Genomic DNA, 57671 nt, shown 5'->3' on the forward strand with positions numbered 1-57671 from the left:
TGGCGGCGGGGGCGGTGGTGGCGGCGGGGGCGGACCGCCTCCCTCGTTGTCCCAGTCGCCGAAGGGGTTGTCGATCTTCCAATCATCGAAGGGGTTGTCGATCTCCCAGTCGCCGAAGGGGTTGTCCCAGTCGCCGAAGGGGTTCTCGCCGCCGGGTCCGTTGCCGCCGCCACCGGTCTCAGGGGTCGGCGGCGGGAGCGGAGCGGGGTCCACGATGACCGGTATGGTGGCGTGCGCCTGCGTGTAGGTGTGCGCCATGAGGTCGCGCACCTGGTTGGCGGCCTCGTAGACGCCCTCGTAGTGGTTGCGGAACCTCTGGTAGAGCACGTTGTTGATGTTGTCCTGGGTCGGCGGATCGCCGGGGATACCGGTTAGTTTGTCCCCGCCGGTCTCCTCCGGATAGGCGATCGTGACCTGGAACTGGTCCCGCTCCGGGTTGAACTCCTCCGTCCCCGCGGAGGTGTAGAAGTACCAGTCGTCGAGTACCTCCTGGACGCGCCCTCCCCTCGTGTTGAGGGCCTGCTCCACCGTGTAGGCGAGGACGGCGGTGGCGAACGTCAGAACCGTCTTGACCCGCTCCAGCTCCGCCTTGAACTCGGGGAGCTCCATGTGCACGGAGGTCATCCGGTACGCCATGTCCTGGAGGCGGTACTTGTACGCCGCGGCGGCCGAGCCCTGCATGGCTCCGTCGGGGACGTCGATCTCCTGCCACAGCTTGTTCAGACTGCCTCCCTCACCGTCGATGTAGGGAGTCAGCGTGTCGTAGAGCGTGCCCAGGCTGTCGATGGTCTTCTGCAACCGGGTGAGGTCCCAGTTCTCGGACGTCAGCTGGTTGTTCCCGTAGTCGGCCAGGTGCGCCAGGTTGCTCAGCTGCTGACGGAACCCGTCCTGTGGGGGAGGAGTGTCGTCTGTGTGCAGATCCTCCTTGCCGTCGCTGAGGGTCTTCTCCCCCCACAGGTGCTTCTGCATGGTGTAGCCGGCGTAGTCGATGCCGTAGGTCTCATAAGGGACGCTGCTGCCGCCGTACGTGGGCATGTACGCCGTGTAGTACTCCCTGTAACTCCACCAGCGGTCCATCTCGTGGCCGCCGTAGTTCCACGAGAAACCGGTGAAAGGATTGGTGGTCTCGTGGAAGTGGTAGCGCCCGTCCGCGACCCAGGGGTCCTTGGTGACCGTGTCGATGCTCTCCATCGGTTTGTAGTCGCCGTCGGTGCCGGCGAAGATGTTCATGAGCTCGTGCAGCGGCTTGTCCGGAAGGTCTTCGTACTCGATCTCTGGTTCTGGCATGGTCCCCTCCCTCTGTGGATCGCGTTTCTGGACTAGGCTTCGCTGCTGTCCTCGTCGCCGCCCTCGTCCTGGCCGTTACCGGAACCTCTTCCGGAGCCGCCGAAGCCGCCCGAACCACCCGAACCGCTCTGGCTCGAATAGATCAGGTTGTGGACTTCCTGGGCGGTGAGGTTCTGCTCGTCCTCGAGGTTGGCGAAGACGATGAGGTTCTCCGAGAGCCTGCGGTCGATCTCGATCAGTTCCTGGTTCAGGCCGTAGATGAAGTCGTAGATCCCGCTCATCGAACTGTCGATCTTGCTGGTGAGCCGCCCGGCCTCTTCGAGGATGCCGGGGTCTCCGAGCCTCTGGTAACCGCTTTCGGCCACCCCTTCGTACACGGAGAGTTCGGTGACCAGGATGTTGAGGTCCTTCTGGAGGGGCTCAACGATCTTCGAGCGGAAATCCCTGATCCGGTCGAGGTCGATCTTGGTGCCCTTGTCACCCGTGCCGGAGCCCGCACCCTCGTCACCGCCTCCGCTGTCCCCGGTGCCGGTGTCCTCGTCGTCGCTCTCTTCGTCGTCGCCGTCGTCGTCGTCCTCGTCGTCCTCGTCGTCGTCCTCGTCCTCGTCGTCCTCGTCCTCGTCGTCCTCGTCCTCGTCGTCCTCGTCGTCGTCGTCGTCGTCGCCGTCGTCGCCGTCGCCGTCGTCGTCCTCTTCGTCCCCGGCGGTGTCTTCCTCGTTTCCGGGTTCCTCTTCGTCGTCGCCCTCAGTGCCCTCTTCGTCCCCGGGTGCCTCTTCACCACCGCTCCCGGCACCGTCCTCGCCGCCCCCGGTCTCCTCGCCGCCCCCGGTCTCCTCGCCGCCCCCGGTCTCCTCACCGGAAGTTTCGGAGGTGTCCTCGACCACGGGCTTGAACGAGACGGCCGGTTCCACCGGTACCGGTTCCTCGTCGGGGACATCAGCCGTCGACGTCTCGCTCTGACCCGTCTCCAGGTGCTCGGGACCGCTGTCGTCCCCGGCGGTGTCTGAGTCGTCGTCTTCGGTGATGTGTTCGTCCCGGTGGGTCCCCGCCGCGACCGGGGGCGGGGTGGTGCCCGCGGGCACGCCCGGAGTCCCGCCGCTGCCCGGGTCGTTCGCTCCGGGGCGGTGACTCTCCACGTGCTCGGGGGAGTCCTGCTCCTCGTTCTGCCCAGGCCCGTCTTCGCCGGGGTGGTCGTGGTCGGAGGAGTTGTCCTGGCCGGGGTGGTCTCCGCCGGGTCGGTCGTGGTCGGAGGTGTCGTCCTGGCCGGGTCTGCCGGGCCCGTCACCGCCGGGGCGATCGTCTTCGGAGGAGTTGTCCTGGCCGGGGTGGTCTCCGCCGGGTCGGTCGTGGTTGGAGGTGTCGTCTTGGCCGGGGTGGTCTCCGCCGGGTCGGTCGTGGTCGGAGGAGTTGTCCTGGCCGGGTCTGCCGGGCCCGTCACCGCCGGGGCGATCGTCTTCGGAGGAGTTGTCCTGGCCGGGGTGGTCTCCGCCGGGTCGGTCGTGGTTGGAGGTGTCGTCTTGGCCGGGGTGGTCTCCGCCGGGTCGGTCGTGGTCGGAGGTGTCGTCTTGGCCGGGGTGGTCTCCGCCGGGGCGATCGTGGTCGGAGGAGTTGTCCTGGCCGGGCCCGTCACCGCCGGGTCGGTCGTGGTTGGAGGTGTCGTCTTGGCCGGGGTGGTCTCCGTCGGGTCGGTCGTGGTTGGAGGTGTCGTCTTGGCCGGGGTGGTCTCCGCCGGGTCGGTCGTGGTCGGAGGAGTTGTCCTGGCCGGGCCCGTCACCGCCGGGTCGGTCGTCCCCCTCGTCGCCGTTGCCCTCCTCGTCGCCGGAACCCTCCTCGCCGTCGAGGTCCTCGGACACGGTGATCAGACCGGTCTCGGGATCGATCTCCACGTCCCCACTGCCGGGGTCGAGGGAGACCTCACCCGTCTCGGGGTCCAGGGTGAGCTTGAGGTCGCCGATCTCGATCGTGGTCGGCAGGTTCTCCTCGCCGTCACCGGAACCGCCCGTCTCGATCCCGACGGTCCCCTCGACCGGGTCGATGGTCAGGCCCAGGCGTCCGGCCTCGACGGTGACCGGCGCCGCCTCGGGGTCGAGGGGCACGTTCCTGTCCCCGGGCTCGATGCTGATCGTGCCCTTGTCCGAGTCCAGGACGAACTTCAGCTCGCCCGCCTCGACGGTGGTGATCCCCGTCTCGGGGTCCAGGGTCACGACCGGGGCCCCGGGGATCTCCGAGCCGGTCTCGCCGAAGGCGGGGTCGTCGGCGTCGGCGGAGATGGGCTCCACACCGGAGACCACCTTCGTGTCCTCGGTGTCCACGGGGGTCAGCGGCTCCAGCAGCTCACCCCGCTCGATCTCCTCGCCCACCAGAGGCTCCGCCGCCTCCACGCGCTGGGCGGGTTCCGCGAGGATCGCCGGCTCCGCGGGGATCACCGGTTCCAGCGGCTGCATCGGTTCCATGCGCTGGAGCGGCTCCGCGACGAGCATGGGCTCCAGCGATACGGGCTCCGTGGTCTCGCCCTCGGGGACCGGCTCCGCGTTGGCGGGCACCCCGACGGACCTGACCGCCGGTTCGACCGGGAGCGCCGGTGTTCCCGGGGTCGCCGGTTCGAACCGGCTCTCCGTGTGGAGCTCCTGGCCGGAGACGTCCCCGGACTCGGGCGCGGACACCGTGACGACGCGGGCGACCTCCTGCTCGGCGAGCACGTGCGGGGAGGCGGTGTCACCGGACTGCTGCGTGCTGAACAGCATCACGCCGTCGTCGCCGACGCTCACCTCGGAGTCGCCCGGGTCGAGGACCGCCTCCCGGGTGGCGGTGTCCACCTCGACCGAGGAGCCGGCGTGCCGGAGCATGAGCAGGCCGCTGGTCAGGTCCACGCTGATCGGAGCGGACTCCGACCGGTTGTTGGAGCTCTGCTCCTGGAGGGTGGTGGCCTCCTCGGTCTCGGTCGGATCCGGCTCCTCCCCGGAGAGGGCAGCACGGAAGTCGAAGAGGGGGGACTCCACGTCAGGACCTCCTCACCGCCCGTAGGGCGGCAGTTCGTCTGGATTGTGTCGGGGGTGGCGGGGGATGGGATGAGGCGAGGCGGGGCGGGCGGCCGCGAGGGGAGTGGTGGGCCGCCCGCCCCGGGGGGAGGGGGAGAGGACTACAGCAGCGCCTGCCAGTTCATGGCCTCGCGACTGTCGGTGGAGGAGTACTCGTGGCTGATCTGCTTCAGGGCCATCTCGGCCTTGAGGAGCAGGGTGTTCATGTCGGCCACGTTGCTCTGCCAGGACCGGTACTTGTTCTGGTACTCCGTGAACATGGCACCCTCGAGCTGGCTCTGGAGGGACTGCATCGTCGTGTTGAGCTGCTCGAGCTGGTTCTCGACGTTCTTGGTCTGGGCGCGCAGTTCGTCGGTGGCCTCGTTGACGTAGGCGTAGGTGACGCTGAAACCGTTGATGCTCATGGTCTCGCCTTCCGGAAAGGGACGGGTGCGGGTGGAGGTGGCGGCCCGGACTCAGCCGGCCTGGTTCGGGTTGAGCTCGTTGATCCACCGCGAACCGGCGATGATGTTGGCGTCCTCCGTGCTGTGCATGGCCTGGACGGTGCCGCCGAAGGTGCCGATCATCCGGTTCATGTCGTTGGTGATGAGCCGCAGCTCCTCCAGCCAGGCGACGACCGCCTCGCTGTAGCTGTTGGAGGCCGCTCCCTGCCAGGAGGCGCGCAGCTTGTCACGCGTGGCGTCCACGCTGGTGTAGACCTCGTTGCACTTGGCGTGGGCCTCGCTCATCGCCTCCTGCGCAAGCCGTTCGCCATCGTCCGTAGTCTGTGTCATCTGCGACATGGGATCTCCTCTGTTGGTTCCATCAGGGGCATCCGGCGTCCTCGAGCATCGACGAGGGCGCCAGCGGGAGGGCGGCCGCCTCCGGGTCGAGCACCGGCCCGGAGGGCAGCAGCCGCAGCAGGGAGGTCGGGACCGGGACGGCCTGGGCCGTCTGGTAGCCGAGGGAGGTCAGAGCGGTCTCGTCGAGCACCGGGTACTTCGCCACGCTGTCGGTGACGAGGTAGTGGGTGGTGGCGGCGCCTCCGCCGCCCACGGGCTGGGCGGCGGCGAGCGAGCCCCGGCCGGAGGCGATGCCGACCAGGTCGGGGGTCGGGCACCCGGGGGCGATGCCGGGTCGCTCCTGCACGGGCCACGCCTCCACCCCGGCGGGGTCGTCCATGCTCACCGACAGAGAGCCGTCGGGGGCCAGCCGCAGGCACGGCACGCCCGCACCGGCGCCCACCAGCTCCGGCGGGGCGGCGGGGTGGCGCTCCTCGCGCGGCCCCTGGCCGTCGGAGAGCCGGGCGTGCGCCTCGCCCGCGGGCAGGGGCAGCGCCTCGGCGGGGGCGTCGGGGTAGGCGGCGCCCGAGACGTCCGGGTCGGCCAGCAGCAGCAGCGCGTGCGTCACGGAGAGCGGGACCAGTCCGTCCCGGGTGAGCAGGTAGTGCTGGTCCTCCTGCCCGGGGGTGGACACCGCGAACACCTGTCCCACGCGCCGGGGCTCGCCCGCCATCTCGCCCGCGTCCTCACCGGCGCCCGGGACCTCGGGCGCGGTCAGGTCCGGACCCGTGGGCACGGTGTTGAGGAAGGCCGAGGTGACGGGCGGGGCGTCACTCGTGCCGTAGCCGAGGGCCTGGACGGCGCCGCCCTCCTCGTCCAGGCGCAGGCGTGTGCCGTTCCACAGCAGGTGCGGGGCGCCGTCCGGTCCGGAGACCAGGACCGCCTGTTCGGCGGAGGGCGGGTTCGGGGCTGGGGCCGTGCCCACCACCAGGGCGGTGCGGCCCCGCTCGTCCTCCTCGCCCTCGGGCGGCAGCGCGCACACCCGCCAGACCGACTGCTCCAGTCCCTCGGTGGTCGGCAGGGCGTCGGGCGCGCCGGCGATACCGACGGGGCCGCCCACGGGCACGCCCTCCAGAGAGTCGGCCGAGACCAGGCTCACTGCGGCGTCGGCGCCCTGGACCAGGCGGGCGGAGGCGCCGTTGGCCACGGGGCGCAGCGTTCCGGCCGAGTACAGGTAGGAGGCGCCGGTGTCGCGGTCCACGATCAGCCGCCCCTCCTGGCGCCAGCTGGTGGCGCCCCCGGGGAAGATCAGGCCGAACACGAGGAAGCCGACGCACAGCACCGCGCCGATGGCGATGCCGATGTAGGTGCCGGTGCGGGTGCGGCGCATGGGGGCGTCGACCGCGTCGGGGTCGCCCTCCAGCATGGCCGTGCCCAGGCGGCCCACCGTGAAGTTGTGGGCCATCACCCTGTCGCGACGTGACTGCATGTCAGCCGCCGATTCCGCGCAGGAGCGAGAACACGCCGAAGATCGCCAGGACCAGGGGCACGATGGCCACCGTCAGCAGCGACTGGATGATCTCGGCGGCCCGGCCCCAGTGGGGCAGCGGCCGCGTGCCCGGCAGGTTCCACGACACCACCGCCAGGATCGCGGAGGCGGCGAACAGGCCCACCATGGCGAGGGTGCGGGGCAGGGGGTCGGCCGTCCACACCAGGACCAGGACCAGCGCGGTCAGCCCGATCCAGGGCGGCGCGACCACGAAGGACCGCTGCCATGCGCTGGCCAGGCCGCGCGACTGGAGCAGCATCACCAGCGACACGATGACGCACAGCGTGATCGGCACCCAGCCGGGGGAGGCGGCGAGCACGACCAGGCAGACCGTCAGGACGGCGCCGGTGGAGGCGTACAGGGCGGTCTGGAACCGGTCGGCCAGCGCGGCGCGGTCCAGGACCCCGCGCGCGGGGTAGGGGTCGATGCCCTCCTGGAGCTGGTCGGGGTTGGAGGGCAGCGGCGGCAGCTTCAGCCCGGAGAGGCGGAAGGCCAGCTGGGGGGCGAACGTGCCCAGCAGCAGTGCGATGAGCGCCGTCAGCGCCGCCACGGCCGGGACCGTGGCGCCGGGGATGAACATCAGGGCCAGCGCGCCCAGCGCGCCCAGCACCTCGGCGGTGAACAGGCCGGCGAAGAAGGGCACGGAGCCCGCCACGGCCGCCAGACCGAGCACGCTGGCTCCGGCGGCGGTCACCGCGCCGGTCAGGACCCGCGCTCCGGTCAGCGCGGTGCCGGGGTCGCCCGAGGGCACGGAGGCTCCGGCCACCGCCATGTACAGGGTGGCCGCCGCGGCCAGGCCGGTGGCGGCGGCCAGGTCGCCCATGGCGCGCGAGGCCGCCCAGGCCGACAGCAGCATGAGGATCGAGGAGCACGCGGCGGACACCGCGGTCAGCAGTCCGGGGCCGCCGCTGACCAGGACCGCCAGACCGGTGAAGAGCACGACCAGGCCCAGCGCCTGGAGCAGGACGCGGGTGGCCTCGGGGCGCCACCGGTCGGGGCGCTCGCCCATACCGGTCGCGACGCCGTCGGTCAGGTCGTCGAAGTGCACCGGCGGCAGCTGGTCGCGGCGGGGGCGCAGGTAGAGGGTCTCTCCGTGGCAGAGCCCGAGGGAGCGGAGGGTCTCGTCCTCCTCCAGGGGCTCGTCGCCCAGTTGTTGGAGGACCCAGCCGTCGTGCTCCAGTCCGCTCTCGTCCAGGTCCTCGCCGTTGTCACCCTCGGCGTAGAGCACCAGGGTGGGCAGGATCTCGGAGAGGGGGACCTCGGTGGGCGCTGCGATCTCGAAGGAGCGCGCGGGGGCGCGGATCAGCAGTCGGCACAGGTCCGGGGAGGCGACATCGTTCATCCGGTGGGGGCCCATCATGAGGCGGGTCGTGACAGGGGTGGAAGTGACGGTAACACTCCGGCGACCCATTTTGGAGGTGTGTTGTTTTAAATTTTGGTGTCTGTCACTTTAGTTGGCAACAGTAGTGTTCTGCTGTCAGTCTCCGGTTCCGGATGCCCGGTACGGCCCCGTTCCGGTCCCGACTTTCGGACCGCTCCCCGTTGTTCCCTGCAAGGGAGGACCCCGCCCCGTGAGTACGATCCTCGTCCGGCGCCCCCCGCGGCGCCCCGGGCCGGACCTGCCCTCGGGCGAGGTCAGCCTCCAGGAGCCCCCGGAACTGCCCGAACCGCAGGCCAACGTTTCGTCGGTGTTCACCTACCTGCCGATGGCCCTGACCTCGATGGCGATGCTGCTGATGTTCATCCGCCCCGGGAGGATGGGTGACGGCAGCAGCATCATGCCCTATCTGGCGGGCGGCATGATGCTCGTGGGCGCGGTGGTCATGATCGGCGGCCAGTACCTGCGCAGCATGCTGGAGCGCCGACGCCAGCTCAACGACGACCGCCGGGACTACCTGCGCTACCTCAAGCAGATGCGCACCCGCCTGCGGAGCGTGGTCACCGAGCAGCGCGACGCGATGCTCTGGCGGGCGCCCCACCCCGACGCCCTGTGGTCGATCGTGCGCACCTCCCGGCTGTGGGAGCGCAGGGGGACCGACGACGACTTCGCCGAGGCGCGCATGGCCGTGGGCGAACAGGCGCTGTCCATGACCATCTCCCCGGTCTCCTCCAAACCGGTGGAGGACCTCGAACCCCTCAGCGCCCACGCCCTGCGCCGCTTCATCCGCGCCTACGGCACCGTCGAGGACCAGCCGGTCCAGATCTACCTGCGCGGCTACTCCCGCATCACCATGCGCGGCGACCTGGACACCAGCCGGGGCCTGGTCCGCGCGCTTCTCGGCCAGCTCACCGTCTTCCACGCCCACGACGAGCTGCGCGTGGCCGTGTGCTGCTCCGAGGAGTCCCTGCCCCTGTGGTCCTGGACCAAGTGGCTGCCCCACAGCCAGCACCCCACCGCCCGCGACGGCGCGGGCCAGGCCCGGCTGCTGTGCACGGACGCGATAGAGCTCGAACAGCTCGTCCCGGACCTGGCCGACCGCCCCCGCTTCGACCCCACCGCCGCCCCCAGCCGCGAGGAGCCCTTCACCGTCATCGTCGTGGACGGCGGGCGCATCCCCCCGGGGTCGCGCATGCTGGGCGGCGGCTACCGCAACGCCGTCGTCATCGACGTCGCCGACCCCATGCCGCCCGAGGACGACCCCTACACCCTGGCCCTGCGGGTGGAGACCGAGCGCCTGGTGATGCTCTCCCGCGACAACAGCGGCCGCGACACCGAGGAGGTGCTGGGCCGGCCCGACACCCTGAGCCTGTCCCGCGCCACCTCCCTGGGCCGCCTGCTCTCGCCCTACCGGATCGGCATGGTCGTCGAGGTCACCGAGCCGCTCACCACCGACTTCGAGCTGACCACGCTCCTGGGCATCCCCGACCTGCACCGGCACGACAGCGAGCGCATGTGGAGCGAGCTGCACGAGAAGGACCGGCTGCGCGTGCCCATCGGCATGAACTCCGACGGCGCGCCGCTGGAACTGGACCTCAAGGAGTCCGCGCTGGGCGGCATGGGCCCGCACGGCATGCTCATCGGCGCCACCGGTTCGGGCAAGAGCGAGCTGCTGCGCACACTGGTGCTCGGCCTGGCCCTGACCCACTCGCCCGAGACCCTCAACTTCGTGCTCGTCGACTTCAAGGGCGGCGCGACCTTCATCGGCCTCGACAAGCTCCAGCACACCTCCGCGCTCATCACCAACCTCGCCGACGAGGCCATCCTGGTCGAGCGCATGCAGGACGCCCTGCACGGCGAGCTGGTCCGCCGCCAGGAACAGCTCCGGGCGGCGGGCAACTTCAGCTCCGCGCTGGAGTACGAGAGGGCCCGCGAGACCAACCCCGACATGGAGCCGATGCCCACGCTGTTCGTGGTCGTCGACGAGTTCAGCGAGCTGCTGGCCGCCCACCGCGACTTCATGGACCTGTTCGTCATGATCGGGCGCCTGGGCCGCAGCCTCGGCGTCCACCTGCTGCTGGCCTCCCAGCGCCTGGACGAGGGCCGCATGCACCAGCTGGAGGGCCACCTGTCCTACCGGATCGCGCTGCGCACCTTCTCCGCCATCGAGAGCCGCGGGGTGCTCGGCGTGCCCGACGCCCACCAGCTCCCCTCCGCCCCCGGCAACGGCTACCTCAAGACCGACACCGAGACCCTCACCCGGTTCAAGGCCGCCTACGTCTCCGGTCCCTACCGCGTCAAGCGCCGCGCCGCCCGCAGGAGCACGGTCGGCGGCGAGGTGGTGCTCTTCGCCGACACCGCCGTGGCCGCGGCCGCCTCCGAACCCGAGGAGCCCGAGGTCCAGGAGGAGGAGACCAGCGAGTCGCTCCTGGCGACCGCGCTGGCGCGGATGGACGACCTCGGCCCCGCGGCCCGCGAGGTGTGGCTGCCCCCGCTGGAGGTGCCGCTGCTGGTGGACGAGCTGCTCGCCATGGTCGGCACCCGTGTGCCCGAGGGCGGCCTGGCCTGGCGGAAGGAGACGACCCTGCGCGTGCCGCTGGGGATCATCGACCGCCCCTTCGAGCACAAGCGCCTGCCCCTGGTCGCCGACCTGACCGGAGCCGGGGGGCACGTCGGCATCGCGGGCGGCCCCCAGAGCGGCAAGAGCACCATGCTGGCCTCGCTCATCCTCACCCTGGCGGTGTGCAACACCCCCGCCCAGGTCCAGTTCTACGGGATCGACTGCGGCGGCGGCGTGCTCACCTCGCTCAAGGACCTGCCGCACGTGGGCAGCGTCGTCACGCGCACCGACGAGCGGCGCATCGTCCGCACCGTCCTGGAGATCAACGAGATCCTCACCAAGCGCGAGGCCTTCTTCGCCGAGAACGGCATCGACTCCATGGGCACCTACCGCAGGCGCCGCGCCGCCGGGGAGTTCGCCGACCAGCCCCACGGCGACGTCTTCCTCGTCATCGACGGCTGGGGCACCATCCGCCAGGACTACGCGGACCTGGTGGGCTCCATCGTCCAGATCGTGCAGCGCGGCCTCAACTACGGCGTGCACGTCGTGGTCGCCTCCCCGCGCTGGGCCGACTTCCACACCGGTGTCCGCGACCTCATGGGCACCCGCTTCGAACTGCGGATGGGCGACCCCGTGGACTCCATGGTCCACATGCGCGCCGCGCAGACCGTGCCCCGCGTGCCCGGGCGCGGCATCACCGACACCAAGCACCACTTCCTCACCGGTCTGCCCCGCGCCGACGGCGACGCCGACTCGGTCACGCTGTCCGAGGGCATGACCGATCTGGTCGACCGCGTGCGCACGGCCTGGGACGGGCCCTCCGCCCCGGCGGTGCGCACCCTGCCCGCGATCCTGCACGCCCGTGAGCTGCCCGGGTCCGAACTCACCAAGGCGAACGGCCTCAAGGTGCCCATGGGCCTGGAGAGCCGCCGGATGCAGCCGTTCTGGCACGACTTCGGCGTCACCCCGCACCTGCTCGTGGTCGGCGACACCGAGACGGGCAAGACCACGCTGCTGCGCCACATCACCAACGCGATCCGCAGCCACTACGGCCCCACCACCGCCCGGGTCGTGCTGGCCGACCAGCGCCGCCAGCTCTACGACGCGGTGCCCAAGGAGATGCAGCTGGGATACGCGGTGTCGGGGGAGAACGTCAAGGAGATGATGGCCGCCGCCGCGCAGGCGATGAAGGCGCGCCTGCCCGGGCCCGACATCACCCCCGACCGCATCCGCAAGCGCGACTGGTGGACGGGCCCCGAACTGTTCATCCTCATCGACGACTTCGAGATGGTCTCCGGAAGCGGGCCCAGCCCGCTGGCCCCGCTCCTGCCGATGCTCGGCCAGGGCGCGGAGATCGGCCTGCACGTGGTCCTCGTGCACGCCGCGGGCGGTTTCAGCCGGGCCTCCAGCGATCCCGTCATCCGGACGCTCATCGACTCCAACACGCCCAGCATCCTGCTGTCGGCCCCGCCCTCGGAGGGAATGATGTTCGGCAGCGTCCGGGCCAGGACGATGCCCGCGGGACGCGCCCTGTGGATCGCGCGCCGCGACCCGGTCGAGGTGCAGCTGGCCATCGCCGAGGGCGCCGAGGAGTGACACGGGGATCCGCCCGCGCCGCGCGGGCGGATCCCCGAGCGGGGTGTCCGGGCTCCCCTCCCCGCCGGGAGGGGAGCCCGGCCCCAGGACGTGTTCGGGGCGTCCGGTACGCCGGACGCCCCCTTCCGCGTCGGTTCGGTGTCAGCGCACCGGTTCGTCGGAGCGCATCGGCACCGGCTCGCCCGCGGCGGCGGGACGCCACTCGCGCGCGCGCCCGAGCTTGATCACCGCTCCGCCCATGACGCACAGCACGATGAGCAGGAGCGTGACGGACACCACGACCGCGGTGGAGGGCGCGTCCACCGAGCCCCGGGGGGAGGGGTCGGGGACGAACCCCTCGCCCACCACCCCGGCGGGGGCGCCGCCCGGGGCGGTGGCCATCGCCGCCAGCGGGTCCACCCTGCCGTGTCCCGACAGCGGGTCCGCGTCCCCCCGGGGCGAGGCGTAGGCCGTGGTGGTCAGCCGCTCGCGCACCTGCGCGGCGCTCAGGTCCGGCTCCCGTGCCATGAGCAGGGCCGCGGCCCCCGCCACGAAGGCCGCTGCCACGCCGTCGCCCGCCGTGGCCACGTGGCCGCCGCCCGGGCCGGTCCCCACCACCCGGTCGCCCGGCCCGGTCAGGTCCACGCGGGCCAGGTCCCCGCTGGGCAGGATCAGCGGTCGCTGGGCCACGGGGAGGCCCTCCACGTCGTGCGCGGCCACGCTCAGCACGGACGCGTGCTGGGCGGGCTGGCCCGGCAGCGGCCCCCGGGAGGTGGGGACGGTCGCGGGGGCCACGACCACGGCTCCGGCCTCCTCGGCGGCGGCCACCGCCGACTCCAGGGCCGGGGACGCCTCCCACGTGCCGGTGCCGACCAGGACCACGCGGGCCCCCGAGTCCACCGCGCTCCCGATCCCGGCGGCGATCTCCTGCGCCGAGGCCAGGCCGGTCTGCGGGCTGCCGGTGGCCACGGCCGTCACCGCCGAGTCCGGAGCCACCCCGACCAGGCCGCTGTCCTCCACGGGCCGGGCGGCGACCACTCCGGCCAGCGACGTGCCGAACCCCAGGCAGTCGGCGGACTGCCCGCCCTCCACGGCGTCGGCCAGCGCGGGGACGCCGCCGTCCACCTCCGGGGTCAGCAGCGCCACGCCCACCCCCTCGCCGGTGCTCAGGTCGTGGGCCCGCGACAGGCCCAGGAAGTGGTGTGTCCAGGGCCGCTGCTCCACGACGTCCCCGCCGCTGGCCGCGCACGGCTGGTTGTCGGCCTTGAAGGGGTGGACCTGCGCGAGCGAGACGGGGTCCTGGGGAGCCTCGGCCGCCGCCGGAGCAGCGGGGAGGGGGACGAGGAGCCCGAGGGCCAGCGCCGCGGCGGCGGTGCGGCGGCGCCGGGACCGGGTGGTCCCCGGATCGGTGTGTGCGGTCACCTGACGTGTGCTCCAGACTCTCAGGGGTGTCCTGGGGGCGCTTCGCGCCCGGTGGGGCGGCCCGGACGGGGCGCGGGGGCGCCGTCCCGTGGGAGGCCGCGCGGGGGAGCGGGACGGGGCCCGACCCTACGCCAACCCTCCGCGGAACGCCGGACCGGGAGGCGTGCGCCGTCGCGGGGCCTCTCCACCGCCGTCCCGAGGGGGCCCTTCCGCGCGCGGGACGGGGGCTGTGGCCGCCGCCGCGGGGGCCGCCGTCCGTGCGGGCGGGGCCTCGGACGGGAGGGCCGACTGCGGTAGCGTACTCGGTTTCCCGTGTACGTTCCATGAGCGTCCGGTGACCGGTCCGCGTCGTTTCCCTCCGGAGCGGGCTCCACGGAGGCGGGGACGGCGGCTCCGCGGTCCCGGCGCGGGAGCGAGGCCGCTCCTCAGAGCCAGGGGGCGGGGTGTTCTCGGCCGGTCTCGGGGTCGCGGGCCAGGCGTGCGGGGGGTCTGTGCTCCTCGCGGGCGATGTTTCCGGCCTCGTCGAGTTGGCGGACGATGACGCGGTTGCCCAGGGCGTCGTGCACGACCTCGCGCAGGAGGCGTCCGCGCTCGTCCCACTGGTGCCAGGGACCCACGGGGCCGTGGGGGTGCCGGGTGATGCCCTGGATGACGAGTTTGCCGCTGGGTGCCCAGGTCAGGGTGGGGCCGTCCTCGACGCCCTCGATGAAGGTGTGCATCTCGGTCCTGCCGTGGCGGTCGCGGGTGACTGCCTCCCCGGTGAAGGGCGCGCCGTCGTACAGGACCCGGCGGCCGAGCCCCTCGACGTCTCCGACGGTGAGGTCGCCGACGCTGACAGCGGGCAGGGAGTCTGCGCGGTCCGGAGCCCGCATGCCGGGGGTCAGCCGGATCGGCTGCCAGGGGATGAACACCTTCTCCCCTGTCGCGGCGTCGATCCCGCCGAACTGCGCCTCGTGGCGTTCCTCGCTGACGAGGCGGCCCGATGCGTCCCATCTCCGGGACAGGCGGTGGTTCGAGTAGGCGTCGTCGATGTACTCGAAGACGAGGCGGCCCTCGGTGTTCCAGTAGTGGGCGGGGCCTACGGGCATTCCTCCGGTGGAGACGTTTTCCAGACCGGCGAGTTGTCCGTTGCCGTGCCAGGACATTCTGGGGCCGTTCTCCAGGCCGTGCACGAAGGTCCGCACGTAGGTCTTACCGCTGTCTCTTGTCGTCTCCCTCCCGGTGAAGTCCGTCGTCCTCGTCCGGTTTTCTCTTTCTGTCGCCGGAGTCGTGCGGCCCGAAGGGGATGTCGTATGTCGGGAATCCATGTTCGATGCCTCTGTCCGGGTCGATTTCCGCGTCGGCCCTTCTCGGGGTGTAGTACGTGATGTTCCTGATGTCGTCCGTGGTGTGCGTGTTCTTCCCGCTGCGCGGGGCGGCTGCTCCCTCGGTGACGCGGGCACAGTTGGCGCAGGAGGGGCAGTAGGGGACCCACGGCGGCTTCAGCGTGAACTTGTTGTCGAGCTGGAAGTGGCTGATCTGTGCGTCTTCCGCGGCGTTCAGGAGACGGTTGACAGCCTTGACCTCGGCATGCCTGGCGGGTTTGTCGTAGTGGGGGTAGTTGCTGATCCTGCGAGTGGTGCCGTCCTTCTGGAGGATCTCGTACTTGTCCCGGAGGAACATGCCGTCGATGCGGTTCTTGATCTCGGGATGCAGGAGTTCGGGCGCGATGACGGAGTGGCGGGGCCTGCCGTTGAGGCCTTCGGCGACGAGTCCGGTTCTGCGGTCGACGACGACGGAGTTGACGGCTCCGTTCTCGTGGCCCAGGTCCTCGGGGGTGAGGGGAATCTTGACGAAGTACTCCTGCCCGTCCTCCTCATGGGGGTAGCCGTCCGTGTTCCTCCCGGTTTCCGGGTCGAGCGTCGGCCTTGATTTCTTGGGCAGGTTCTTGTCCATCCTGCCGAGGTCGTGCCATTCGACGCGGACGGGCACCTTGTTTTTGACGAGGTAGGATATCTCCCTCGCCCGCATGTTGACGAGTTCGTGGATGAATTTGTCGAGGGGTTTGTCCTTGACGTGGGTGATGAGTCCGTCCTGGTCGGTGGTCCTGTCGGCTTCGGGAATCCTTCCGAGGATTCTCCCGTCGGTGAGGTACTTGGGGAAGGCGGAGTCCCCTTCGGTCTCCTCGCCCTGGATGCCGAAGACTTCGGTGGCGGGTTTCCACTGGTCCGACTGCTCCTGGCCGCCGCCCTCCGCCCCGGTCCGCGAGTCGTCCCGACCGCTGCCGTCCCGTCCGGGCTGACGGTTCGACGGTCCGCCGTTGCCGCCCATCACGGGGTAGGCCACGATGTCGGTCAGCGAGCTGGGCAGCGGCTGGTCGAAGCCGGACCTGGGGTTGAGCAGCCCCAGGAAGTCGTCGGGGAAGGGCTTGGAACCGAGGGCGTCGGGGGAGCCGTTCTCCTTGTCCGAGGGCTTCGGGTCCACGGAGTCGTAGGGGGAGCCGTCCTCGTCGTGCGGCGGCCGGATCCGCGGTTCGTCGAACGTCGAGCCGCGGGGCCGCTGTACCGGTGTGTCGGGGGAGTCGTACAGGGACAGGTCGTCGTCGCTGTCGTAGCCGTCCGAGTCCGTGTCCGAGACCAGGTCCGGAACCGGGTCCGCGTCGGGGTCGGTCTCGGGACGGGCCTGGTTCCCCCCGCGGTCGTGACTCGTGCCGTCCTGTCGGCCTCCATCCGGGGAGCGGTCCTCCTCCTGCTTTCCGCGGTCCTTCCCCCCGGAACCGTCCCGGTCCCCGGAACGGTCGCCCGAACGGTCATCGGAACGGTCACCCTCACCGGTCCTGTCGCTGCCACCGCTGCCGCCCTGGTCGCCTTCGCCTCCGGAGCGGTCCTGGCCGGAGCCTCCGTTGCCGCCGGTCCGGTCTCCGCTATTCCCCCCGGAGCCGTCCTTGTCGGGACCGCCGCCGTCGCCCTCGTCCTTGCGCTGGTCCTTGGTGTCGGTGGGGGCGTCCTCGGTCTCCTCCTCGGTGTCCTTCTCCTCCCTCTTCTCGTCCTGCGTGTGCTCGGGGTCCTTCGCCGTCTCCCCGTCCTCGGGATCGGGCTGCTTCCGGGACGGGTCGGGTTCGGTCACCGCGGGCGCTGTCTCTGGGGCCGGGGTCTTGTGGCTCCCGTCGTCGGCGGCGGCCGGGGCGGGACCGGTGGCCGTCTCCTGCCCGGAGGGGGTGTGCGCGGTGTCCTGCGCGGAGCCGCCGTCTCCGTTGTTCGCGGAACCGTTCAGCTCCCGCTCGAAGAACGCGAACAGGTCGGACGCCGGGTCGGAGGCCGGGGGAGCTTGTTCCGCCGGGGGTGTGGTTCCCTCCTGTCGGGAGTCGTCCGTGCGGTCCCGGGGCAGGGTGGAGGAACCCTCGTCGTCCCGGTTCTGGCTGAGGGGCAAAGGGGCGGGAGTCTGTTCGGGTGCCGGTTGGGTCCGGGGGCTGGAGGTTTCCTCGGTGGCCGGTTGGGTGCGGGTGGTGGGGGTCTGTTCAGGGGACGGTCGTGTCGGTTGCGTGGTCGTCTGGCTCTGCGGCGGGCTGTGGGGATCCGGGTTCGTCTCGGACGGGGCGGGGGAGCGCGGTTCCTCCCCGGCAGGGGCGGTCTCCGTTCTCGGGGCTGGCTGGCTCTGCGGGGCGCGATCCGCCTCGGTCTGGCCAGGGGAGCGCTGGGGACCGTGGCCGTCCGTCGGGCCGGTGTCGTCCTGGGAGGTTCCGTTCCCGCTCGGCCGGGTCGTCGCCGGTAGCGACCACTTGGCCCTCCAGTCCTCTCGTAGACGCTCCCTCTCCTCCGGTGTCCGCGCCTCGTGCTCCCAGTTGGTCCGCCAGTCCTGGATGGCCTGGAGCCGGTTGTTCCACTCGTTCCGGTCCGGGTTCGCGGAGGGGACGCGCAGGACACGGGGCTGCGGACGGCGGAGGGCGGGCCGGTCCTCGGGAGCGCGGTCGGTCTCGATCCGGTCGGGGGAGCGCTGTCCCTCCGGTGCGGGGTCGGTCTCCGGCGGCTGGGGAGCGCGTTCGTCTCCGGGGTCGGTGGAGGCCGCCTCGTGGTGATGGGCCAGTTGGCTGACGTGTACGACGCTCTGCGGCGCCTCGGTGGGCAGCGGCTGCTGTCCGTCCTGGTCCGTCTGTGCGGGGAGCCGCTCCTCCGGCCCCTGCGGTTCCGTCTGCGCGGGGGAGCGCTGTCGGCCGTGGTCGCCCGTCAGGGCGGTGTCCGCCGGGGACGGCTGGCCGCTCTCGGAGGGGGCAGGGTCCGACGACATCAGCCGCTCCAGCCGCAGCCGCATGTCCCTGAGCGTGTCCGAGTCCACTGAGGACACCTCGGAGATGGTGTCCTGGTCCGGCTGGGGGAGGGTGTCGTGGTCGGTTCCGGTCCGCGTGTGGAGGGGGAGGCGCTGCCCGTCGAAGGTGGACACCGCGTCCTCGGCGCCCTGGGCCAGCGCGTCCTCCTCGGACGGCGTCGGCTGCGGCCGCTGGTCCTGGCCTTGGACGGGCCGGTCCTGTCGCTGCGGTGCGCCCGGGGCCGTCGAGGGCCCGGGCGGGACGGTGGTGTCGGCCTCCCCGGGGAAGCCCTGTGCTCTCCGGGTTTCGAGCCAGGCGGCGTCGTCGGGACCGCCCAGGTCCATGTCGTACCGGAACCCTTCGGGGGCGGGCGGGCCCACCGCCAGGGACCGTTGCATGAGCGACCGCGTCAGCGCCGTGCGTTCTTCCCCGCTGAGCGAGGCCGCTTCGGGGTGGTGCCTGTCGAGCCAGCGGACGCGCGGCGCCCGCTCCTCGTCGTCACTGACGTCGTACAGGTTCTCCTCGTCGTTCGCCGGGTACCTGTCGGCGGGGTCGTCGACGCGCTCCGGGGCGGGGCCGTGACGGGTCTCGGCCCGGCCGTCGGGCAGGGCCGCCCCGTGCTGGGACGGCCCGTTCCCGTCCTCCCCGGTCGGTGCCGTCCACGTCCTCGGTCCGCGGGCCGAAGCGGGCTCGGGCCGGTCGTGTGTCTCGGAGGACGGGCCGGAACGCTGGTCCGTGTGGCTGGAGGGCCCCTTCGTCTGGTTGCGTGAGCGGCGTTCCGGGCGGTTGTCGGCGGGAGCGGTCTCGTCGCGGGAGGAACCGTCCCGGCCGTGGAGGGCCCTGCCCATCACCGTGTCCCGCGCCAGTTTCTGCCGCGCCCGTTCGAGCGCCTCGGCCGCGCTCGGCTCAGGCGCCCTCCTCGGCACGTCCTCCTGCGGCCGGTTGTCGCGCTCGGGAAGCTCGGTGGTCGCGGGGTCCGGGGTGTTGCGCTGCGGGGGCTGGGGAGGCGCTTCCTGCCCCCCGGCCTCCCGCAGCCGGATGTTGAGATCCGAGCCGAGGGTGTCCAGGAGGCCGGGCGCGGTGTCGCCCCGCGCGGGCTGTCGGCCCTCCTGCCCGGGCCGCCGGTCGTTCCGTTCGGGCAGCTCGATGGCCTCCGGATCGGCGGCGGGGTCATCGGCGTTCTGCCGCGGGGCCGGGGGAGGAGGCGGCTCCTCCTGGACGGTGTCGAGGTCCGGTGCGGTGGCGGTGCGCGGCCTGGGCAGGGAGGAGGGGTCGCCCAGGCCGTCGCGCAGCTCCTGGAGGGCCGTCACCCAGTCGCGTACCGCCCCCTCGAATTTCTGCCGCCGGTCCTCGTAGGCGCCCTCCAGGTCCCTGTAACGATCCCGGACCTGCGGGTCGTCGGGTGCGGCGATGCGGTCGGAGGCCGCCTGGTCCAGAGGCCAGCGCGCGTCGAGGTAGGCCTTCTCCGCGTCTCCGAGCGCCTTCTGGATCCGGGCGAAACGCTCGGTCAGGGGGGCGATCCGGGTGGCGTGGTCGGGCGTGATGACACCCATCCTCACCGCGTCGCCGTGCGAGATCCACCGGGTCGTCTTGACGGTGGTCTGTCCCTGCTGCCACCGGGCGGGGCGGGTCGGGACGGACGAGGGGGTGCTCCGGCCGCCGAAGGCGCCGCGCACCGCCCTGCCCGCGGACGCGGCCTTGTCCCCGAGGTAACGCGCCGAGCGCTTGTACCAGGGGCCGCTCAGCTCGGTCCTGGCGCCGATGAACACGTCGGTGTCCATCTCCACCAGGTAGCCGGGGCCGGTACGGACGCGGTCGGAGTGGGGAGGCTCCTTCGGTTTGCTCCCCCGCGCGGTGTCGCCGCCGGACGTGGACGAACCCGTGTTGTTGGCCGAGCCGTAGTGGGTGGCCGTCGTCGGAGGCCCCGTCCCGGTGCGTCCCGAGGGGCGCGCATCGAAACCCATGGTCGTCGTGGACGAGCCGCTGTGGAAGGGGGAGAAGGTCCTGCTCGTCTCCGAGGAGTCGGTCAGGCGCATGCTCGGGTTGTAGTCCGTGATGCGTGCTGTCTCCGGGTGGGGTATGGCACGCATCATCCACGTGGTGGGGCCCAACTCGGGCAGTTCGGCGCCCGTCTCCGAGCTGGCCTCAGCGAAGGAGGCCTTGATGCCGAGTTCGGTGAGCGCGTGGTCGATGGCGTTGTTGCGGGAGTTCAGCTTGAGCTTGTCCGCCGCGTAGGCGGCCGCCTTCTCGACGGCCTCCGGGGTGTAGCGCCCGTCGCTGACCGCGTTCGCGGGCGGGTTCCAGCCCAACGACTTCGCCAGGACGATCCGGCCGAGGTCGAGGATGTCCTTGCCCTTGTTCTCGACGGAAGCGAGCAGGGTCAGGGCGTTGTCGAGGGCGTCCCGGGTCTGCGGATCCATGTCGCGTGTCAGGGAGCGCGCCATGTCGGTCAGCGAGGCGTGGTTGTCGTTGGAGGGGTTCTCCGGCGCGGTCCGGTTCCCCGTCCGCTGGCCGCCGGTCTGTCCGTTGCCGTTGTCCTGGGTGGTCGTCCGGGTGGTGTCGGCCGCGTCGGGTGCGGTGCGGGGGGCTCTGTTTCCGTCGGTGGTCGTCTGGGGGGCGTTGTTCCCCTCGGGAGTGGTGCGGGTGGTGTTGCTGCCTTCGGGTGTTGTTCGGGTGGTGTCGCTGCCCTTGGGCGTGGCACGGGGGTTGTTGTCGCCCTCGGTGGCCGTTCGGGTTGTGTTGTTTCCCTCGGGTGTGGTGCGGGTGGTGTTGTCGCCCTCGGTGGAGGTCCGGGGGGTGTCGTTCCCCCCGGTCGTGCCCGCCTCGTTGCGCAGGTCGAGGGAGAAGGCCGGGTACATCTCCTGCGCCCGGCCCGAGTCCCCCGTACCGGTGAAGTCACGCCTGCGCGAGCCCGGGATCTCCCCCAGAAGGGAGTTGGCCGTGCCCTGCTTCTCGGAGATGTGCAGGTCGAGTGTCAGCCGCGTGTCCGACGACACCCGCGCGTAGGGCGTCTCCATGGTCAACTGGGTGGAGCGCTTGTCCGTGTCCCGGACGATCCCGCCGTCGCCGCGCGCGTTCGTCGTGGTGCCGTCGCCCTGCAGGCCCATCAGGTAGGGGCGGCTCGCCGGGGTGGTGCCCCCCGGCTGGTCGCCCCCCGACTGGGGCAGCGGGGTCAGGAGTGAGCCGTGGGCTCCCTGGAACGCGGAGCTCTCGTTGCCCTGCTGGAGCCTGTCGCCTTCCTCCGAACCCTGGCGCTGCCGGTACTCCGTCTTGCCGCCCAGGTACTCGACCTTCGCGTTGTCCCTGTCGAGCCGCAGCTTCACGGTGGCGTCCAGGGACAGCGGCGTGCTGGTCGGGGCGTTGAGGTTCCCGATCGAGTGGTCGATGGGGCTGATCTTCAACGTCACCGGCACCCCGGTGTTGGGGTTGAGGCCGGTGTGGGAGTCGAGGGCCTTCAGGATGATCTCCCGGCTGCCCTTGGTCAGCTGCCAGCCCTGTGAGGCCAGGTCGTCGACGAGGTTCTGGATGGCCTCGTCGGGGTTGACCGGGTCGAGCATCATGCCGGAGTCCTCGAAACCCGCGCGCGGTCTCACGGACTCCGGCGACTTCGGCTCAGGCTGGGGGAGGCGGACCAGCTCGCCGTCGACCTCCTCGACCTTGTCCTCGACCATGCCCGACGCGTGGGCGTCGCGGACGTGGATCAGCCCGGTCTCCAGGGTGTCGGCGTCGGCCTGCCAGCCCCGGTAGCGCGAGGAGAGGGAGAACGTCGGCCCGATGCTCCAGTTCTTGACGAACTCCATCGCCTGCGTGATGCGGCCCGAGGCGGAGTAGGAGTACGACATCGGGAGCTTGGGGTGGAACTCGACCGACTCGTTGAACTTCGACGTGGGCTTGGTGATGGTGTAGCGGTCGAACAGGCTCTTGCCCGCGGAGGGGCCGAGCTGGATCAGGGGGGCGCTCGCGGAGTCGGGCGCGGGCGCGGTCCCGCCCGCGGGCTGCTCGGCCGGTTGGACGGGGTTGGGGTTGACCCGGCCCCCGCCCGTGGCCAGGAGGGTCAGGTCGGTCCTCCTCCCGTCCCTGGAGAACGTCTCCAGGGTGTTCTTGCCCTTGAAGACGACCGCGCCGTCGGACTGCTCGAAGCGGTCGACCGAGTCGACGTCGAACCGGGTGGACGACGTCGAGCGCAGCTGCATCGGGGAGAGCAGGCCCCCGCTCGTCTGCGTGCGCGTGCGCGCGCCGCCGGAGGAGCGCGCCGCCGGGTTGTTCGCGAGGTTCTCCGGGGAGAGCGCGTTCTCGTAGAACTGTCGGCTTCCCTCGCCCCGTCTCAGGAAGTGCCGCAGCTTGCGCTCGTTGCCGAGCCCCCTGGAGGGGCGCTGGCCGCCCGGGTCCCTCTCCCAGGGCGCGGTGGAGGAGAAGCTCTCGTAGGTGGCTTCGAGCAGGCTGCTCACCGGTTGGCCGTCGCCCGTGGTGAAGCGGGTGTTGACGTGCTCGACGGTGGCGGGGGTGCTGCGGAGCTTCTCGGCCCGGCGCTGTTCGATCGGGCGGGTGTCGGGGGCGTTCTCCGCGGGGTCGCGCCGCCCCGTGGTGTCCTGCGCGGTCTCGGTGTCCGGTGCCGGAGCGGTGTCGGTGTTCTGTTGCCCGGTGGTGTCGCCTGTGGTCTCCGTCGCCGGTGGCGTCCGGACGCCGTCGTTCCGGGAGCCGGTGTTCTGCTGTCCGGTGTTCTGCTGGCCGGTGGGGTTCTCCGGCGCAGGGGCGGTGCCCTGTTCGGCCGGGGGACGCTGGCTCCGCCCCCCGCCGAACAGCCTTTTGACACCGCCGGTCAGGTCGCGCGTCTTGCGGACCCTGTCCGGTGTCGGCCTCGTGGGGCCGTCGATCATCTCCTTGGCCTGGTCGACCGGTATCGGCCGGATCCGGGTGACCCGCGGGGCGGTCTCGGTGTTCCCCCGACCGCCGCGTTCCCCGCCCGGCTCCGCCTTGGCCGTGTCCATCGTGACCAGCGCCTCGATCGGGCGGTTGAGCAGGTCCTGTCCGCGTTCGGCCAGCGGCGTGTCGCCGCCCAGGACCATGCCGAGGTCGTCGTCCTGGTAGAGCCTCGCCTTGAACCGGACCCCGGAGTTCCAGACACTGGAGTCCTCCGCGTACTGGACGGTCCTCTCGCTCTGGGACTTCATCCCCAGGCCCCGGCTCTTCCCCTTGGTGTCGCTCATCTGGAGGGAGACCGAGAACACGCCGCCGTCGCTCGGGTTGCCGGCCGCGTCGACGGTGTCGATCCGGCGGACGTAGCCGCCGGAGGAGAACCGGACCGTCTTGCGTTTCTGCGAGCCGTCCGCGGTGGTGATGTCGGACGCGCCCGCGTACTCGCCTCCGGTGCCCCTCGTCGTCTCCCCCGCGTGTCTGAGCGGGGAGAAGTCCGCGCTGACGCGTACCGCGACGAACGGGGAGCGCACCACTCTCTGGCCCGGCTTGAAGAGCGCGCTGGGGTCGAACCTCCCCGTGTCGATCAGGTGGATGGGCTGGCCGTGCAGCGTCAGGTCGTCCGTGCCGCCCTTGAACATGGACGCGGAGATCGCGTCCATGACCCTGTGGGTGTTGAAGACGGCGACCTCGGGGTCGCGTCGGAAGGGGCGGTGCTCGCGCGTGGAACCGGTGAGCGGGCCCGTGTTCTCGTGGCCGGGCCGCCTGGCGAAGTTCTTCGGGTCGCGCGCCATCTCGGGCAGGACCAGACCGGGCAGCTTGTCGGCCAGACCGGTCAGCACCTCGTGCGCGATCTGCTGGTAGATGCTGCGCTGACGCCCGTCCACGTCGCGGTACTGGCTGCCGTCGGGCCAGGTGAAGTCGCGGGGCACGGCCCCGTGGAAGGTGACCGGGTGGTCCTCGGCCAGGTTCTGGCGCGGAGGCCTCAGGGTCTCGGCCTGGCCGTCCCGTTCGTCTCCGGGAGGACGCTCCCCGGAGGGCTGCTCTCCGGGCGGTCGCTCCTGCTCGGGTCCGCGCTCCCGTTGCCGGTCCCGGCCCCCGGTTCCGGTGTCCCCGTTGCGTTCGTCGCCGCCCGGCGCGCTCCGGTCGCCGTCGGTCCCCGGCTGCTGGTTCCCGGCGGTGTCGCGAGCGGTCCCGGGAGTGTCCACCGCCTCGGGCGTGGTGTTCCCCCCCTCGGTCCGGAGGGGGGCCGGGGGCGCGGGCACCTTGTCCGAGGGCTCGTCCCCGTTCAGGATGCGGGCCTCCTGGACGGTGAGGACCTCGACGGTGTCGCCCTGGAAGCGGTACACGTCGGGTTCGCCGTCGAAGTGCACGTAGTAGTTGCGCTGCACGTCGTAGGCGGACGACTCGGTCTTGCCGTAGTTCATGCGGTTGACCGACCCCGACGACGCCTGCGCGCTCTCCGTGGTCGACCGGCCCCGCAGGCCCCCCTCCACGGCTATCGCGTCCACACGGGCCTTGTGGATACCGCCCACGGTCCCCGCGTCGACGCTGACGCCCGCGCCCAGGGTTCCGCCGAGGAAGTCGCTGTGCCGGAGCGAGCTCCCGCTCTCACGTTCGGCCTTGTTGCCCTTGATGTACTTCGCGGGCTGGATGCTGTGGCCCTTGGCGTCGTAGGAGGTGGGCACGGACTGGACGCTCACCAGGCGTGGCCTGCCCGAGGGGTCGTTGACCCTGAAGACCGCGGGCGCCGAGGTCATCTTCGGCAGGTTGTTGCGGATGGACCTCTTGGAGAAGGACTCCTTGACCTGGTCGCGGAAGGCGTCCAGTTCCTGCTGCCTGCGCCTGTCGACGAACCCGGGCGTGATCTTGTCGACCGCGGACTTCCACCACCCGCGGTCCTGTTCCGGGGACCAGAGGTGGTCGGTGATCCAGTCGGAGAAGGACTTGTCGGAGGACCCGTCGCTCAGCCGGATGTCGCCGACCGACACCGGGTGCCCCTTGTCCGCGTGCGGTCCCACGGGTCTGTCGTCGTCGTTGCGGCCGCGCTGGTGGTCCTCGGTGGCGAAGGGGTCGCGCAGGCGGATCGACTCCGGACCGGTGTTGGCCGCGACCTTGCCCGGGAGGACCAGGAGCACCCCGTTGGGGGACTCGGCCCGGGTGTTCACGGCCCGGTCCGGCGGGGTGTTGTCGGCCGGGGCGGTGTCGTTGTTCGCGGTGCCGCCGTCCGCCGGGGCGGTACCGCGCTCCGGCCCCTGCCTCGTGGGGACGTGGACGGGCGTAAGGTCGAAGGACATGGTCAGGTCGGAGGTGTAGACCTCGGGCTTGCCCTTGATCTCGTAGCTGGTGTAGCCGTCGTTGAGGCTGACCGCCGTGTCCACGGACTGGCGTTGGCGCGTTCCCCCCGAGAAGCTGAAGGTGAAGCGGGGGCCGATGTCGACGCCGCCCACCGTGCCGAGGAGCAGGGGGGAGACCTGGAATCCCGCTCCCACGAACTTGGTGCCGCCGTGGCTGCCGCTGCCCTCGGCCGGGTTCGCCTCCCCGGCCTCGTCCACCAGCTTCAGTTCGGTGGAGCCCGAGCCCTGCTGCGGTTGTGTGGGCGCGTGGTGGAAGCCCTCACGGGAGGGGCGCAGCCGCAGGTCCGCCCGCCACGTGGAGCCGTCCGCTCCGGTGACCGTCGTGGAGAACCCCTCCGGTCCGAAGAACACGCCCGTCTGCTTGCGCGCCTGGGCGTCGATCTGTTCCCTGACCGCGTCGCGCACGGTGGCGTCGACGTGTCCGGCGTCGTTGGTGAGGGTGTCGTCCACGAACGAACGCAGGTGCTCGGCGTGGATCATGCTGGAGTTGACCAGGCTGGACGTCAGCAGGTAGTCGAGGTCGTAGGGGGCGCCCGTCCGGTCCGGCCGCACGGAACCCGGGTAGTTCCGGGGCGGGGGCTCCTCCCTCTGCCGGGTGTTGTCGGTGTCGGGCTGCGGGCGCTCCGTGTCCGTGCCGTCGGTGGTGGTGTCGGTGTTCTCCTGCGGGGGCGGGGGCGTGCGTTCCGTGTCCTCGGTGTGCGTGGTGTCCGTGGTGGTGCGGGGGTCCTCCTGCGGGGACGGCGGAGGTTGCTCCGTGCCTGTGGCGTCCACCGTCTCGACGGGTTCTGCGGTGGTGTCGTGCTCGTGCTGCTGGGGCGGGGGAGGCTGTTCCGTGTCCGCGGTGTTCGCGGTGGTGTCGGTGTTCTCCCGTGGTGACGGCGAAGACTGTTCCGTGTCCGCGGGAGCCGTGGTGTCCGTCCTGTTCTCGGACTCCGTGGTGACGACGGTGTTCTCTTGCGGGGGCGGCGGAGGCTGTTCCGTACCCGTGGTGTCCGCTGTGTCCACGGGGGCTGTGGTGTCCGCCGTGTCCACCGGGGCTGTGGTGGTGCCGGTGTCGTGCTGGGGGGACGGCGCGGGTGCGTGCTCCGTGTCCGCGACGCCGGTGTCGCCGGGCCGCGCCGACGGCTCCGGTTCGGTGCCGTCATTCTGGGACGGAGCAGGAGGCGGAGGAGGCGCGCTCTCCTCGTGCCCTTCGTTCCCGGTCCGCGCCTCCTCCGTGGTCACGGGCGTCTCGGCCTCGGCTGGTGCGGGCGGGCGTACCGCATCCTCCGCCGTCTCCCCGGTCCCGGTGGTCAGCGGGTCCGGCGGTGCCGCCTGTCCCCGCGAAACGCCGGTCTCGGCAGGGGCGGCCTCGGTGGTCCCGTCGTCCGTGTTCGGCTCGGGCGCCGACCGGGCCGGAACCGGCCGCGGGGACGCTCCGGTCCCCGGGGAGGACTCCTCCCCGGTCGCCGGTCCGCTCCGGACATACGGGGTCTGCGTGCCGGGGGCGCTGTGGAACGCGTCCAGGAGCGAGTCCGCCGCGGGGTCCGCCCCCGGCTTCCGCTCCGTCCGGTCGCTCGGGGGTGCGCCGGTCGCGGGGCCGGGCGCCTCCGCCGGATCCGGCTCCACAGCGTCGGTGTCGGTCAGTCCCAGTCCGCGGGCCAGGGAGTCGGGTTCGGCGCCGCTCGCCTCGGTGCCCTCCCCGTCCGGGTCCCGGACCTCTCCGGCGATATCGGTCACGGCCATGACGAAGGGGTTGTTGGAGCCGAACGGGCCGGAGAACCCCGGCATGTTCACGCGCATGTCCAGCCTCGCGCGCGCGACGGAGCCCGGAGGGGTCAGGTCGGCGATGGACCGCGCCCGCTCCAGAGCGGCCGCCGCCGCGGCGGCGTCACCACGGGAGGCGGCCGCGTCGCCGAGCGCGATACCGACGGCGATGTTCGCGGCCACGTTGATAGCACGGGTCAGACCCTCGTGCCGGTCGGCCGCGTCCTGGGCGGCGGTGACCGCGTCGCGGCGCTGGGTGTCCGCCGCCGCGGCGGCCGCGCGCGCCTCCTCGACCCGGCCCCCACCATCGTGCCCGGTGGTCCGTGCGGTGCGGGCGGCGGTGTCGGCGGCCTCGTAGGCGATGCGGGAGGCGCGTTCGGCGTCCTCGCGCGCGGCATCGGCGTCCGAGACCCGTGCCAGGGCCGCCTCGCGCTCCCGTGCGGCGTCGGTGATCCGGCCGGGGTCCTCGGGGTCCACCCCGGACGGCTCGGGGACCGCGTCGCGGGCCGAGGCCGCGTCGGCAGCACCGCGCGCGGCCACGCTCTGCGCAGCGGCGGCCAGGTCCGTGGCCAGGGCGATCGTGGCCGCGACCGCCTCCGGGGCGGTGTCGGCGATCTGCCAGGCCCGGTCCGCCAGGTGCTCGGCCGCGTCCCGCAACTGTTCGAGGCGGCCGATCGCCGCGGACCGGCCGGGGCCCTCAGCCCCCCGCAGGGCCGAGGCCAGGTCCTCGGTGAAGTGTTGCGCCGCCTCGCCTATCCCGGCCAGGGCCGCTGCCGTGTCATCCGTCTCCAGGGCCCGGTCGATGCGGTCCCACGCCTGGCCCGTCCAGGCCGGAGGTTCTGTGGTGGGCCAGGCCTCGCGGGTGGGGGGCAGGATCTGGGCGTGGAAGAGGTAACCGTGCCTTCCCCAGGGCTCGACCGAGGTGATCCGGTAGCGGGTCCCGCGGGTGAGGATCACCTCGCGCTCGCGGGGGTGTTGGCTGCGGTCGCCGACCCACAGCCCCCGGGAGCCTTGCGGCACGCTCAGCCGCATCAGGTCGATGGGGGAGCCGCCCGCCGCGGACGGGACGGTACCGAGGGAGACCGACAGGTACCCCTGTTCCACGTGCGTGGTCCCCGCCAGGGAGCGCGGGTCGGTGCTGCCCTCGCCCAGCAGGTGCTGGTGGTGGTACATGCCGTGCACGGCCTCGAAACCCTCGGGGAAGGGGTGGCCGGTGGCGCGGTCCAGGCGCCCGAGCAGCGCCAGGACCTGCGAGGCGTCAGGCAAGCGCGCCGGTTCGCCGTACAGGGCGAGGGATTCGGCGATCTCGCCCGCGCGTCCGGAGTGCTCGCGCAGGTTCTCCAGCGCCGCTTGGGGGTAGCGGTTGTTCAGGACGCCTCGTACGATCCGTTCCTGTTCGGGGCTGAGTTGGCCCCGCTGGGCGGCTTGTTCCAGCTGTGTCAGGTCGGGCCATTGGCCGCCGCCGATCTCGTAGACCTGCCATCCGGGGTGGGGTTGGCTCTCGTTTCGGATGCGGTCCAGTTCGGTCTGCACGGTGGCCTCGTTCAACGGGTCCAGGCGTGCGAAGCGGTTCAGCCAGGGGGAGCGGGTGTAGGCGAAGACCGCGTCCTGGGTCGGGGTGGGGAGCGCGTCGAAGGTGTTGGGGTTGTAGTCGGGGTCGTGCAGGAGGTCGCCGTAGCGGTCGGCTTCGGCTCCGGTGGGCAGTCGGCGGATCGACCCGGACCCGGACCCGGATGCGGCGGGGGCGTTGTCCGTCGCCGTCCGGCCGGGCGTCGACGCCTCCCCGGTCCGTCCTTGCGAGGACGGTGCGTCTGCGTCGCCGTCCATCAGCGCCGTGTTGACGGTCGTCACCGGGGACGGTGCGTCGTAGGGGGAGGGGCCCCGGTCGGCTGGGTCCTGCATCGCGTAGCGGACGTAGTCCGTGGTGAGCCGCCCGCCGGGCTGCCAGAGCCGGGCGCGGACCGGGTCGTGGCGGTCCCGGAGGTGGCGGCCGATACCGCGGGCCAGGGTCTCGGCGTCCCGGACGCGTTCGGGAGGGACGGACCCGCCGCTCAGCGGGACGCGCCTGTCGGAGGGGTCGGAGACGGTGTACACCAGTGCCTGCGCGAGCGTGCGCGCCTCGCGGATGGAGCGGTTCTCCGGGACCGGACCGTCGACCGGTCGCAGCAGCCTCCAGAACTCGGCTCCCAGCGCCCGCGCCCTGGGGATGTCCTTGTCCGCGAGGGCCCGGGTGAGTTCGGGCAGGCGGTCCAGGACCGACGCGGCGCGGGCGTCGGCCCTCTGGTCGATCCCGGAGGCGGCGGGGTCGGTGCGCGTCTCTCCGGGGGTGTCGGATCCGTTGTCCGCCGCGCGCTCGGGTCCGGCGGCGGGCGATGGCGGAGGCGCGTCCGTGTCCGTGCTCCGCGTGGGGAGCGGCGTGCTGTCGGCGGTGTCGGGCATCGTGGCCTCAGCGGCGGGCGGGGCGTCCCCGGTGCCCGGTACCGGCGCCCCGCTGTTCTCCGTCGGCGGGGTCGCGGTCCCCCCGCTGTCGGCCATGGCAGGGGGCTCCACGGTGGCGGGAGAGGGCGGGCCGTTCCGCTCCGGACCGGCCTCCCCGTCGGGGAGCGGTTCCGGACGGGACCGCGGCGTCTCCTGATCCCGCGGGGCACCGTCCGGGTTCCGGGACAGGGGCGCCCCGGACCCCTCGCCCTGTCCGGCGGGGGCGTCCTCGCGGCTCTCCTCGCCGCCCTGCTCCTGGCCGCCCCCCTCCTCGACGGGGGCCTCCCGGTGGCCGGACCAGGTGCCGTCGTCCTTGTGTTCGCTGTCCTCGTCGCGCTCGTCGCGCTCGTCGGACTGTTCCGCGTCGCGCTCGGCACGGGGGTGCTCGGTGTCCTCCGTGTCCTGAGGGGGTCCGTTCTCGGACGTGGGACCGGTGTCGTGCTGGTCGCCACCGCTCTCGGTGAGGGTCGGCGGAGGCGGTGCGCTCTCCGTCCCGGGGTCGGTGTCGTGCCGGCCGTTGCCGGTCTCGACGACGGGCGGAGTGGACGGCGGGACGTCCTCCGACGCGGTCCCCTGCTCAGCCGCGGGTGCGGTATCCGGTTGTGACGTGCTCTCGGCGGTGTGCGCACCGTCGCCGATGGACCGCTGGGGGGAGGAGTCCGGTGCGCGGTCGTCGTCGGTGTGGTGGGGCGAACGTTCGTCGCTGGCGCCCTGCTCCCGGCCGTCCCCCTCGGCGGTGGGGACCTCCTCGTGCACGGACTCGGCGTCGTCGTCGGCGCGTTCGCCGTCCTTGTCGTCCTCGCGGTCGGATCCGTCGCCCTTCTCCTCCCCGGAGCGGTCGCCCTCGCCCCGATCCCCGCCGTCTCCGGAACGGTCGCCGCTCTCCTCGCCCGACCGCTCGCCGTCGCCCGAGCGCTCGCCGTCACCGGACCGGTCACTGCTGTCGCCGGACTGCTCCTTGTCGCGGTCCCGGGAGCGGTCGTCGTCGCGGGAGGTGTCCTCCTCGCGATCGTCGGGCCGTTCGCCGTCGCGTTCGGAGGGGTGGTGGCCGGTGCCCTCCGTGTCCTGGGGCGGTCCGCTCTCGGTGGCGGGAGGCGGGGGCAGCGGGATGTCGATCGGAGAGGGGGCCTCGGGGGCGGGCGCGGTGTGGGGGTTCGTCCGCTGTCCGTCCGTCGAGGTGACCTGGTCGTCCTGCCCGGCGGTGTCGCCGGTGGTCGCGGTCTCCGGAGCGGGAGGTGCGCTCTCCGTGGCGATCCGGGGGCCGTTGCCGGTCGTCTGCCGGGTGGACGGGTCCTGGGCGCGGGTGTCACCGGTGCTCTGGGACGGACGTCCACCACCGCTGCGCTCGGTGGGTGTGGAGCGCTGCCCGGTGTCGGGGACCGGGTTCTGCGGGGCGGGCGCGGGGGGCGGGGCCGCCTGGCTGGTCGGCGCGGCGACGACGGGCGCGGGAGTGCGCTGTTCCGGTCCGGGGACGGAGCGGTCGGCCGGGTTCGCGGTGTCGCGGTCGCCGGTGTTCCCCGCGTCCTGTGTGGTCTGTTCGGCGCCGGGAGGCGCGGCCGCCATCGGGTTGTCGGGGACGATGGCGTTGAGGAAGTCGACGCTCAGGGGGCCGTCGTTCGTGCCCGGCAGGAAGGGGTCGTCGGACCTGGACCTGGGGTCGAGGGGCCCCGGGTTCAGCGGGACGTCGCGCGGTCCGGGGATGGAGGGCGCGTCGGGGCCGGGTCTCCCGTTCGGTTTGTCGGTGGTGGTGTCCTGCTGGGGGGCGGCCTCGTCGGTGTCGAACAGCGAGGTCTCGTCGTCGCTGTCGTAGGGGGAGGAGCGTTCGTCCCGGTCGAAGACGGACGAGGCGTCGCTGTCGTAGTCGGAACCGCTGTCGTACAGGGACTCCGTGTCCGAGTGCCTTCCCGGCGGAGGAGTGGTGCGGCCGTTCGTCTGGTTGTCGGTGGTGGCGGTTTCGGTGGGGGTTCGGGGTGGTGGTGCGGTGGTGTCGGGTGTGTCCTTGTCCTTGAACAGGTCGGCGCCGTGCAGGATGCCGTCGGTGGCGCCCTGCTGGATGCCCGCCTGGGTGGCGCCCGCGGTCGCGGAGTAGCCGGAGGCCTCCCATCCGCGTCCGTCGGCCATGCTGCCCAGGCCCTCGCCGAGGTAGCCCTCCAGGGCTCCGGTGACGATGTTGCCGCCGACCTGTTGGGCGTAGGTGCTCTTCTTGGAGAAGTAGTCGTTGAGGGGTTGCTGGAGGGTGACGGGAACGTCGGAGAGGTGGTCGCGGGTGGTGGGGGGCAGGCGGTCGCCGATGGTGTCGCGCAGGTGCTGGCCCAGGTTGGGGTCGGTCCAGTTGCGGGCGAGGGTGTCGGCGTAGTCGCGTCCGAGGTCGCGTGCCGCGGTGTCTCCGATGTGGTCGCCGAAGTGGCGGGCGAAGAGGTCGGCGAACTCGTTGCGTGCTGCGGCGGCTTTGGCGGCGTTGTCGAAGGCGCCCGCGCCGATGGGGCTGGCGGGGTTGTAGGGGACCAGGAATTCCTCGTTGTGTCGGCCGAAGATTTCGGCCAGGTCCTTGTTGAGGGAAGGTGCGGGCAGGTCCGCGCCCGGTGTGTCCTTGGGCGCGGGGGAGTCCGGTCCCCGGTCGGGGTTCGTCGCGGGCGGGTCGTCCTTGACCGGGCCGGTGGGCGGCCCGTCGGGTCCGCCGCCGGGCGGCGGAGGGGTGTCGGTGTCGCGGTTGGGGTTGCCGGGGGGCGGGGCGTCGTTGACGGGACCTCTGGGGTCGGGCGGGGGCCCGGTGGGCGGTCCGGTGGGCGGCCCGTCGGGAGTCTCCCGGATGGGCGGTCCGGTGGGGGGTCCACCGGATCCCGGCCCGGGTTCGGGATCGGGTCTGGTCAGGGGTGGCGGGTCGGGCAGGTCGGTGATGCGGGCGACGCGGTCGCTGAACAGGTCGGTGAGTTGTCTGCTGAAGAGTCCGTCCATGCCGGCGGAGAAGACGGCGGACAGGGCGCCTTCGATGGTGGCGCCGATGTGGGCGCTGCGGGTGAGGTTGGGGTCCTTGTGGTGGCGGGTGCCTCTTCCGATCTGGATGCGTTGGATGATGCTGTCCATGCTGGCGAAGATCTGGCTGATGATCTGGTGGCCGGGCACGGTGATGAGCAGCCAGGTCAGGATGCGGCGCATGGCGAGGCTGCGGATGGCCTTGAAGATGGGGATCCACTTCAAGGAGGCGCCGAAGGTGAACTTGGCGGTGGCGATGGCCCAGGCGATCTCGGCGAGGAGTTGGACGAACTGGCCGATGACCATCATGTGCATGTACTCGACGTTGGCGCGGGCCTTGAAGAGTTCGCTGGACATGGTGGCGGCGTTGGAGCGGGCGGAGCCGACGTAGTCGTTGTCGCCGGTGGTGAACTGGTCCAGGGAGCGTTCGTAGTTCTGGGCGGTGTTGCCGCTGAAGTGGCGTCGGGCGTGGACGCGGCTGAGGTCGAACAGGTCGTCCAGGGCTTTGATGCGTTGTTCGAGGGCGGCGTAGACCTCCGACCCGCGGCCCAGAGTGGCCAGGCTGGCTTTGGGGACCTCGATGCCGGTGAGGACTTTGATCGCGCCGCGTGTGGAGTCGGACATGTTGTGGTCCAACGGCATACGCGTCTCCCCCTCTACCCCCCGGTGCCGCTGCGCGGCCACGAAGGTAACACCGGAGAAAACGCGCGAATCGGTGGTTCGTCACCCGGATCGGAACCCTCGTCCAAGGGCTCCCCGGTGAATTTCCGGAGGTCACGGGCGTGCTATGGAGGCGGTGGAAGTTTTCTGCAACGTGTTCCACCGGGTTGGCGCGCTGAGTATTTCCGCAACGGTTCTCCTGGAACCGGGTGGATATTCTTTTCCCGTTCCCCTCGCGCCGGGGCTCGTTCCGGGGGATGCCGCTCCGGCGCTCGGACGCGAGGCCTGGTGGGGCCGGGCGAGGCCCGGCGCATCCGCCCGCGAGCCGGTGCCGTCCGACCCGGTTCACCGAGTTCGCGGGAGGACTTTCGTGCCCGGAAAAGGGTGGCGGCGGGCGGAGTGGATCACGCCAGGACATGGGTCCGCGATCGGCTCCGGGGAGAGGGGAATTCATTCCCTGTTCTGTGGGAATTCGCCTACTGGATTCGAGGAGTACACCCCTGCGTGCCGAAGCCGGGCCCGGTCACTCCGGTTCCTCGAAGTAGCGGACGTAGGCGTTGGACTGCGCGGCGCACTCGTCGAATATCCGCTCGCCGGACCAGCCGCGCGTGGCGCGCAGGCGTGGGATCGCGCCGGCCGTCTCCGGGTCGTGGGCGGTCAGGGTTCCGTCGTCGTGCAGCGTCAGGAACGGCCGTGTCCGCTGCGTGCGGCGGTCCTGGGCGTAGAGCACACGGGTCACCGGCCACCCCCCGAGAACAGGCCGGTGGTCCCCCGCGCGTTGCGGGCCAGCATGTCGAAGCGCTCCATCATCTCGTCGAACCAGTCGGACCGGCCCAGGCGGTCGAACTCGCCGTGGAGCCCGGCGAGCCGGGCCCGCAGGAACCGGATGTCGGCCCGGGTCAGCGGGTTGGCGATCCACGTATTGGCCTCGAAGTCGTAGAAGGGCCGCATGCCGTTGATGTAGGCCAGCCCCTCCAGGTCGGTGGGGTCTTCTGGCGTGTGCTCGTACTTGAACCAGGCCTTGCCGTGGTCGATGCCCGCGACGCGCCCTCTGCCCTGGTCCAGCCAGTTGCCCGGGTTGCGGTCGCCGTTGGCGATCAGCACGTCCAGCAGGCCCAGCACGTGCCCGTCCCAGGTGTTCAGGAGCGGGGACCGCGGGTTGTCCAGGTGGGTGAACCCGGATTCGCCGTTCATGAAGTGCATGAACACCTCGGTCTCACCGATGCGCAGGACACCGGGCACGTTGGCGCCGATGGCGCGGCCCACCAGCGAGGCGAGCTGCTCGGCGTCGGCGCGGTCACGGGCGAAGGTGGCCCCCTCGGTGTCCTTGTAGACCGCCTGCGCGCCGTTGGCGAAGCGCATGAGCGTGGTACTGCCGTCGGAGCCGTCCTCGACGAGCGCCTGCTGGCTCACCACATCGGATCCGGTGGTTTCGGCGAGGTCCTCGACACCGGCGAAGGTCCCGTTCCACAGCATGAGCGCTGCGATCCGCTCGTCCTGGTCCCCGTCCCGGTCCTGCGCGGTCTCCTCGGTCGAAGCCGCTGGCTGCTCGCCGTAGGCCGCCGCGGAGGGGTCATGGAACCCGGCGGTGTGCTGGTCGTTCTCCCCGTCCGCGGATGTGTCCCCTCGCTGGCCCGGGGCCCCGGTCATGGGGTAGGCCACGATGTCGGTCAGCGAGCTGGGCAGGGGGCGGTCGCTTCCGAAACCGGAGTCCAGGAGGCCGAGGGTGGCGTCCAGGGATTTCGGGTCGAGGAAACCGAGGGGACCGCTTCCGTAACCGGAGTGCTTGGGGTCCAGGGCGTCGAAGGCGTGGTCGTCCCGGGCCCACAGGGGCTTGAACTGGTGGTCGTCGTCGAACGGTGTGCGCAAGGGCCGGTCCTGGACCGGTGTGTCGGGGGAGTCGTACAGGGACAGGTCGTCGTCGGAGACCAGGTCCGGAACCGCGTCCGGGTCCGGGGCGGAGTCCGTGTCCGAATCGGTGTCCGAGTCCGAGTCCGAGCCGGTGTCGGGGAACGGGTCGCGCCGGTCCGTGGGCGCGCTGTCGCGGGGGCCCCGGCCGCCCTGGTCGCCCTGGCCGTTTCCGCGCGAGGAACGGCCCTCGCCCCCGCCCCTTCCGCGGTTCCCGCCGTCGCCCTCGGAACCGCGCCCGGTGCCGGAGCCGCCCCGGCCCTCGGAACGGTCGTCGCCGCCGCCGGACCGGTCGCCCTCGCCACGGGAGCGGCCGCCGCCCCCGGTCCGGTCCTGGCCCGAGCCGTCGCCGCCGGTGCCGTCCTCGTCCCCGCGCCGGTCCTTCGCGGGGCCGTCGTCGGAGGACGTCCTCCCCGGCTCCACGGCCGCGTCGATCCTCTCCAACAGCCTCCGTACGCTGTCGGCGCGCTTGCGGGCGCTGTCGGCGATCTTCTCGGCGTCGTCGCGGGCCTCCCGCGCGGTCTCCGCGGCCTCCTCGGCGCGCTCGGCCGCGGTCTCCGCCTTCTGGGCGGCCTGCTGCGCGTACTCATGGGCGCGGCGGGCGTCGGCGGCGGCCGAGTCGGCCATCTTCACGGTCGCGTCGGCGGCGTCGCGGGTGCTCTGGGCGATCCCGCGTGCCTCGTTCGCGCGGGCGGCGGCCTCACGGGCCTCCCGGCCGGTGGTCTCCGCCCTGGTGCGCAGGTCCTGTGCCCGCCGGGTCAGCTGGTTCGCGTCCTCGGTGGCCCGGGCGGCGCGCTCCGCCGCCTCGCGGGCGGTCTGCCGGGCCTCCTGGGCCCTCGCCCGCGCGTCCTGCGCGGCCCGGCGGGCGGCGTCCTGGCGGGTGTCCGTCGTCCTTGAGCGGTCGTCGGCCGTGTTCGGCGCGGCCTGCGACCCCGTGTCGCCGGGAGCGCTGTCGGACGGGTTGACCGTCCCCCGGGGGCCGGTGCCGCCCGGCGCGGTACGCCCGCCGGAGGAGGTCCGGGAGGCGTTCGCCGCCTGGGCCGCGAGGTCCGCGGTGGTGCGGGCCGTGCGGGCGTCGGCCTCGGCCTGAGCGGCGTCCCTGGCCACCTTCGCGGCGTTCGCCCGCACCTCGTCGGCCCTGGCCGCCGCCGCGTTCGCGGCGGCGCGGGCGTCCCGGGCCGTGTCAGCGGCCCGCTGGGCCGCCTCACCGGCGTTCCGCGCGTTCTGGGCGGCCCGGTCAGCGCCGTCGCGGTGGCCGGACGCGCTGGTGTTGAGCCCCTCGGCCCAGGTCCGCAGGGCCTCGGCGTCCGCGGCCGTCCGGTCGGCCTTCGCCTTCGCGGCGTCGGCCTCCGCCTTCGCCGTCCCGGCGTCGGTCCGCGCCTCCTCCGCCGCGTCCCGGGCGGTGTCGGCGCGCTCGGCGATCCCCTCCAGATCGGAGATCAGGCTCTCGGCCTCCTCGCGCGCCTCCCGCGCGGCCCCGTCCCGGGCGGCCCGGTCGCCGCCGGCGGGCCGGTCCTGACCGGACAGGTCCTCCACGGCGGCGTTGAGCGCCCGGTAGCGCTCGGGGGTCGCGTCGAGTTCGTCCACGAGATCGGCGACGGCGTCCTCCTGCTCGCCCGCGGCCTCCTGGGCGCTGGTCGCCGAGGTGTCCGCCTCCGCCGTCTCGGAGACGGTCGTCCGGACCCGCTCGATGAAGGCCTCGCGGTCGGGTTCGGGCATCGCCGTGCGGGCCGCGTCGCGGGCGGTGGTGAAGGCGTCGCGGGTGGTGGTGGCTTCGGTGTGCGCCGTGTCCGCCGCCGTGCGCGCGTCACGCGCCTGCCGTTCGGCCCCCGGTGAGGGAGCGCCGTCGGTCCCGGGTGCGGGCGTGCGTCCTTCGCTCCCGGCTGCGGGTGCTCCGCCGTCGGAGCCGGTGAGGACGCGGGTGCCCTGCTGGAGGTCGGCCCTGCCGTGGTCCAGGGAGGTGGAGAGGCCGTTCGCGTCATCGCGTGCGCCGCGGGCCTCCCGGACAGCGGTGTCCGCGGTGTCGGAGGCCTGCCGGACCCGCGCGTCCACGGTGCCCGTGTCCTGGTCCTGGCCGTCCCGGAGGCCGCTGGAGCCGCCGGGGTCCCGGACGGGGGTGTCGGGCTCCGGCGCACGCAGGTTCAGCTCCGACATGAAGCGGTCGGCCAGCGTCTGGCTCGGCCCGGCCGGTGCGGGCGCCGGGGCCGGAGGGGTCACGGTGACGGTCGGCTGGGGCTCGCTGGTGGTAACGGTGGTGACGTCGCCGGTGGTCGTGGTGTTTCCGGAGGTGACACCCCTGTCGCCGGTAGTGCCGGTGGTCGTGTCGCTGACGGTCGTGTTGCCGGTGTTCCCCTCGGCCCCCGTGTTTCCCGTGGTCGTGTTCCCGGTGACCGGTGTGCGGGTGGTCGTCCCGTCGCCGCTGACCGCGCGCACGGGGGGAGCGGTGCCGCCGTCCGGCCCCTGTCCGACCTCCCCCAGCGCGGTGCGCGTGGTGTTCACGGTCTCGACCAGGGCGTCGATCTGGCGGTCGAAGTCGCGCAGCGCCTCCTTGTACTTGTCCTCCTGCTCCTTGTAGGCGCTCTCAGCGCTCCGGTCGTCCGGCTCGGCGGCGAACCCCTCGGCCAGGTCCTCCAGCGGTGCCCGGGTGTCGGCGTACGCGGTCTCCGCCTTGCTGAACTCCTCCCGAGCCCGGGTGAGCCGGTCCATGGCGGGGGCCATGTCCTTGGCCTGGTCCGGCGTGAGGAAGCCCATCGCGATCGCGTCGGCCTCCGAGAACCAGCCGGCCATCCTGACCGTGACGTCGTCCACGCCCCAGCGGGTGGGCCGGTGGTGGAGCGGGGTCGGCGCGAGGCTCGGGTCGTTCCGGTGGAAGGCGGCGGGCGCCTTGAGCTTGCTGCCCGCGGCGAACGCCCAGGTGGCGTCGTACTCCACCAGGTAGACGGGACCCTGGCGGAGCTGGTCGGACTCCTGGTAGCCCTTGACGGCCTGGTTGGAGCCCCTCTCGGTCCCCTGGGACGAGCTGGTGTTCACGGCCGCCGAACCGGTGTGGATGCCCTCGTGGCCGTCGTAGGGGATACCGCCGGTGGTCAGCCCGGACGGGCGGAACTCCCCGCCGCGGCCCTGGCTCCCGCCGTGGGAGTCCCCCGCGCTGTTCGTCCGGGGCCGGACGCGGGAGTCGCTGAGCTGGCTGCCCGGCAGCGCGTCCAGGATCTTCGCCCCGCGGTTGCTCGGCACGACCTTGGCGCCCCACTCCGTGCGGCTGATGTCGGTGAACTGCACCCCCTCGGAGTTGCGCGAGGCCGACGGGTACACCGCCTTGAGGGCCTTGTCGCTGAGGCTGTGGTCGATCTCGTTGTACACCGGGTCCTGGCCGTAGGCGTCGGCGAGGTAGGCGCGCGCCGCGTCCGCCGTGGCCCGGGTGGGCTGCCCCCCTTCGGGGGTGCCGGGGGGCGGCTGCCAGCCCAGGGACTGCGCGATGACGACGTTGGCCTTGTCGCGCAGCGCCTGTCCGCCGTCCTGCACCATGGCCGGTTTGGTGACGGCGGCGTCGTTGCCGGGCCGGGGTCCGGCCTCGTTCGTCCAGGCGCGCAACGCCTCGGACACGGACGCGTGGACGGGGGCCGCGGGCCGCCGCGTCGTGCCGCCGCCCTCCGCGGGGGCGGGGGCGCGGTCGTTTCCGGTCGTGTCGGTTCCCGTCCGGTCGCCGGTGGTGTCCTCGCCCTCCGGGGCCGCGGCGGTGTCCCGGTCGGCGGGAGCGGTCCGCGCGGAGCCGGTGCCTTCCGTGGACGTGGTGACGGCGGGGGGAGGCGCCGACAGGTCGGCGCCGGTGCTCCGCGCGCCGTCTCCCGTGGTGGTCGCGGCGGTGGTCGTCGCCGGGGGGTCGAAGGTCATGTACGCGAACGGGTACAGCGTCTCGATCCGCCCGCTGTCGGCGGTGCCCGTGTACGTCGATCGCGGCGCGTTGCCGTTCTCCCCGCCCTTGGGTTCGCCGAGTTCGAGGGTGAGGGTCAGCCTCGTGTCCGCGCCGACCTTGGCGTACGGGGTGTTCAGGTGCAGCTCGGTGGTGCGGGCGTCGTCCTGCGACTGCCCGGAGGAGCGCCCGTCGTTGCTGGAGGAGGACACCGCCCCGGCGGGGGCGCCGAACAGCGGGCGGTGCTCCGGCTGCCCCTCCGAGCCCTGGTCGTCCTGGGCGTAGGGGAGGGGTTGCAGCAGCACGCCGTCCGCGCCCACCGCCGTCCCGGTCCCCCTGTTCTGCGAGTGCGCGTCGGTGGCCTTCCACGTGTGCGACTCGATGTAGTAGCCGGACTGGCCGACGTAGGAGACCTCGGTGCGGCTCGGGTCCCTGGTCAGGTTCACGTAGACCTTCGCCGGGGTGGCCGAGCGCATGGCGTGCGGACGCGAGTCCGGGGTGGGCTCCGGCCCCAGAGCGCGGACCTTGACCGGCACCGGGACGGTGGAGTCCGGGTTCTGGCCCAGGTGCGTGGTCAGCTTCTGGAGCAGGAGCTCCCGTCCGCCGCTCGTCAGCTCCAGCCCGTTCGAGGCGAGGTCGTTCACCAGCTCCTGGATGGCGGCCTCGGGGTCGGCGGGCTGGATCTGCCTGCCGTTGTCCTCGAACCCGGGCCGCACCCGCGCGTTCTCGGGCTTCTTGGGGTTGGGCTGCGGGCTCAGGTCCACCCTGTCGCCGTCGCGGGTCGCCTGATCCAGCACCATCCCCTCCTCCTGGGCGTCGCGGGAGTGCACGTAGCCCGCGAGCAGGTCCTGGACGGGAGCGGTCCACCCGTGGAACAGGGTCTTCCAGTTCAGGGGCGGGCCGATGCTCCAGTTCTTCAGGAACTCGATCGCCTGGGTGAGGTGGCCGGAGGCGCGGAAGGCGTACACCCTGGTGTTGTCCGGGATGAACAGCACCGACGACGTGAACGAGGTCGACTGGGTGTGCGAGGCGCCGCGGGAGAAGAACGTGCGGGAGAGGGAGGTGCCGAACACCGGGATCGGTCTGACGGCCTCCTTCGGCAGCGAGTCGTCGGAGCCGGGCGGGTTCGGGTTGCGGGCTCCGCCCCCGCCGAACCTGACTCCGAGGCTGCCGGTGAGGGAGGAGGTGGTGGACAGGGTCACCTCGCTGCCGCCGTTCCACCGCATCTGGGCGCCGACGGGGCGGAAGTCGGTGACGCTGTCGATGTCGACCCTGGTGGCGACGGTGGCGCGGACGTCGTGCGGTGACCAGAGGCCGCCGCTCATCTCCTGGCGGATGCGCGAGCCCGACGGCGTGGTCACGCTCCTGCTCGCGGCCAGCTCCTCCGCCGACAGGTGGTTCTCGAACTGCCGACCGCCCCCGGAGGAGTCGGAGAGGAACGACTCCAGCTTGCGCCGGTAGCCGTCGTGGAGGCCGCTGCGCGTGTCGGAGAAGGTCCGGTAGGTCTCCTCCAGCAGCCCGCGCATGCCCCGGCTCCCGGTGTCGAAGTGGGTGTTCACGCGCTCGAAGGTGCCGCCGATGCGGCGGATCGCCTGGGCGCGGGCCTGGTTCAGGGTCAGCGGGCCGTGCTGGGGGCGGTTGGAGGGGGCGCCGTCCCCGCTCCGGTCGTCTCCTGCCGGGGTGTTCTCCGGCGTCGTCCCGGTGGTGGTGTCGGCGGTGCTGACCGGAGGAGGCGGTGTGGTCAGGGCGGTGGGCTGGTTGGTGCCGGTGCTGGTGTCCGTGGTGTTTCCGGGGGCGGACGGTGAGGCCAGGGCGGCGGGCTGGCCGTCGTCGGCGCCGGTGGTGGTGCCCTGGGAGGCGGTGACCACTTCGGTGCCCCCGCCGAACAGGCGTCCCCAGGTCTGCACGACCCCGTCCCGGACGACGGTCCACCGGCCTCCCCGGTCGTCGCCGCCCGTACCGCCGGTGGTGGTCCGCGGGACGAAGTTCCGGACGATCATGTCCCGGGCCTGCTCGGGCGTGAGCGGTTGCCGGACGTCCGCCGTGGCGGGCGCCGTGTTCCCGGCGGTGTCCGTCCGCGCGGAGTCCCCCTCCCGGGTGGTGGTGACGGTGGTCTCGGTGGCGTCGCGCGTCTCCCGCCCGTCGGAGGAGGTGGCGGTCTCGCCGTCGCGGGCCGTGCCCGTGGGGTCGGATACGGTCTGCGGGGAGTCGGAGGACACCGGCGGCATCTTGGGCGTGAGGAGGACCATCTGGGCGTCCACCCCCGTGCCCAGGAGCGGGATGCCGCGTTCGCGCTGGGGCCTGTCGTCACGCGCCATCCCGATGTCGTCGTTCTCGAACAGCCGCGCGGTGAAGCGGGTGCGGGACGTCCACACGTCGGAGTCCCCGCTGAACAGCACCGTCTCCTCGGAACTGTGCGAGAGGCCCTGACTGGACCCCTCGCCCTTGTTCAGGGACGCGTTCAACGAGACCGAGGGGTTCCCCATGACCCGGGGGACGCCGCGTGCGTCGGCGCCCTCGTCGGTGCGCACGCTGGCGCCGACGTTGACGCCGACCGAGTGGCTGACGCTCGACCCCTTCGTGGTGGTGATCCCCGCCGAGCCCGCGAAACGGCCGCCCCCGCTGGCGGTCGTGTCGAACTGGTGCTCCAGGCGGTCGAAGTCGCCGTAGACGCGCACGGTCACCGTCGCGGGACGGCCGCCCCTGTCCTTGCGGATCATCGTCGGGTCGATGACGGCGGATTCCTTGAGGCGGACCGGGACGCCGTTGCCGGACAGGTCGGGCGCGCCGTTCCTGAGCCCGGACTCGGAGAGCGCGTTGATGACCTTCAGGGTGTTCTCCCGCGCCACGTCCACGTTGCGGCGCAGGCCCCAGCGCTCGCGGAAGCTGCGGACCGCGTCCGGCTCCATGTGGCTGGGACGGACGGCGTAGTCCTTGCCGGTCCGGGCCAGGTCCGGGATGACCATGCCGGGGCGCTTCTCGGCGATGTCGCTGAGCACGCGGTAGGCCAGGTCGTCGTAGAACGGGCGCTGGGGTGAGGGAGGTGTCTGGGTGTCGCCGTCGGCGCCGTCGTCCCCGGTGCTTTGCGTCGTCCCGCCGTTGTCCGCCGGAGCGGGTGGGGGGAGGTGGCCGAATCCGCGTACGGTGGCCCCGCTCAGGTCCGTGGGGTGGTCCACCGCGAGGTTCGGGAACGGGGGCCGGGGCGGCGCGGACGGGCTGTCGGTCGAGGACGGGGGCTTGGGGAGTTCGCCGTTGAGCTGGCGGGCGTCCTCGACCGTGAGCAGCTCGACGGAGCTGCCCTCGAAGCGGTGCGCTTTCGGCTCGCCCTGGATATGGACGTAGAAGTCGCGTTTCACGTCGTAGGCCGCGTGGCCGGAGGGGGCGTGCACGACGTGGCTGCTCGTCCCCGAGGTGTTGAGCGTGCTCCCGGTGCTCTTCTCGAAGGTCGCCGAGTACTCCACGAAGGGCACGTCGAGCCGGACGCTCTTGCCGTTCGGTAGTTCGAGCCAGACGCCGAAGCCGCCGCCGACCGAACCGGAGGCCACGGTGGAGTGCTTCACGCTGGAGGAGTCGCTCTTGACCGTGGTGTTGCTGTGCACGAAGTCGGCCAGGCCGGGGGCGAAGTCCTTGCGGTCGTACTCGGTCGCCACCGACCACATCCGCATGATGCGCGGGTGGCTGTTGGGGATCTCGATCCGGATGTGCGCGGAACTGTTGGACATCTGCGGCAGGTACTGCTGCAACCGGTCGTTGTCGAAGGTGGCCTCGATCCGCGCGCGGTACTCGTCGTCGCGCCGTTCCCTGCGGGAGGGGGTGTGGTCGGCGCCCCGGTCCGCCTTGGGGCGGGGGAGGAGGTGGTCGGCGAGCCAGGTGCCGAGGGTGCTCCCGCCCGGCCTGCCGCCGCCTCCCGCGGCGGCGGTGCCGCCGTCGCGGTCGCCTCCGCCTCTGCGGTCGGTCCCGTCTCCGCGGCCGTCCTCTCCGCCGCGGCCGGTCCCGCCGTCGCCGGACGCGGTGTTCCCGCCGGTTCCGGTGCCGGACACCGCGGGGACCGGGGAGAAGCGGGTGATCTCCAGCGGGTGGCCGGTGCCCATGAGCGGCCGGTTCACCGGCGGATGGTGCCCGTCCGCGTCCCTCGGTCCGTTGTCGGGCGTGATGCGCGGGGGCGCGTCGGAGGAGGAGACCGCCTCGCCCGGCAGGTTCATGGCCAGCCCGTTGTACGCGGTCCCCTCCTGGACGCGCGGCGCGGTGAGGCCGGGGCCGGTGACGGACGCCCTCATGCCGAGGTCGCCGACGTAGATGTTCGGGGCGCCGAGCAGTTCGATGCCGGTGGCGGAGTTGGCGCTGGTCGAGGCCGATCCGGAGGTGCCCCGGACCTTCGTGCCGCCGCGCCCGCCGATGGCCGCGATCGGCCCGGCGTCGTTGCCGTCGACGCCGGTCATGTAGAAGGGGCTCATCGTGAACTTGCCGCCGACGGTCTTGCCCGCGCCGCGTGACCCGCCGTCACTGGAGTCCACCCCGGGCCCCGCGTCGTTGAGCCTCAGGAACCTGGAGTCCCCTCCGCCGCTCAGGGCCTTGGCGTCGACGTGGTAGAAGTCGTCGCCGAGGGAGCGCAGGTCGATGTCGGCGCTCCAGGTCTGCCCGTCGCCGGTGGCGCTGACGGTGCGCCCGCCCTCGCGGAGGAAGGGCCGCGGCCCCTCCCTCGTGAGGACGTCGACCACGCCGTCCACGATCCCCTGCCGCGCGGTGTCGGGCATGCCCGGCGTACTGGTCAGGACGTCGTTGACGAACCCGGGCAGGTGCTCGGCGAAGAGCATGTGCGGTCCGAGGACGGTGGACGTGGTCAGGTAGCCCAGGTCGTAGCTCTGACCGCTCCGGTTCGGCACGAAGCCGCCGTCGTAGGTGAGGGTCGGGAGCGGCGGTGCGCCCTCCGGCGGGGCCCCCTCCGGTGATGTGCCCTCCTGGTGGACGGGTGAGTCGGTGTCGAGGGGGCCGAGCGGGACGTCCCTGCTGGTCCCGCCCAGGGGGACGGGGCCGGTGTCGCCGCTCGGGCCCGCGGGGGACGTCATGACGGTCATGACGGTGATCGGGTCCCTGGGGCGCAGCAGGTCGGCCTGCATCCGGGCGAAGCCGCGGTAGTCGAGGTAGGCCTCGTTGGCTTCGCGCTGCGTCTGGTAGGCGCGGGCGCGCAGGTCGGCGGCGTCGGGGCGGCCCTGGCTCTCGGCTTCCCGGGACCGGCTGACCAGGTCCTGGGCGCGCTGGTAGCCGCTGAGCGCCTCCTTGATACTGGCCGAGGCCAGTTCGTTGAGCCTGGTGGCGGCGGTGATCCCGTCCGACACGGCCTGGGGGGAGGGGCGGCCCCGACCACGGGTGTTCGCGGGAGCGGAGCCGTCCCGGTCCCCTCCGCGCGAGGAGCCGTTGCCGTGGTCCGGTTCCGTGTCGCGGCTCCTGTCGCCGCCCTCGGTGTCGGAGCCGTCCTGGTCGCCTTCGTGCCGGGAGCGGTTGCCGTGGTCCGGTTCCGTGTCGCGGCTCCTGTCGCCGCCCTCGGTGTCGCGTCCGGTGCCGAAGCCGCGCCCGTCCTCGGAGCGGTCGCCGTCGTCGCCGCTGCGGTCGTCGCTGCTGCCCGAACCGTCCTCGTCCCGGCCGCCGTCCTTGTCGTCGTCCTTCTTCCGGCCGCCGTCCTCGGAGGACGGCCTTCCCCGCTCTGCGGCCGCCGTGATCCTCTCCAGCAGCTGCCGTACGTCGTCGGCGCGTTCGCGGGCGCTGGTGGCGATGTTCTCGGCGTCGTCGCGGGCCTCCTGCGCGGTCTCCGCGGCTGTCTCGGCGTCCTTGGCCGCGGTCTCCGCCTTCTGGGCGGCCTTCTGGGCGGACTCGTGTGCGCGTTGGGCGTCGGCGGCGGTCCTGTCGGCCGTCTTCGCGGTCGCGTCGGCGTCCTCCCGGGCCTTCTCGGCGATCCCGCGTGCCTCGTTCGCCCGGGCGGCGGCCTCCCGGGCCTCCCGCGCGGTGGTCTCCGCCCTGGTGCGCAGGTCCTGTGCCTGCTCGGCCAGCTGCTTCGCGTCCTCGGCGGCCCGGGTCGTGGTCCGCACCGCGTCGCGTGTGGTCTGCCGGGCCTGCCGGGCCCGCGCCCGCGCGTCCTCCGCGGCCCGGCGGGCGGCGTCCTGCCGGGTGTCCGTCGTCCCCCGGGCGTCCGTGCCGTCCGACGCCGTCTCGCCGCCGGGGGAGGGCTGGGGGGCGTTCACCGCCGCCTGGACCGCGCGGTCCGCGGCGGCGCGGGCCGCGCGGGCGTGCTCATCGGCCTGCTCGGCTCTCGTGGTGGCGTCCTCCGCGCGGGCGCTCACCCCAGCGGCCTCGTCCGCGGCGGCACGGGCCTTCGCGGCCGAGTCGGCGGCCCGCTGAGCCTCCTCCCCGGCCCTCCGCGCGTCCTGGGCGGCCCGGTCGGCGCTGTCCCGGTGGTGGGACGCGCTGGTGCGGAGCCCCTCGGCCCAGGTCCGCAGGGCTTCGGCGTCCGCGGCCGCCCGGTCGGCCGTCGCCTTCGCGGTGTCGGCGTTCGCCTTCGCGGCGTCGGCGTCCCTCTTCGCCGTCTCGGCGTCGGTCCGCGCGGTGTCGGCGCGCTCGGCGATCCCCTCCAGGGCGGAGACCAGGCTGTCGGCCTCCTCGCGCGCCTCCCGCACGGCCCCGTCCCGCGCGCTCTGGGCGGCCGGGCCTTCGCCGGTGGTCCGGTCCTGTCCGGACAGGCCGTCCACGGCGGTGCTGAGCGTCTGGTGCCGTGCCAGGGCCCCGTCGAGGTCGTTCCCGAGCCGGGTGACGGTTTCCCGGTGCTGGTCGGCCGCCTCCCGGGCGGCGTCGGCCGCGTTCTCGGCCGCGGTGGTGTCCGTCTCGGCCTGTTCGGCGGAGGCGTCCCCACGGGGCTCGGGTCTCGCCGTGAGGGCGTCGTCGCGGGCGGTGGTGAAGGCGTCGCGGGCGGTCGTGGCGTCGGTGTGCGCCGTGTCCGCCGCCGTGCGCGCGTCACGCGCCTGCTGCTCGGCCCCCGGTGAGGGGGCGCCGTCGGCCCCGGCGGCGGGTGCTCCGCCGTCGGAGCCCGTGAGGACGCGGGTGCCGTTCCCCAGCTCGGTCGTGCCGTTCTCCAGGGCGGTGGAGAGGTCGTTCGCGGCATCGCTTGCGGCACGGGCCTCCCGGTCAGCGGTGTCCGCGGCGTCGGAGGCCTGCTGGATCCGCGCGTCCACGGTGTCCGTGTCCCGGACGGGGGTTTCGGGCTCCGCGGCGACGAGGTTCAGTTCCGCACGGAAGCGGTCGGCCAGCGCCTGGCTCGGTCCCGTGGGCGCGGGCGCCGGGTCCGGCGGCGGGGTCACGGTGATGGTCGGCTGGGGTGCACTGGTGGTCGTGGTGGCGCCATCGGTGTCGCCGGTGGTCGTGGTGTCTCCGGGAGTGACATCCCTGTCTCCGGTGGTGCTGCCGGTGCCAGCGGTCGTGGTGCCGGTGGTCGTGTCCCCGGTCGTGCTGGTGGTCGAGGTGGTGTCGGCGGGGGCCGGTGCACGGGTCGTTGCCCCTCCGCTCGTGTCACCGCTCGACGTGCGTCCGGGGGGAACGGTGCCGCCGTTCGTCCCCTGGTCGATGCCCCCCAGGGTGGTGCGCGTGTCGTTCAGGGTCTGGACCAGGGCCCTGATCTTCTGGTTGAAGCTGGCCAGTGCCTTCGTGTACGCCTTCTCCTGGTCTTCGTAGGCGTCCCTGGCGCTCTGCTCGTCCGGCTTGTCGGCGTACCTCTGGGCCAGGCCCTCCATCGGGGCCCGGGTGTCGGCGTACTCGGCCTCCGCCTTGCTGAACTCCTCCTGCGCCTTGTGGATCCCGTCCTTGACGGGTGCCAGGCCCTCGACCTGGTCCGGACTGAGGAAGCCCATCGCGATCGCGTCGGCCTCCGAGTACCACTTGGCCATCCGGATCGTGGTCTGGTCCACGATCCATCGGGTGGGCCGGGAGTGGAGCGGGGTCTGCGGAAGGCTCGGGTCCTTCAGGTGGAAGGCGGCGGGCGCCGTGAGCTTGCTGCCCGCGGCGAACGCCCAGGTGACGTCGTGCTCCACGAGGTAGAAGGGCCCCTGGCGGAGCTGGTCGGACTCCTGGTAGCCCTTGACGGTCTGGTTGGAGCCCGACGCGGCCCCATGGGACGAGCCGGTGTTCGCAGCCGCCGCACCGGTGTAGATGCCCTCGTGGCGGTCGTAGACGGGACTCTCGGTGCTTATCCCCGCGGGGCGGAACCCGCCCCCGAAGCCCTGGCCCCCGCCGTGGGAGCTGCCGGAGCTGTCCGTCCGGGGCCGGACACGGGAGTCGCTGAGCTGGCCGTCCGGCCGCGCGTCCAGGATCTTCGCCCCGCGGGTGCTCGGCAGGGCCTTGGCACCCCACTCGGTGTGGTTGCTCCGCACCACCCTGTCGATCCACCCGGGGAGTTCGATGTCCTTGAAACGCACCCCCTCGGGGTCGAGCGAGGCCGACGGGTCCATCGCCTTGATGGCCTCGTCGCTGAGGCTGGCGTCGATCTCGTTGTAGACCGGGTCCAGTCCGTAGACGTCGGCGAGGTGGGCCCGCGCCGCGTTCGCCGCCTCCTCGGCCGACTGCCCCTCGGGCGGCTTCCAGCCCGCGGACCGCGCGACGACGATGTTGGCCTGCTCGCGCAGCGCCTTTCCGTAGTCCTGCACCATGGTCGTCAGTGCGAGGGCGGAGTCGTTGCCGGGACGTGGACCCGCCTCACGGGTCCACGTGCGCAACGCGTCGGCCTGGGAGGCGTAGATGGGGGCTCCGGGCCGCCGCGTCGTGCCGCTCCCCGTCCGGTCGCCGGTGGTGCCGGTGGTGTCGCCGTTTTCCGGGGCCGGAGTGGTGTTCCGGTCGGGCGGAGCGGCCCCGGTGGAGCCGGTGCCGTCCGTGGACGTGGTGACGGCGGGGGCCGGCGGAGGCGACAGCGTGTCGGTGCCGGTCTCCCGCGTGTCGGTTCCGGTCTCCCGCGTGTCGGTTCCGGTCTCCCGCGTGTCGCCTTCCGGGGTGGTCGTCGCCGGGGGGTCGAAGGTCATGTACGCGAACGAGTACAGCGTGTCGACCCGTCCGCTGTCGGCGGTGACCTCGTAGACCGGTTGCGGCTCCTTGCCGTTCTCGCCGCCCTTGGGTTCGTCGAACTGGAGTTTGAGTTTGAGGCTCGTGTCCGTGCTGACCTTCGCGTACGGGGTCTTCAGGTGCAGCTCGATGGTGCGGGCGTCGTCCTGGGACTGTCCGGAGGAGCGCCCGTCGCTGCTGGAGGCGGAGACCTCCCCGGCGGGGGTGGTGAACAGGGCGCGGTGTCCCGGCTGTCCGTCCGGCCCCTGGTCGTCCTGAGGGTAGGGCGGAGGTATCAGCAGTGCGCCGTCCGAGCTCACCGTCCTGCTGGTCTCGTCGCTCCGCGAGCGCGCGTCGGTCGCCTTCACCGTGTGCGACTCGATGTAGTAGTCGGCCTGGTCGACGTGCGAGACCTTGGTGCTCTTCGGGTCCCTGATCAGTTCCACGTAGAGCTTCCCCGTGAAGCTCGAACGCTGCGTCCGCGGCTTCGAGTCCGAGGTGGGCTCCGGCCCCAGCGCGCGGACGTTGAGCGGCAGCGGGGCGGTGGGGTCCGGGTTCTGGGCCAGATGGGTGGTCAGCCGCTTCAGCAGGGCCTCCCGGCCGCCGCCGAGCGTCAGCTCCAGTCCGTTCGAGGCGAGGGTGTCCACCAGGGCCTGGGCGGCGGCCTCGGGGTCGGCGGGCTGGATCTGCCTGCCGTTGTTCTCGAACCCCGGGCGCACCCGCGCGTTCTCGGGCTTCTCCGGGTTGTCGTGGGGGCTCAGGTCCACCCTGTCGCCGTCGCGGGTCGCCCGGTCCCGGACCATCCCTTCTTCCTGGGCGTCGCGGGAGTGCACGTAGCCCGAGGCCAGATCCGTGACCGGACGGGTCCACCCGCGGAACAGGGTCTTCCAGTCCAGGGTCGGGCCGATGCTCCAGTTCTTCAGGAACTCGGTGAGGAGGGTGACGTGGCCGGAGGCACGGAAGGCGTAGGCCTTGGTGTTGTTCGGGATGAACAGCACCGACGACGAGAACGTGGACGACTGGCTGTGCGACGTGCCGCGGGAGAAGAGCGTGCGGGAGAGGGAGGTGCCGAACACCGGGATCGGTTTGACGGCCTCCTTCGGCAGGGAGTCGTCGGAGCCGGGCGGGTTCGGGTTGCGGGCTCCGCCCCCGCCGAACCTGAGTCCGAGGCTGCCGCTCCGGGAGGAGACCGCGGACAGGACCGTCTCGCTGCCGCCGCCCCACCGCATCTGGGCGTCGACGGGGCGGAAGTCGGTGACGGCGCCCAACTCGGACCTGGTGACGTTGGTGACCCGGACCTTGTGCGGTGACCAGAGACGGCTGCTCATCTCGTGGCGGGAGCGGGAACCGAACTTGCTGGTCGTGCTCTTGTCCGTGGCGAGTACCTCCGACGACAGGGACTGCTCGATCCGCTGACCGTTGCCGGGCGACCGGGAGAGGTACGACACGCGCTTGCGCGTGAACCCGTTCTCGGAGAGGGCCCGGTACACCTGCTCCCGCAGCCCGGGGGTCTGGTCCCTGTCGCCGAAATGGGTTCGCATGTGCTCGAAGAAGGCGCCGGCGCGGTGGAGCGCCTGCGCGCGGAGCTGCCCCAGGGTCGGCGGGTCCTGCGGCGGCCGGTCGTTCGGGGAGCGGTCGCCGTCGGCGCCCGTGACCGTGGTGGTGTCCGCCGGAGGCGCGGTGGTGTTCTGGGAGGGTGCGGCGGTATCGGTGCCTCCGCCCGACAGGCGTCCCCAGGTGTGCACGGCCCCGTCCCGGACGGCGGTCCACAGGCCGCCCCGCCCGCCGCCCGCCGGGGCGGGCCTCAGGGTGAGCATGTCCTTCACCTGCTCGGGCGGGAGCGCCTGCCAGTCGTCGGTCGTGTCGGTGTCGGTCGTGTCGGTCTCGGTCCGTGTGGGGTCCGAGGCCGTCGGGGACGTCTTGGGCGTGAGGAGGACCACCTGCGTGTCCATCCCCCCGTCTTTCAGGAGCGGTGTCCCGTGTTCGTGCTGGGACCTGCCGTCGCGCGTCATCCCGAGGTCGTCGTTCTCGAACAGCCGGGCGGTGAAGCGGGTGCGGGACGTCCACACGTCGGAGTCCCCGTTGAACAGGACCGTCTCCTCGACGCTGCGGGAGATGCTCTGGGCGGATTCCCTTCCGAAGCCCAAGGAGGTGAACAGCGCGACCATCGGGTTCCCCAGCGTGCCGGGAACACCGCGTGCGTCGCCCTTGGCGTCGTCGCGCACACTGCCGCCGACGGTGAAACTCAGCGAGTGGTTGAGGTTCGACCCCTTCGTGACGGTGACGCCGGACGAGCCGGCGAACCGGCCGCCTCCGCTGGCCGTCGTCTCGAACTGGTGTTCGAGCTTCCCGAATTCGCCGTAGACGCGCAGGGTCACGTGGTCGGGGCGCAGACCCCTGTCCGGGAGGACCGTCCTCCCGTCGATCACGGCGGTTTCCTTGAGGCGGACCGGGATGCCGTCGTAGGGCAGGTCGAACTTGCTGCTCTTGATGCGGGACTCGGAGAGCGCGTCCCTGACCTTCTGGGTGTTCTCCCGTGCCACGTCCGCGTTGCGGCGCAGGCCCCAGCGCTCGCGGAAGCTGCGGACCGCGTCCGGCTCCATGTGGCTGGGGCGGACGGCGTAGTCCTTCCTGGTCCGCGCGAGGTCCGGGATGACCATGCCGGGGTGCTTCTCGGAGATGCCTTTGAGTACTTCGTACGCCAGGTCGTCGTAGAACGAGCTCTCCGGTGAGTTGTACGTCTTGTCGGTGCCGTCGGTGCCGTCGTTCCCGGTCGTGTCCGTCGTCGTGTCCGTGGCCAGGGTGTCGCCGGCCCCTGTGGTCTCTGTGTTCCCTGTGGTGCTGCTTGTGGTGTTGGCGTTTCCGGTGGTGCCAGTGGTGTCACTGTTGTTTTCCGGAGCGGGCGGGGGGAGGTGGCCGAACCCGAGCACGGTGGACCCGCTCAGATTCGTGGGGCGGTCCACCGCGAGGTTCGGGAACGGGGGCCGGGGCGGCGCGGCCGGTCCGTCGGTCGAGGACTGGACCTTGGGCGGTTCACCGTTGAGCAGGCGGGCGTCCTCGACCGTGAGCAGCTCGACGGAGTTGCCCTCGAAGCGGTGCGGTCGCGGTTCGCCCTGGATGTGGACGTAGAAGTCGCGCTTGACGTCGTAGGCCGCGTGGGCCGAGGGGGAGTGCACGATATCGCTGATCGTCCCCGAGGTGTTCAGGGTGGTGCCCGTGCTCTTCTTGAGCGTCGCCGAGTACTCCACGGAGGGTGCTTCGAGCCGGATGCTCTTGCCGTCCGGCAGTTCGATCCAGATGCCGAAGCCGGTGCCGATCGAACCGGACACCGTGGTGGAGTGCTGCACGTTGGAGGAGACGCTCTTGACCGCGGTGTTGCTGTGCACGAAGTCGACCAGGCCGGGGGCGAAGTCCTTGCGGTCGTACTGGGTCGACACCGACCACATCCGCATGTACCGGGAAGGGCTCCCGGGGATGTCGATCCGGATGTGCGCGGAACCGTTGGACATCTGCGGCAGGTACTGCTGTACCTGGTCGTTGTCGAAGGCGGCCTCGATCCGCGCGCGGTACTCGTTGTTGCGCCTCTCCTTGCTGGAGGGGGCGCGGCCGTCGCCCCGGTCTCCCTTGGGAGGGGGGAGGAGGTGGTCGGCGAGCCAGGTGCCGAGGCTGTTTCGCCCCGGTCTGCCGCCGCCGTCCGTCGTCGCGGTGTCGGTGCTGTCACCGCGGTCGCCGGAGGCGGTGTTCCCACCGGTTCCGCTGTCGGATGCCGGTGGGACCGGGGAGAAGCGGGTGATCTCCAGCGGGTGTGCGGCACCTACGAACGGGCGGTTCACCGGCTTGTGGTGCCCGTTCGCGTCCGTCGTTCCGTTGTCGGGCGTGATCTGCCGGGGGCCGTCGGAGGAGACCGCCTCGCCCGGCAGGTTCATGAGCAGCCCGTCGTACGCGGTCCCCTCCCGCACGCGCGGCGCGGTGAGGCCGGGTCCGGTGACGGAGGCCTTCATGTGCAGGTCGCTGACGTAGACGTTCGGGGTGCCGAGCAGCTCGATGCCGGTACCGGAGTTGGCGCTGATCGCGGCCGATCCGCCGGTGCTCCGGACCTGGGAGCCGCCGCGTACGCCGATGGAGAAGATCGGCCCCATGTCGCTGCCGCTGACGTTGGCCAGGTAGATGGGGCTTCCCGTGAACTTGACGCCGACGGAGCCGCTCCCGTTCTGGGAGCCGGATTCGCTGGAGGCCACCCCGGGTCCGGCGTTGTGGAGCCTCAGGTGCCTGGAGTCCTCGCCGCTCAGGGAGTCGGTCTTGAAGTGGTAGAAATCGCCGTCGAGTGGGCGCAGATCGATGTCGGCGCTCCACGTCTGCCCGTCGTGGGTGGTGCTGACGGTGCGCCCGCCCTCGCGGAGGAAGGGGCGCGGCCCCTCCTTCGTGAGGATGGCGGCCACGTCGTCCAGGATCTGCTGACGTGCGGTTTCGGGCATGGCAGGCGTGTCGGCCAGGACGCTGTCGACGAACCCGTGCAGGTGCTCGGCGAAGAGCATGTTCGGACCGAGGAGGTTGGACGTGGTCAGGTAGCCCAGGTCGTACGGCTTGTTCCGGTCCGGGGTGAAGGTGCCGTTGTAGGTGGGGGCCGGGGGCTGCTCCGGTGCGGTCCCCTCCGGTGGTGCGCCCTCCGGTGCGGTCCCCTCCGGCGCGGTCCCCTCCGGTGGTGCGCCCTCCGGTGCGGTCCCCTCCGGCGCGGTCCCCTCCGGTGGTGCGCCCTCCGGTGCGGTCCCCTCCGGCGCGGTCCCCTCCAGTGGTGCGCCCTCCGGCGCGGTCTCCTCCTGGTGGACGGGGGAGCCGGTGTCGAGGGGACCGAGCGGGATGTCCCCGTCGGTACCGCCGAGGGGGACGGGTCCGGCGTCGTCGCTCGGGCTCGCGGGAGTCTCCAGGACGGTCATCACGGTGACCGGCTGGTCGGTGCGCAGCAGATCGGCCTGCATCTGGGCGAGGAGGTCGTAGGTCCGGTAGGCCTCGTTGGCCTGGCGCTGTGCCTCGTGGGCCTGGGAGCGCAGGTCGGCGGCGTCCGGGCGGCCCTGACTCTCGGCCTCCCGGGTCTGGCCGACCAGGTCCTGGGCGCGCTGGTAGCCGCTGATCGCGTCCTTGATGCTGGCCGAGGCCATCTCCCCGAGCCGGATCGCGGTGGTGATCCTGTCCGGCGGGGTCTGGGGGGAGGGGGTCCTCTGCCCGTCGGCTGCGGCGGGAGCGGGGGTGGACGGATCGCCCTGAACGGGTGGGGGCGCCATGGCGGGCGGCGGGACGGGCGCGGTGGGAGGAGCGCCGTCCTGCTCCTCCGCACGGGGCGGCGGAACGGCGTCCCGGTCGTCCTGGGAGTCGGCCGGAGGGGCGGGCTCGGGGGAGGGGTCGTCCAGCGTCCCGGGGAGGGGGTCAGTGTCCTCGGCCTGCGGCGGCGGTCCGCTCTCCGTCCTGACGGTGGTATCGCTGTGGTCGGTGCGTTCGTCGGTGCGTTCGTCGGTGCGTTCGTCGGTGCGTTCGTCGGTGCGTTCGTCGGTGCGTTCGTCGGCGGCGGGCGGCGAGGGCGGCGAGGGCGGCGGGTCGTCCTCCGACTCCGTCCGCTGCTCGGAAACGCTCACGGTGTCGGGGGTCGCGTGCCGTTCGTTCGTCGGGTCGCTCGTGTCGTCCCGCTCGGTGGTGGTGCCGCCGGTGGTCTCGGTCTCCGGTGCGGGCGGGGGGTCTGTCGTGACGGTGTGGAGGTCGTCGTTGGCCGACCGGTCGGCGGCCGTGTTCGGTGTGGTGGTGTCGTTGGTGCGCTGGGGCGAGCGTTCACCGCTGTTGCGCTCGGTGGGTGCGGAGCGCTGGCCGGTGTCGGGGGCCGGGTTCTGCGGGGCGGGCGCGGGGGGCGGAGTCGCTTGGCCGACCGAGGGCGCCACAGCGACGGGAGCGGTGTTCTGCCGCTGATCCTGTTCGGGAACGGAGCGGTCGTCGGGGTTGGTCTCGCCGCTCCTCTCCGTGTCAGGTGCGGTCTGTTCGGCGCTGGGGGGCGCGGCCGCCATGGGGTTGTCGGGGACGATGGCGTTGAGGAAGTCGGTGGCCAGGGGGCCGTTGTTCGTGCCCGTCCGGAAGGGGTCGTCGCCGGATCCGGGGCGGGGGGAGTCCACTCCGAGCGGCTCGTTCCGCGGTCCGGGGACGGAGGGCGTGTCGGGGCCGGGTCTCCCGTTCGGTTTGTCGGTGGTGGTGCCCTGCTGGGGGGCGGCCTCGTCGGTGTCGAACAGCGAGGTCTCGTCGTCGCTGTCGTAGGGGGAGGAGCGTTCGTCCCGGTCGAAGACGGACGAGGCGTCGCTGTCGTAGTCGGAACCGCTGTCGTACAGGGACCGTTCGTCGTCCTGTGAGGACGTGGCGGGTCCGTCGTCGCGGTCGTCTGTTGACTGGGTCCGGTCGCCGGGCGCGGGTACGGGGGAGCCGTTGCGTTCGGGGGTCCGGTCACCGCCCTGACCGGGGGCGTCGTCCCCGCGCCACCAGGGGTCGGTGCCGCCGGAGTCGGCGCGGTCGTCGGTCCGGCCGCCGGAACCGTCGCTCTCGGTCTGGGGCGCGGGTGTGTTGAGGTCGGGTGTGCCCTTGTCCTTGAACAGGTCGGCGCCGTGCAGGATGCCGTCGGTGGCGCCCTGCTGGATGCCCGCCTGGGTGGCGCCCGCGGTCGCGGAGTAGCCGGAGGCCTCCCATCCGCGTCCGTCGGCCATGCTGCCCAGGCCCTCGCCGAGGTAGCCCTCCAGGGCTCCGGTGACGATGTTGCCGCCGACCTGTTGGGCGTAGGTGCTCTTCTTGGAGAAGTAGTCGTTGAGGGGCTGTTGCAGGGTGACCGGTACATCCGAGAGGTGGTCGCGGGTGGAGGGCGGCAGGCGGTCGCCGATGGTGTCGCGCAGGTGCTGGCCCAGGTTGGGGTCGGTCCAGTTGCGGGCGAGGGTGTCGGCGTAGTCGCGTCCGAGGTCGCGTGCCGCGGTGTCTCCGATGTGGTCGCCGAAGTGGCGGGCGAAGAGGTCGGCGAACTCGTTGCGTGCTGCGGCGGCTTTGGCGGCGTTGTCGAAGGCGCCCGCGCCGATGGGGCTGGCGGGGTTGTAGGGGACCAGGAATTCCTCGTTGTGTCGGCCGAAGATTTCGGCCAGGTCCTTGTTGAGGGAAGGTGCGGGCAGGTCCGCGCCCGGTGTGTCCTTGGGCGCGGGGGAGTCCGGTCCCCGGTCGGGGTTCGTCGCGGGCGGGTCGTCCTTGGCCGGGCCGGTGGGCGGCCCGTCGGGTCCGCCGCCGGGCGGCGGTGGTGTGTCGGTGTCGGTGTCGCGGTTGGGGTTGCCGGGGGGCGGGGTGTCCTTGACGGGTCCGGTGGGCGGTCCGTCGGGTCCGCCCCCGGAGGGGGGTCCGGGCGGCGGAGCGTCTGGGGTGTTGTTGAGGGGGCCGGGAGGGGGACCGCCGGGTGTGGGGTCGGGTCTGGTCAGGGGTGGTGGGTCGGGGAGGTCGGTGATGCGGGCGACGCGGTCGCTGAACAGGTCGGTGAGTTGTCTGCTGAAGAGCCCGTCCATGCCGGCGGAGAAGACGGCGGACAGGGCGCCTTCGATGGTGGCGCCGATGTGGGCGCTGCGGGTGAGGTTGGGGTCCTTGTGGTGGCGGGTGCCTCTTCCGATCTGGATGCGTTGGATGATGCTGTCCATGCTGGCGAAGATCTGGCTGATGATCTGGTGGCCGGGCACGGTGATCAGGAGCCAGGTCAGGATGCGGCGGATGGCCAGGCTGCGGATGGCCTTGAAGATGGGGATCCACTTCAAGGAGGCGCCGAAGGTGAACTTGGCGGTGGCGATGGCCCAGGCGATCTCGGCGAGGAGTTGGACGAACTGGCCGATGACCATCATGTGCATGTACTCGACGTTGGCGCGGGCCTTGAAGAGTTCGCTGGACATGGTGGCGGCGTTGGAGCGGGCGGAGCCGACGTAGTCGTTGTCGCCGGTGGTGAACTGGTCCAGGGAGCGTTCGTAGTTCTGGGCGGTGTTGCCGCTGAAGTGGCGTCGGGCGTGGACGCGGCTGAGGTCGAACAGGTCGTCCAGGGCTTTGATGCGTTGTTCGAGGGCGGCGTAGACCTCCGACCCGCGGCCCAGGGTGTTGATGCTCGCCTTGGGGATGGGGATGCCGGTGAGGACCTCGATCGCCTTGCGTTGGGAGGCGCTCATGTTCTCGTCGAACGGCATACGCGCCTCCCCCTCCCCGACCGCTCCCCAGGAGGGTTGAAAATAGCACCGGTACACCCGAATGTGGAAGTAGTTGTTCTTCTGTTTCCGTTCCCGTCCGTGTGCGTTGCCTTGTGTCCTCTGCTGCTGTGGTAGGCGATCCGGCCGCGAAACCCTGTACGGACCCGCCGCCGCTCCGCTCCCTCCGGAGGCGCCGCCCCGCAGGTCGGCGGCGCCCGTACACGCCCCGCACCCAGGGTGACGTTGCCATTTCGCAACGGTTTTCCCCGAACAGCGGGGGTATTCGCATACCGTTCCCCTTCGGCCGGGATGCTTTCTTCGTGAGGAAGCAGAGGACCCGATCGCATTCACTCGCCGGGCCGGGGCTCGTCGCCCCCTCGGTCAAGGGGTTGACCATCGACGGATCGGAGGACCTTGTGAGTGGTCTCAGTGGTGGCGCCACGGTTGTCGGGCCGACAACGGGAGTCAGCGCCACGACGACACCGTCCGGAACGGGGCGGCTCTCGGCCGCCGAGGGCAGGATCGCCAGGGCCGCCCTGGCGGAGCTGCCGAGGGACGGGGTGATCATGCTCGACGCCGGACTGATGGCGGAGCGGATCGCGTGGTTGCTGCCGACCGGGTGCGGGCTGAGCGTCCTGACCAACTCCGTCCCGGTCGCGCTGGGGCTGGCCTCGCGCCGCGACCTTTCCGTGCACCTCCTGGGGGGCCGGGTGAGCGCGGCGGCCGGGACCACGCTCGCCTCCGTGCGCCTGCTGGAGCAGCTCCACGTCGACGTGGCCTTCATGGTCGCCGACGGCGTGTCCCCCGAGCGCGGCCTGACCTGTGCCGACCCCGCGGAGGTGATGACCAGGCAGGCCATGGTGCGGGCCTCGTCCAGAACCGTGCTGCTGGCCGACCACACCAGGATCGGCGGCGACCGCATCGCCCGCTTCGCTCGGCTGCACGAGGTGGACTGCCTCATCACCGACACCGGCACCGACCCCGAGGACGTCCGGAGGCTGCGCGGGCGCGGACCGCGCGTGCGCGTGGTCTGACCCCCGTCCGGCGCCGGACACGCCCGGTGACGAACGCCTTCGCCGCCGGGCGCGTCCGGACCGCCGGCGGATGTGTCGCGCTCCACACCGCGGCGCCCTCCCCGCCCCGTCTCCGACCAGCCCGGCAGGTCGGAGACGGGGAAACCGGCTCCGCAGGTGGTGTCGTTCAGATGTTGTTTTGCGTGTGTTTGTCGCAGGGCTGCGGATGCGTGGTCTTCTCGGGTTGCCGTGAGGCTGATGTCCGGAAGTTCGGGCGGGCCACAGTCACAGAAGGGGAACGGGGGGTTGTTACGGCAGGCGACTTCTCTATAAGCTCACGCAAGGACAGATAAAACCCAACCAATACCACGTGGTTTCGGTCAGTCCTCGGGCTCCGCCCCGCGCGACTCCGGTCACGCCAGCCCGCGGCGGACCGCAACCCGGGCGGAGGGTCCCTCCTCCGCCCGTCCACCCAACGGCCTCCGCGTCCGGTCCCGTGACCTCCCGGCGCAGGAGTCCGTCCCCGCCCCTCGTCGGAAGGGAAAGGGCCCGTTCACCGGGTCGGT

General features: G+C 72.3%; 13 protein-coding genes (1 of these 13 cut by a window edge). 2 read left to right on the forward strand and 11 right to left on the reverse strand.

Translation table 11 applies throughout. The features are described from left to right. From EV372_RS20330 to eccD, 6 genes are all read right to left on the reverse strand, one after another. Window positions 1-1287: the start of a hypothetical protein gene (locus EV372_RS20330; RefSeq protein ID WP_130397291.1), read on the reverse strand. 2181 nt of this gene lie to the left of the window's left edge; 1287 of the gene's 3468 nt are visible here — the first part of the coding sequence; its start codon is at window positions 1285-1287; its stop codon lies beyond the left edge, outside the window. A 32-nt stretch (window positions 1288-1319) separates the two neighbouring features. Continuing rightward, entirely contained in the window at window positions 1320-4286 is a 2967-nt protein-coding gene (locus tag EV372_RS20335) for an AAA family ATPase (RefSeq protein WP_197044285.1), read from the reverse strand. 140 nt (window positions 4287-4426) lie between these two features. Further along, the gene (locus tag EV372_RS20340) at window positions 4427-4729 is read right to left on the reverse strand and encodes a WXG100 family type VII secretion target (protein ID WP_013152252.1); all 303 of its coding nucleotides are present in this window, start codon (window positions 4727-4729) and stop codon (window positions 4427-4429) included. Window positions 4730-4780: 51 nt separating this feature from the next. Then, window positions 4781-5107 carry a hypothetical protein gene (locus EV372_RS20345; RefSeq protein WP_130397292.1) on the reverse strand — a complete coding sequence of 109 codons (327 nt, stop codon included), beginning with the start codon at window positions 5105-5107 and terminating at the stop codon, window positions 4781-4783. Between the two features lie 22 nt (window positions 5108-5129). After that, window positions 5130-6575: a type VII secretion protein EccB gene (eccB, locus tag EV372_RS20350; RefSeq protein ID WP_130397293.1), complete on the reverse strand. Its 1446-nt coding sequence runs from the start codon at window positions 6573-6575 to the stop codon at window positions 5130-5132. Between the two features lies 1 nt (window position 6576). Continuing rightward, complete coding sequence (gene eccD, locus EV372_RS20355) at window positions 6577-7995, reverse strand: type VII secretion integral membrane protein EccD (protein WP_130397294.1); 1419 nt, start codon at window positions 7993-7995, stop codon at window positions 6577-6579. Between the two features lie 211 nt (window positions 7996-8206). Here eccD and eccCa point away from each other — a divergent pair, with 211 nt between their 5' ends. Further along, the gene (gene eccCa, locus EV372_RS20360) at window positions 8207-12169 is read left to right on the forward strand and encodes a type VII secretion protein EccCa (RefSeq protein ID WP_130397295.1); all 3963 of its coding nucleotides are present in this window, start codon (window positions 8207-8209) and stop codon (window positions 12167-12169) included. Between the two features lie 141 nt (window positions 12170-12310). On the opposite strand, the gene EV372_RS20365 is transcribed toward eccCa, so the two are convergent. The 5 genes from EV372_RS20365 to EV372_RS20385 form a co-directional block, all read right to left on the reverse strand. Next, window positions 12311-13570: a S8 family serine peptidase gene (locus tag EV372_RS20365; protein ID WP_130397296.1), complete on the reverse strand. Its 1260-nt coding sequence runs from the start codon at window positions 13568-13570 to the stop codon at window positions 12311-12313. Window positions 13571-13995: 425 nt separating this feature from the next. Next, a complete protein-coding gene (locus EV372_RS20370) occupies window positions 13996-14754 on the reverse strand; it encodes a toxin-antitoxin system YwqK family antitoxin (RefSeq protein WP_486484006.1) in 759 nt (252 codons plus the stop codon). Between the two features lie 7 nt (window positions 14755-14761). Then, complete coding sequence (locus EV372_RS20375) at window positions 14762-32962, reverse strand: ADP-ribosyltransferase (RefSeq protein ID WP_130397297.1); 18201 nt, start codon at window positions 32960-32962, stop codon at window positions 14762-14764. 541 nt (window positions 32963-33503) lie between these two features. Beyond that, window positions 33504-33719, reverse strand: coding sequence for a hypothetical protein (locus EV372_RS20380; protein ID WP_013152262.1), 216 nt, complete (start codon window positions 33717-33719; stop codon window positions 33504-33506). Next, on the reverse strand, window positions 33716-56092 hold the full coding sequence (locus EV372_RS20385; protein WP_130397298.1) for a hypothetical protein: 22377 nt from the start codon (window positions 56090-56092) through the stop codon (window positions 33716-33718). Before EV372_RS20385 ends, EV372_RS20380 begins: the two co-directional genes overlap by 4 nt. A 320-nt stretch (window positions 56093-56412) precedes the next feature. On the opposite strand from EV372_RS20385, the gene EV372_RS20390 reads away from it, so the two are divergent. Then, complete coding sequence (locus EV372_RS20390) at window positions 56413-57126, forward strand: DeoR/GlpR family DNA-binding transcription regulator (protein WP_486484007.1); 714 nt, start codon at window positions 56413-56415, stop codon at window positions 57124-57126. The last annotated feature ends 545 nt before the right edge of the window (window positions 57127-57671 follow it).

It is taken from the genome of Nocardiopsis sp. CNZ308 (assembly GCF_004217075.1).

What these genes read in the sequence shown, in the direction of transcription:
- EV372_RS20340 (WP_013152252.1), bottom strand. Translation starts at nt 4,729, where the DNA reads ATGAGCATCAACGGTTTCAGCGTCACCTACGCCTACGTCAACGAGGCC.
- EV372_RS20345 (WP_130397292.1), bottom strand. Translation starts at nt 5,107, where the DNA reads ATGTCGCAGATGACACAGACTACGGACGATGGCGAACGGCTTGCGCAG.
- eccB (WP_130397293.1), bottom strand. Translation starts at nt 6,575, where the DNA reads ATGCAGTCACGTCGCGACAGGGTGATGGCCCACAACTTCACGGTGGGC.
- eccD (WP_130397294.1), bottom strand. Translation starts at nt 7,995, where the DNA reads ATGATGGGCCCCCACCGGATGAACGATGTCGCCTCCCCGGACCTGTGC.
- EV372_RS20375 (WP_130397297.1), bottom strand. Translation starts at nt 32,962, where the DNA reads ATGCCGTTGGACCACAACATGTCCGACTCCACACGCGGCGCGATCAAA.
- EV372_RS20385 (WP_130397298.1), bottom strand. Translation starts at nt 56,092, where the DNA reads ATGCCGTTCGACGAGAACATGAGCGCCTCCCAACGCAAGGCGATCGAG.